This is a genomic window from Aeromonas sp. R4-1 (genome assembly GCF_040908325.1).
GTDB classification, from domain to species: domain Bacteria; phylum Pseudomonadota; class Gammaproteobacteria; order Enterobacterales; family Aeromonadaceae; genus Aeromonas; species Aeromonas veronii.
Map to the genome: position 1 here is coordinate 55945 of NZ_JBFODM010000003.1, position 55866 is coordinate 111810.

Here is a 55866-nt window from a genome sequence, read left to right on the forward strand (position 1 = left end):
CTGCGTACCCGCGACCGTGAACGCAAGCTGATCAAGAAGATCGAGAAGACCTTGCAGCTGCTTGAAGACGATGATTTCGGTTACTGCGAACACTGCGGTATCGAGATCGGTATCCGTCGTCTGGAAGCCCGTCCGACTGCCGACCTCTGTGTCGATTGCAAGACGCTGGCAGAGATCAAGGAAAAACAGATGGCCGGTTGATCCCGACCCTCTGGTATATGAAAAAGGGAGCTCGCGGGCTCCCTTTTTTATTGAGCTTTTGGCGGTCGCGCCCCAGAATGCAGCCTCAATGAATCGCTTACCCGAACAGTCATGCCAGTGAATCCCCTGTCCTCACCCCTTGCACGTCCCTATGTCGGCCGCTTTGCCCCCTCACCCTCAGGCCCGCTTCATTTCGGTTCGTTGATCGCCGCCCTCGGCAGCTTTTTGCAGGCCAGAGCGCAGCAAGGACGCTGGCTGGTGCGCATCGAGGATATCGATCCGCCGCGGGAGATGGCGGGGGCTGCGCACCTGATCCTCAAGACTCTTGAGGCATATGCCCTCGAGTGGGATGGGGAAGTGATGTTCCAGAGCGCGCGCCATGGCCGTTATGACGAGATCATCGACCAGCTCTATCGGGCGGGGGACCTCTACTGGTGCCGCTGCACCCGGCGCGAAATCATGGCTGCGGGCGGTCTCTACAGTGGCCACTGCCGTACCCTCGGGCTTGCGGCCGAAGGTTGCGCGGCCCGGCTGCGGCAGCACCATCCGGTCTACCACTTCGACGATCGTTTGCAGGGCCATATCGCGGTCCCTGCGGCGCTTGCCGAGGAGGATTTTATTATCCGCCGTCGCGACGGGCTTTACGCCTACAACCTGGCAGTGGTGGTGGATGATATGGACAGCGGCATCACCGAGATAGTGCGCGGCGCCGATCTGCTCGAACCCACGGTGCGCCAGATTGCCCTCTACCAGACCCTGGGGGCACCGGTGCCCGACTGGGTGCATCTACCGCTGGCGGTGCTGGCAGATGGCAACAAGCTCTCCAAGCAGAACCATGCGCCGGCCCTGGCGCTCGATGAGGTGCGACCGGCCCTGTGGCAGGCGCTGCACTTCCTCGGCCAGTGCCCGCCGCCCGAGCTGATGGCAAGCCGGATCGACGAGATCATCGAATGGGGCATCGCCAACTGGCGGCTAGAACGGGTGCCAGCCAGCGAGAAGATCCCGCTCGCGGATTGCTGAGTCGACCAGGTGATTTTTGTTTGATTGAGCGTAAATTGCCGCTGTTGATTGTGATTTTACCGGGATGATCCGTTTCAAACGGGATCAATTGTCAGCACGGTTTTTCATTTGGTTAGGCGTGAGCTATGATAGGCCGCTATTTTTTGGCCTCCCGTCAATTTAGAAGTCATGAAGAGGTGTACCATTTTTTCCCAGATCGCAAACTTTTGCCGCAAGGTGCTCGGCAAGGAAGACGGCGAGCAGTCGGTGGAATCCCCCATTCCAGCCCGCGTCGCCGGTCAACGTCGTACCTTAAGCCGTGATCAGCACCCTATTTCGCGCAAAGAGATCAGCGAGAATGCACTCAAGGTGCTCTATCGCCTGAACAAGGGCGGCTACGAAGCCTACCTGGTCGGCGGCGGAGTCCGGGATCTGCTGCTCGGGAAGACGCCCAAGGATTTCGACATCGCAACCGATGCGACGCCGGAGCAGATCAAGGCGCTGTTCAGCAACTGCCGCCTGATTGGCCGTCGTTTCCGCCTGGCCCACATTGTCTTTGGTCGTGACGTGATCGAAGTGGCCACCTTCCGGGGTCACCACCATCAGGTCAATACCAGCAAACATGTGTCGGCCCAGTCTGATGAAGGGATGCTGCTGCGCGACAACGTCTACGGCACCATCGAAGAGGATGCCGAGCGCCGCGACTTTACCGTCAACGCCCTCTACTACAGCGCCAAAGATTTCACCCTGCACGATTTCGAAGGGGGTCTGGAAGATCTGGCCGAGCGCAAGCTTGAGCTGATCGGCGATCCCGAGACCCGTTATCGTGAAGATCCGGTGCGGATGCTGCGCGCCGTGCGCTTCGCCGCCAAGCTGGATATGACTATCAGTCCGCGTACCGCTGCCCCCATCAAGGAGCTGGCGCCACTGCTGCAAGACATCCCGGCTGCCCGCCTGTTTGAGGAGACCCTCAAGCTGTTCCTGGCTGGCGACGGTCTGGCGACCTACAAACTGCTGCGCGAGTATGGCCTGTTCCAACAGCTCTTCCCGCAAGTGGCGGCGCTGTTTACCCCGCACGGCAACTCGCCCTACGAGCAGTTTATCGAGCAGGCACTGATCGATACCGATACCCGGGTTCGTGAAGATAAGCGCGTCACCCCCGCCTTCCTCTACGCCACCCTGCTGTGGGGCTGCGTCGAGGCCCGTGGTCGGGTGCTGGAGAACGAGAGCGGCCTGCCCTGGTATGACGCCTTCATGCTGGCGATCAACGAGGTGCTGGACAATCAGGTGCGGATCATCGCCGTTCCCCGCCGTTTCACCACAGATGTCCGCGACATCTGGGCACTGCAACAGCGGTTGACCCGTCGTCAGGGCAAGCACCCCGAGCGCGCCATGGAGCATCCCAAGTTCCGCGCGGCGTTCGACTTCCTGTTGCTGCGCAACCGGGTCGAGCGCGGTCTGGGTGAGCTGGCCAGCTGGTGGGAGCGCTATGTTGCCTCCAATCCGGATGTGCGCCCGCAACTGCAGCGTGAAGCGACCCGTCGCCCGGCCAGCGGTGAGCGCGGCGAGGCCCGTAGCCACGATGGCGAGAAGCGCAGCAGCAACAGCCGCAACCGTCGTCGCCCCCGTCGCCGCAAACCGAAAGTGGCCGAGTGACAACAGACGTGATGACCGAGGTCTTCATCGCCATTGGTTCCAACCTGTCTGACCCGCTGGGTCAGGCTCGTCGCGCCGTTGCTGCGTTGGCAAGGTTGCCGGAATCTGTGCTGGTGGAGGCCTCGTCGTTTTACAGCAGCCGCCCCATGGGGCCTGCTGACCAACCGGACTACGTCAATGCCGTGGCCCGGCTCAATACCCGGCTCGCGCCCCTTGCGCTGCTGGATCAATTACAAAAAATCGAGCTGGAACAGGGACGTGTGCGCAAAGATGAGCGGTGGGGGCCGAGAACTCTGGATCTCGATCTGCTGCTCTATGGGGATCAGGTGATCAACCATGAGCGCCTGATCGTACCCCACTACGGCATGAAGGAGCGGGAGTTCGTGCTGCTGCCCCTTGCCGAAATTGCGCCTGCTCTGGTGCTGCCCTGCGGCACCCCGCTCGCCCGACTGGTTGCCCGCTGCCCGCACAATGATTTGGCCATCATTGCCCCGTGTGCAGACGTACAGGAGCCTCTATGAGCAAGATCACCACCGCCAGCCTGCTGAAGATGAAGCAGGAAGGTCAAAAGTTCACCGCCATCACCGCCTATGATGCCACCTTTGCCAAGCTGTTCGACGACGAGGGGGCCCACGTGCTGCTTATCGGTGATTCACTGGGCATGGTGCTGCAAGGGGGGCAGGATACCCTGGCGGTCAACATGGATGAGATGGTCTATCACACCCGCTGTGTGGCGCGTGGTGCCAGCAAGGCACTGGTGGTCGCCGACATGCCGTTCATGAGCTACGCCACCCCCGAGCAGACTTACCAGAACGCTGCCCGCCTGATGGCGGCCGGTGCCCGCATGGTGAAGATGGAAGGGGGCGACTGGCTCTGTGACTCCATCCGCCACCTCACCCGCAACGGGGTGCCGGTGTGCGGTCACCTCGGCCTCACTCCGCAATCCGTTCATGTCTTTGGCGGCTTCAAGGTGCAGGGGCGCGATGAGTTTCAGGCGCAGGAGATCTACCGTCAGGCCCTCGAACTGCAAGCGGCCGGTATCCAGCTGCTGGTGCTCGAGTGTGTGCCCACTGCGCTGGCCGAGCGCATCACCAAGGCGCTTCGCATCCCGGTGATCGGCATTGGTGCCGGCCCCGCGACCGATGGTCAGATTTTGGTGATGCACGATGCCTTTGGCGTCACCTCCGGCTATGTGCCCAAGTTCACCAAGAACTTCCTGGCCGAGACCGGCGATGTGCGTGCCGCCATCCGCCTCTATGTCCAGCAGGTGAGCGAGGGGAGCTTCCCCGGCCCGGAACACTGCTTCAACTGATCCTGACGGTTGCATGATGGGGGCTGCGGCCCCTGTCTCTGCTTGTCAGCCTTGCACAGTTAATCCGTATAGCTAATCCGTATCTTATTGATTCATCTAAAGGTGAACTGCTGATAGCCATGTTCGTGCCCCATCCAGCCCGAGCGCTACCGGTAGATGCAACCCGTCTCTCTTTTTGATTTATCGGAAGGTGAACTGCTGATGTTGGTCGTAAATAATCCCGTCGTTCTGCGTGAGCAGATCAGCCAATGGCGCCGTGAAGGGCGTGCCATCGCATTCGTGCCCACCATGGGCAACCTGCATCAGGGCCACCTGACGTTGGTGAAAGAGGCGCACAGCCACGCCGAGAAAGTGGTGGTCAGCATCTTCGTCAACCCGATGCAGTTCGACAAGGCCGAGGATCTTGCCAACTACCCGCGCACTCTGGAGCAGGATTGCGCTGCGCTGGAAGCGGCCGGGGTCGATATGGTGTTCACCCCGACGCCAGAGATCATGTATCCGCAGGGGCTGGCCAGCCAGACCTTCGTCGAGGTGCCGGGTCTCTCCAATCTGCTGGAGGGGGCGCTGCGTCCGGGTCACTTCCGCGGGGTCAGCACCGTCGTCACCAAGCTGTTCAATCTGGTACAGCCGGATGTGGCCTGCTTTGGCCAGAAGGATTACCAGCAGCTGGCGCTCATTCGCAAGATGGTGGCCGACATGGCGATGCCCATCGAGATCGTCGGCGTGCCGACCGTGCGGGCCGAAGACGGGCTGGCGCTCTCTTCGCGCAACGGTTACCTGACAGCCGCCGAGCGGGCCATCGCCCCCGAGCTGGCGCGCACCATGAACTGGATCGCCGAGCAGATTGAAGCGGGTGACCACCACCTGCCCTCCTTGGTGGCGCAGGCCAGTCAGCGTCTCGACAACGCCGGTTTTCGTACCGATGCCATCGACATCGTCGATGCCGCCACCCTCGAATCCGCCACAGATGAGAGCGCGCAGCTGGTGATCCTGATGGCTGCCTATCTTGGCAAGGCCCGCCTTATCGACAACCGCGTCGTCACCGTAAAGAAGTAATTCCCCCGATTGCCAGCGGACGCCTTCCCGGGCGTCCGCTGCTTTTTCACGCCTGCCATTTGGCGTTTTCCCTCGCGACTCTGCTCGCACCCGCGGTTTTCTCTCTCCACAATCGGCCCTGATGGCCGCTACAGGTGTTTATTTATGTTTACCTTGTTTGCTTCGTTACTCTTCTGTCTGCTCTGTTTTGCCCTGACCCGGCTACCCGCTTCGGTGCCACTCTCGCGCAAGGTACTTGCGGGTCTGCTGCTTGGCTCCCTGTTCGGGCTGGCGCTGCAACTGGGTTGGGGCGCCGATGATGCCAGCGTTCAGCAGACCCTGGAGTGGGTCAATATCGTCGGCGGTGGCTATGTCAGCCTGCTCAAGGTGGTGATGATGCCGCTGGTGTTCACCTCCATCCTCTCCGCCATCAACAAGCTGGATCAGGCCCAGTCCCTCGGCAAGATCAGCGCCGTGCTGATCGGCTCCATGCTGACCCTGGTGATGATCGCCGGTGTAGTGGGGATGACGGTGACCCACCTGAGCGGTCTCACCGCAGCCGGGTTGTTGAGTCACAACAGCGACACGGCAGCTCTGCAACAGAGTATGAGCACCATCGACAGTGCCCAGACTCTGCCTGCCTTGCTGCTCTCGCTGGTGCCCACCAACTTTGCCGCCGATATGGCGGGTAGCCGCGGTCTCTCGGTGATCGGCGTGGTGATCTTTACCGTGCTGGCGGGGGTTGCCCTGCTGCAGTTGAAGGTGGAGCATCCGCAGGCGGGTGCTCGCGCAGCCGTGGCCATCGACACCCTGCAACTGTGGGTGATGAAGATGGTGCGGGTGGTGATTGCGCTCACCCCCTATGGCGTAATGGCGCTGATCGCCCGGGTGGTGGCTCACTATCCCCTGAGCGAGATCCTCAGCCTGCTCGGCTTTATTCTGGTCTGCTACGTCGCCATTCTGGCGATGTTTGCGGTACACATGGTGATCCTGCTGCTGATCGGTCAGAACCCGCTGCACTATCTGCGGGAAGTCTGGGGCGTGCTCACCTTTGCCTTTATCTCCCGCAGCAGCGCGGCTTCCATCCCGCTCAGTATCGAGACCCAGCAGCGTCTTGGGGTGCCCGCCAGCATCGCCAACTTTGCCGCCTCGTTCGGTGCCAACCTCGGCCAGAACGGCTGCGCCGGCATCTATCCGGCCATGATGGTAGCGATGATTGCCCCCATGCTTGGCATCAACCCGTTTGACCCGCTGTTCCTGCTGACCCTGCTGCCGGTGATTGCGCTCGGCTCCATCGGGGTGGCCGGCGTCGGCGGTGGCGGAACCTTCGCCGCGCTGATCGTGCTCTCCACCCTCAACTTCCCCATCGCGCTGGTGGGGGTGATGATCGCCATCGAGCCGCTGGTGGACATGGGCCGTACCGCTCTCAACGTCAACGGCTCCATCATGGCGGCGATGATCACCAAGCGCCTGCTGGGTGAACAGGCGCAGAGCGATGTCGCGCAAGGCGAAGCGTCCCGAGTCGCCAGCTGACAGCCAGCATCAAAATGAGAGAAGCCCGCAGTTGCGGGCTTCTTTCATATCGGCTGTGTTGCCTTGTGGGCAGACGCGGTTATTCGGCAGAGACGGGGTAACCGGCGCCTTTCCAGGCGAAGATGCCGCCAGGCACCCGATAGACCTGTTGATAGCCCTGAGTCACCGCCCAGGCGGCAGCGTTGTGGCTGCGGCCGCACTTGACGAAGCCGCAGTAGATCACCACAGGGCGGGACTTGTCTTCACCCAGCAGCGCCTGGAACTGCTCCGGTGTACCGCTCCCCTCGACGATTTCGCTCCAGTTGTCACCAGCCTTGGCCTCTTTCACAAAGACAAAGTTTTTGGCCCCCGGAATGTGCTCTTTCTTGTAGGAGTCCTCAAAAGGCATGGTGTCGATGATCACCAGCTCCTCGCCCTTGTCCATCCGGGTCTTCAGCTCGGCCACGGTCAGCAGCTGATAGCCCCCCTGCTGCGCCTCCTGTGCCAGCTGTACAGCCGATTGCTCAAGCTTCACCTCCTGCTCGAACTGGTTGTCGCCACAGCCCGCGAGGGCAAAGCTGGCGGCGATCAGCGAGGCTACCAGGGTGCGGGATCGCAATGTCATCATGTCACTACTCCTTTGGAACGGGAAAAACGGGGCGGGAAGTTCGCAGCAGGGCGCCCGCAAGCGTCAGTAGCAGCAGATCCCGCACAATGGCCTCCGGCAACGAGCTGAGATCAGCCCTGCCCAGACAGCCGCAAGAGATGTCGAGCCCGATGGCAACGCCATAGCCCAACACCGGAATAAACAGGGCGAGCAGCCCGATCACCAGCCAGAGTCCCCAGCGCCGGTTGGCGATAACTGCAAGCCCTGCGCAGAGCTCAAGGGCAATCAGCCCCCAGGCCACCGGCGGGATCAGCAGCGGCCAGATCAGGCCAAAGGCGCCGATCTGCTCGACAAACAGGGCGGGGGATATCAGCTTGAACCCGGCGGAGGCGAGGAAGAATCCTCCCAGAGCCAGATTGGCCAGCATGCGCAGATAAACAGCCATGGGATAGCTCTTTATCATCCATGACTCCGACTGCCAACCACTGGCGTTTGCTTCGCCATGTCCGAGCTATCGGCCGGATAGCAGGCCAGCTCCTGATAGTCGCCGTCCGCTTCGCAGCGAAAGACGGCGGCGGTTTCACCGTTCTGACACCACTGTTGCCACTCATCTGGCGGGCAGTGGAGGCGAATGGCGAGGCCACAGCCGGCGCTGAGCAGGCGCGGCACATCGCAGACCCGAAACGACTGACCGTGCTGCTCCAGCCGCTTGCGCAGTCTGACCGTGCCGAGGGTAGAGTGGAACAGGTAGAGAAACTCCTGATTCATGATTTGCCTCCTGTGCTGGCGCGCGCGCCGAACAGGGCAGCCCCCAGCGCACCGGCAAACTGGGCATCCGGGTGGGTGGCCACTTCGCAGCCCAACCCTTCGGCCAGATAGTGGCGGAAGGTGGCGCAGTGGCTGACGCCGCCGGTAAAGAGCACGCTCGGTCGGGCGCCGAGGCGGCCGATAAAGTTGGCACTGCGCCGGGCCATGGAGCGGACGATACCGGCCAGGATTGACTCGGCCGGAATGCCCGCCGAGCGCAGGCTGATCGCCTCCGATTCGGCAAACACGGTACACATGCTGCTGATGTCGTGGGGCTCGGCCCCTTGCAGCAGTTCGTCAAGCTGCTCGACCCGAGCTCCCAGAGTGCGGGTGATCACCTCGAGAAAGCGACCGGTGCCGGCGGCGCACTTGTCGTTCATCAGAAAATCGGTGAGGTTGCCGTCGCTATCGAGCTGGATCACCTTGCTGTCCTGCCCGCCGATGTCGATGACGGTGTGTACCGATGGGCAGAGCAGGCGAGCCCCCAGCCCATGGCAGGAGATCTCGGTAACCCGGCGATCGGCGAACGACGCCAGATCGCGGCCATAGCCGGTCAGGGTCAGGTGGGGGCGCTCTGGCAAATCGGCCGAGAGCTCCTCCCAGCCTTGCTCGATGGCAGCCAGCGGACGAAAGGGGGTCGGCACCAGAAAACGGCGGACGATACGCCCGCCATCCCGGTTGTCGAACAGGATCCCCTTGGTCGCGGTGGAGCCCGAGTCAATCCCGATGGAGAGTGACACGGCGCCTCCTTACAGCATCTCGATAAAGGCGGCCAGCCGGGTGGTCAGTTGTCCCTTGTCGGCGCTGGAGTAGTCGGTCTCGACTGCCATGTAGGGGATACCGTGGCGTTCGCGCACATGGCGCTTGATGGCGAGCGACTCCACCGCATAGGTGTGGCAAGCCTGCAGGATCACATCGATCACTCCGTCCGCTTGATACTCCTCCACCATCTGGCTCAGCAGATTCATGCGCTGGTGGTTGGGGGAGATGCAGGAGCAGCCGATGGCCAGATACTTGTCGGTCAGCGCATCGAACGGGTCGCCCTTTTCGCTGACGCACTGCTCGGTTGCCTTGGCGCCGGTGCAGTTCTCGTAACCCACCACCCAGCCGCCGTGCTCCTCGATGAGGCGCACCACTTTGTCGGCTGCGCCGCCGATGGGGCAGCCGGTGATGAGGATGCGCGGGCGGGCATCGAGCCGCTTGCCCTCGGCATACTCGACCTTGATGCGGCGGGTCATCTCCTGCAGCTCGCTGATGAGCTGCTCCTTGTCGAAGCGGAAGGTGGCACCATAGACCACCTTGAGCAGGTCGGTACCGCTGAGTGCCGGCGGATTGAGCTGGCCCAGCCGGTAGAAATCGGCCAGCGCGCGGCGCTCGCGGTTTTTCAGCACGATGGCGTCTCGCAATGCCTGCTCGCTGATGGGCTTGCCGAACTGCTGCTCCAGCAACTCCTTGAAGCGGACGATTTCGCTGCGCCACAGGGTGCGGGAGGCCTCGTCATCGGCGCGGTTGGGCAACTGCATCACATGCACCGGTTTGAACTCGGCCATGTACTCGTACATCTTCTTCTTGCCGTCGCAGGTGGTTTCCCCCACCACCAGATCGGAGAAGTAGAAGTAGGGGCACTTGTCGGTCTTGCCAAAACCGTAGCTGCTCTTGATCAGCGGGCAGAGGTTGCGGGGCAGGTCTTTCTCGGCCTCCTCGATGGTCTCGTCGCTGGTGGAGCAGAGCGATACCACCACGGCGCCGGTGGCCATCGCCACCTCCTGCGGCATAAAGGTACAGTAGGTGCCGACCAGGGGGATCTGTCGCTCCTTGAGTGCCATTACAGCCAGAAAGCCCTGACGACGGGCATCTGAAAAGCTATCGAATATGGCTGGCAACTCGGTGATAAGTGACATAGGCGATCCTGCCCTGATGAGAGAAATGAAGAGACGGACGAGCCATCCGTGACGGCACATCCAACCGCGAGAATTATACCTTTGGGGGTAATTCGAAAATTGCGGTGGATCACAAGGTGTCAGGTAAATCCTTAATGACAAGCAGGTTATTGAGAAGGGGACTAGCAGGTTGAAGGGGCTACAGGGGGAATAAAAAACGGGCACCGCGAGGTGCCCGTTTTGGTCATTAGTGGCGCAGTCCGGTGCCGCGGGAGATAAGCCACCAGGCGATGCCGTAGAGGGCCACGATAAAGCCGATGATGATGAGGTAGGCGGTGCCGAGCGGCACGTCGGAGATACCGAGGAAGCCGTAACGGAACGCGTTCACCATGTAGATGATGGGGTTCACCTGGGAGACACTCTGCCAGAAGGGGGGCAGCAGGCTGATGGAGTAGAACACCCCGCCCAGATAGGTGAGCGGTGTCAGCACGAAGGTGGGGATGATGCTGATGTCGTCGAAGGTCTTGGCAAACACCGCGTTGATAAGGCCACCCAGCGAAAAGAGGATCGCGGTGAGCAGCACGGTGAAGCAGACGCTGAACAGGTGGTGGATCTGCAGCGGCACGAAGAACAGCGACACCAGGGTGACGATAAGGCCGACGCAGAGGCCGCGCGCCACGCCACCGCCCACGTAACCGGCGATGATGACGTAGTTGGGCACCGGTGCCACCAGCATCTCCTCGATATTGCGCTGGAACTTGGCGCTGAAGAAGGAGGAGGCGACGTTGGAGTAAGAGTTGGTGATCACCGACATCATGATAAGGCCGGGCACGATGAACTCCATATAGGTGAAGCCGCCCATATCACCGATGCGCGAACCGATCAGGTTGCCGAAGATGACGAAGTAGAGGCTCATGGTGATGGCCGGTGGCACCAGGGTCTGGATCCAGATCCTGGTAAAGCGGCTCACCTCCTTTGCCAGAATGCTCTTGAAGGCGATGTAATAGATGGCCAGATTCATGCTTTTCTCCCCTCTTCGACCAGATTGACGAACAGCTCTTCCAGCCGGTTGGCCTTGTTGCGCATGCTCACGACCTGCACCTGCTGGTTCGACAGCTGCTCGAACAGGCTGTTGAGTGACTGGCTCTTGTCGAGATCCACCTCAAGAGTGCGCTCATCCGGCATGCGGCCGTTGAACTCTGGCACCTCGGGTACGGCAGAACCTGGCGCAAGGTCGAGCAGGAAGGTCTCGCGACCCAGCTTGCCCAGCAGATTCTTCATGCTGGTGTTCTCGATCAGCCGACCCTTGTCGATGATGCCGATGTTGCGGCAGAGCATCTCGGCCTCTTCCAGATAGTGGGTGGTGAGGATGATGGTGACGCCCTGCTCGTTGAGATCCTTGAGGAAGGTCCACATGGAGCGGCGGATCTCGATATCGACCCCGGCGGTCGGTTCATCGAGGATCAGCAGTTTGGGCTCGTGCATCAGGGCGCGGGCGATCATCAGACGGCGCTTCATGCCGCCGGAGAGGGTGCGGGCAGGCATGTCGCGCTTCTCCCACAGATCGAGCTGGCGCAGGTACTTCTCGGCGCGGATCTTGGCTTCTGCCTTGGGCACGCCGTAGAAACCGGCCTGATGGGTGACAATCTGGATCACCTTCTCGAACTGGCTGAAGTTGAACTCCTGTGGCACCAGCCCGAGCTGGGCCTTGGCCTGTTCGAGATCGCTGTCGATGTCGTAGCCAAATACCTTCACCTTGCCGGCGCTCTTGTTCACCAGCGAGCTGATGACGCCGATGGTGGTGGATTTGCCCGCGCCGTTCGGGCCGAGCAGGGCGAAGAAATCCCCCTGCCTGACGGTAAGATCGATGCCTTTAAGGGCTTCAACGCCCCCCTGATAGGTCTTTTTCAGGCCGCTGATTTCCAATGCGTTCATTGCAACCTCTGTGATGGTTGAATCCGGCTCGATACAGAAAAGGCGGCCAAGGCCGCCTGCACAGAGTAAAGGGCGCAAGACCGCTTCACCCGTGATATTCCTGAACCTGGCTTACTCCTGGGGTACCACTTTGCCGATAAACGGCAGGTTGCGGTACTTCTGGGCGTAGTCGATGCCACAGCCGACCACGAATTCGTCCGGAATGGCGAAGCCAATCCAGTCGACCGGCACCTGCACTTCGCGGCGGGAGGGTTTGTCCAGCAGGGTGCAGATGGCCAGGGATTTCGGCTCGCGCAGGGAGAGGATCTCGCGCACCTTGTTGAGGGTGTAACCGGTGTCGATGATGTCTTCCACGATCACCACATCCTTGCCCTTGATGTCATCGTCCAGGTCTTTGAGGATGCGGACGTCACGGGTGCTGTGCATGCCGGAGCCGTAGCTGGAGGCTGTCATGAAGTCCAGAGTGATGGGCAGCTGGCACTGGCGGCAGAGGTCGGCCAGGAAGATGCAGGAACCGCGCAGCAGCGCAATCATCACGACTTCGTCAGAACCCTGATAGCGGGCGGTGATCTCTTCACCCAATTTGGCGATCCGGGCGGCGATTTCAGCCTCGGAGATCATCACCTCGACGGTGTGTTTCATCACTTACTCCCATAAGGCCAAAGGGGATTTGGCCGTTCATGAATATCAAAACCGATGATTCTACCACTCATGTCGAAGGGTGCTAGAGATACGTGGTGCTTTTATCAGCTTATTTTAATTGATAGAGTTAGCAGGCACTCAGGCATGATTAGTTAAAATACTATAAACACCATAATCAATAACTATTAGATGATAAAAACTATGGAACCACGCGCAGAAATAAGACGTCGTACCCGGCTGTCGCCGGAAGCTCGTCGCTCCCAATTGATGGAATGTGCCATCGAGGTGTTCTCCCGTCGCGGTATTGGCCGTGCAGGTCACGCCGAGATAGCCGAACAGGCCAAGGTCTCTGTGGCTACTGTCTTCAACTATTTCAACACCCGCGAGGAGTTGGTAGATGAGGTGCTGGCCGAGATCGAACGCTTTGTGAACCAGATGCTGTCGCAGGCATACGGTGACCAGGGCTCCATTTTCGACAAGATTCAGCGTCATGTACGCCTCTCTGTCGATGCGGCCTACGATCAACCGGATTATGCCGGTATCTGGCTGGAGTGGAGTTCCTCGGTTCGGGAAGAGGTATGGCCCCGCTATACCCGCCTGCTCGATCACTGCCTTGAGCTGATCGCCAGCGAGCTGCAAACCGCCATGGATGCAGGGGAGATCACCAGTGTGCTGTCGGCACAGGATCTGGCCCGCTCTCTGACCGGTTTTGGCTATGTGATGATGCAGATGATCAATCAACCTCAGCGCCCGGTGCGCCAAGAGGTGACTGATTTCCTGTTCAAGTACGTGACGGCGCCAATTCAGGCTCGCTAACACGGCTTAACGAAAATACGGCGTCACTCATTGAGTGGCGCCGTTTTTTTTATGGCCGGATGTGGCGGTCACCTCACTGGTGGCCATAGCCCCAGCGGTGGGTTAGCTCATGCTCGACACCCAGATGATCGAGGATGCGGGCGACCATAAAGTCCACCAGATCGGCGATGCTTTTCGGCTCATGATAGAAACCGGGGGCTGCGGGCATGATGGTCACCCCGAGCCGTGCCAGTTTCAGCATGTTCTCCAGATGGATCGCCGAGAAGGGGGTTTCGCGGGGCACCAGGATCAGTTGGCCGCGCTCCTTGATCACCACATCCGCTGCCCGCTCCAGCAGGTTGTCCGAGGTGCCGTTGGCAATGGCCGAGACGGTGCCCATTGAGCAGGGGCAGACCACCATCTGTTTGGGCGCGGCCGAACCGGAGGCCACCGGCGAGAACCACTCCTCCTTGCCGCAGGCGACAATCTGCCCCTCCTTGGCGCCATATTGGCGACAAAGATAGGCAGAGAGCTCTTTCGGCGAGCCGGGCCAATCCTGTTGCTGCTCGGTCTTGAGTACCACACGAGCCGCCGATGAGGCGAGCAGGTAGACCCGATAGTCCGCCTGCACCAGACACTGGAGCAGGCGCAGGGCGTAGGGGGCGCCGGAGGCGCCGGTCAGCGCCAGGGTGATCGCTTTGTTCATAGTTCGCCGTGGTAATCCTTGAGGCGGGCGATCAGCTTGTCATGAATGCCACCGAAGCCGCCGTTGCTCATGATCAGAATATGGTCGCCATCGCGGCTCTCGGCCACCAGCCGGTTGATCAGGGTCTCCAGATCGTTGAATACCTTGGCCGGACGGGTCATATGGGCCGTCACCTCGCCGAGATCCCAGCCGATGTTGGGCGGCTGGAAGAAGAACACCTCGTCGGCGCCATCGAAGCAGCCAGCCAGCTCCTCCTTGTGAACCCCCAGCTTCATGGTGTTGGAGCGTGGCTCCAGCACCGCCAGAATGCGGGCCTCGCCCACTTTGGCGCGCAGGCCGCCGAGGGTGGTCTCGATGGCGGTGGGGTGGTGGGCGAAGTCGTCATAGACGCTGATGCCCGCTACCTCACCCTTGAGCTCCATCCGCCGCTTGGGGGATTTGAATTGGCAGAGGGCTGCGATGCCATGCTCCACCATGACACCGGCGTGGCGGGCGGCAGCGATGGCCATCAGACCGTTGTTGACGTTGTGCTCGCCGATACACTCCCAGTGCACCTCACCCTGCTTTTCGCCATCCAGCCACACCTCGAAGGCGGAGCCGTCATTGGCCAGCTTGACCGCCTTCCACTTGGCGTCATCCTGACCCACCAGCTCCACTTCGCTCCAGCAGCCCATCTTGCGCACGGCGGTGAGGTTGTCATCGGCTTGCGGGAACAGCACCCGGCCGTTGCTCGGCACGGTGCGCATCAGGTGGTGGAACTGGCGCTGGATCGCGGTGAGATCCGGGAAGATATCCGCGTGGTCGAACTCCAGATTGTTCATCACCAGGGTGCGCGGATGGTAGTGGACGAACTTGGAGCGCTTGTCGAAGAAGGCGCAGTCATACTCGTCCGCTTCGATGACAAAGAAGGGGGCGGAGCCGAGACGGGCCGAGACCGGGAAGTTGCCCGGTACGCCGCCAATCAGGAAACCGGGCTCCAGCTTGGCGTACTCCAGCACCCAGGCCAACATGCTGGCGGTGGTGGTCTTGCCGTGGGTGCCGGCAACGGCCAGCACCCAGCGATCTTGCAGCACGTGCTCCAACAGCCACTGGGGACCGGAGATGTAGGGCAGATTGCGGTCCAGCACATATTCAACACAGGGGTTGCCGCGGCTCATGGCGTTGCCGATCACCACCAGATCCGGTGCCGGATCGAGTTGGGAGGGGTCATAGCCTTCGGTCAGTTCGATGCCCTGTTGCTCGAGCTGGGTACTCATGGGGGGATAGACATTGGCATCCGAACCGGTCACCCGGTAACCAAGCTGTTTTGCCAACACCGCCAGACCACCCATAAAGGTGCCGCAGATCCCGAGAATGTGAATATGCATACCGCTTCCTTTCGCAGTAAAGGGAAGTGCGCATTCTAGGGGGTGTTGCGGTGGTGGCACAAGCCGCACTCATGGTGAGAGGCCCACAGATGCAGCACCGGAGGCAGAAATCTTGGCGCTGTTGGGATATGCGAGATTGGAATGGGCTGATGGGCTTTATTTGAGGCTTGATAAAGTGTCGCACTTTCTTACAATTCTTCGGTTTTGTGACGCACTCTACAGTTTTACCATATCGCCCTTTTCCAAAGGAGAGTCCCCATGGGCAAGTTCCTGCTTTGCTATCTGGTCGGTGGTCTGGTGGCCATCAGTTGGGCTGCGCTGCCCGCTCATGGTCCCTGGGATCAGTGGGATCTCGCGATTTTTCACACCGTTAACGGTTGGCTCGGACAGTCGGCTCTGTGGGCCGATCTGGTGGCCATCACCAATAACCGGCTGTTCGATCTGGCGGTGTTGGCCTGTATGGGGCTGATTCTGGTCCGATGTTTCTTTGCTCGGGATCTGGCGGGTCGTCGCCAGCTGGTGGCGATGGGCATAGTGATGCTGCTAAGTGCACTGGTGATCAACCAGCTTGGTCACCGATTGCCGGTGGAGCGACCCAGCCCGACCCTGATGGTGGCCGATGCGCTGCGGGTGACCCAGATCAGCGGTATTCCGACCAAGGACTCTTCCGGTGACAGCTTCCCCGGGGATCACGCCCTGTTCCTGATGATCTTCGCCGGCTACGCCTTGCGCTATCTACCGCGCTGGGCGGGAGTCACCGCATTGCTGATGGTGCCGATCTTTTCCGCGCCGCGCATTCTGGCTGGGGCTCACTGGTTTACCGATGTCTACGTCGGCGCACTGGGGCTGGCGACCCTCTGTCTGCCCTGGTTGCTGCTGACCCCGCTGGCGGATCGGCTGATAGAGCGCATCGCCCCCCGATTGTCCCGTGTGCCGCTGCTGCGCAGTCAGACCCACTGATTGAATGTCGCAAAATAAAACGCCCCGACATGAAAATGTCGGGGCGTTTTGTTATCCACCCGCGAGAGATCAGCCTTGATAGCCGTTCGGGTTGTTGCTTTGCCAGCGCCAGGTATCGACCATCATCTGCTCCAGACCGCGCTCAGCCTGCCAACCCAGCTCGGCACGGGCCAGCGTCGGCTCTGCCCAGCACTCGGCGATGTCGCCTGGGCGACGGGGTTTGATCTGGTAGGGAATGGGTCGGCCGCTGGCCGCTTCAAACGCCTTGACCATCTCCAGTACCGAGTAGCCCTGACCTGTGCCCAGGTTGTAGGTGAAGACGCCGGTGTCGCTCTTGATGCGTGCCAGTGCTTTCAGGTGACCGATGGCGAGATCCACCACATGGATGTAGTCGCGCACGCCGGTGCCATCCGGGGTCGGGTAGTCGTTGCCAAATACCCCCAGCTCCTTGAGCTTGCCTACGCCGACCTGACTGATATAGGGCAGCAGGTTGTTGGGGATGCCGTTGGGATCTTCACCAATCAGGCCGCTCTCGTGGGCGCCGACCGGGTTGAAGTAACGCAGCAGTACGATAGCCCAGCGGGGATCGGATTTGGTGAGATCGCGGAGGATTTCCTCCACCATCAGCTTGGAGCGGCCGTAGGGGTTGGTGGCGCTGGTGGGGAAATCTTCCCGCAGCGGTACCGAAGCGGGATCGCCATAGACGGTGGCCGAGGAGCTGAATACCAGCCGGAAAACGCCAGCCTTGGCCATCTCTTCGCATAGCACCAGAGTGCCGCTGATGTTGTTCTGGTAGTAGGTGAGCGGGATCTGGCTCGATTCTCCGACCGCCTTGAGGCCGGCGAAGTGAATGACCGATTCGATCTGGTGGTTGGCAAACAGCTGCTGCAGGCAGGCTCTGTCCAGCACATCCCCTTCGACGAAGGTGACCGGCTTGCCGGTGATCCGTTCGACCCGCTTGAGTGACTCCGGTGAGGAGTTGGATAGGTTGTCGAGTACCACTACCTGCTGCCCCGCACCGAGCAGCTCAACCAGGGTGTGGGAGCCGATATAGCCGGCGCCCCCTGTGACCAGTATTGTCATTTTTTATCCCGTGTTCTGGTGAAACTGGGGCAGAGTCTACCCGTCCTGCCCGCTCGGGAAAAGGTTGAGATACCAATGAAGCCCTTTGTGTATCTCAATAATCGAGACTGATATCCCCTTTCGCTGTGCAGGAGCAGGCCAGAGCCACGCCGCTCTCCAGGTCCTGCGCACTCAGGGTCATCACGCTCTGGCGCTCGATGTCACCTGTGGTGGTGCAACGACAGCTGCCACATACCCCGGCGCGACAAGCCGCCATTATGGTTTCGCCCGCAGCTTCTAGCGCCGCCAGCAGGGTCTGACCCGGCAGGATCTTCACCTTTTTGCCGCTCTTTTTCAGGGTCAGCCAGAAGTGGTCGCTGGTGGTGGTGGCGGGGTCTGCGGGAGGAAGGCCAAAGGACTCCTGATGCAGCTGATCCGGCGGCAATCCCAGCTCAGCCAGCATGGCGCTGACCGCCGCCATATAGGGGGCCGGGCCGCAGAGATAGACATGGCGTTCGCGCAGATCTGGAGCCAGTTCGGCCAGCATGGCGGGGGTTAGTCGGCCAATCCAGGGGTGACCTGCAGGTGCCTCTTCCAGAATCAGGGCATGGCGTACACCGGCATGGGCCTCAGCCAGTGCAGCCAAGTCATCTGCGAAGATCACATCTGCTGGCGAGCGGGCGCTGTGAATAAAGCGGATATCGGCATCCGGCCGTTTGGCCAGCTCGTCCTGCAACATGGCCCACATGGGGGTGATGCCGGAACCGGCACTGAGCAGCAGTGGCCGTTCGCAAGGCAAGGTGGTCAGGTTGAAGTCGCCAAAGGGACCATCCACCCGGATCTCGTCGCCCACTTGCAGGGTCTGGTGCAGATGGCGGGAGACCCGTCCCACATCCTTAATGGTGACCTGCCAGCATGCATCCTGCGGGCTGGAGGAGAGGGTATAGGCGCGGCACTCCGGCTGGCCGTCAATCTGGGTATGCAGGGTGATGCACTGGCCAGCCAGTACGGGAGGGAGGCTGCCGGAAAGCGGCGCCAGCTGCCAGCTCACGACGTCGTGGGTGTTCTGTTGGCGGCCAATGCAGGTGAGCGTGAGAGAGGTCATCACAAGGCTCCTTAGGTTTGAAACGGTTTGAAAAACGTCTGATGAAAAAGCCGGATCCAGAAAAAAGGCGAGCCGGGCGGCTCGCCAAACGCTTACAACATGAGGTACCGATCAGGCCGCCAGGATCTCGGCCAGGTCAGCCTCGGCCGTGGTGGTCCCTTTCAGACCGAACTGCTCCTCCAGCACCTTGAGCAGAGCCGGGGTGAGGAAGGCGGGGGAGGTCGGGCCGGTACGAATGTCCTTCACCCCGAGGGAGAGCAGGGTGAGCAGAATGACGATGGCTTTCTGCTCGAACCAGGAGAGCACCAGCGTCAGCGGCAGATCGTTGACCCCGCACTCAAACGCCTCGGAGAGTGCCAGCGCCAGCTGGATGGCGGAGTAGGCATCGTTGCACTGACCCACGTCCAGCAGACGTGGAATGCCACAGATGTCGCCAAAGTCGAGCTTGTTGAACTTGTACTTGCCGCAGCCCAGCGTGAGCAGCAGGCTGTCGCGCGGCGCCGCCTTGGCAAACTCGGTGAAGTAGGCGCGCTCGGCCTTGTCGCCGTCACAGCCACCCACTAGGAAAAAGTGGCTGATCTCCCCGGCTTTGACCTTCTCAATCACTGCGGGCGCAGCCTGCATCAGGGCGTTGCGGGCAAAGCCGATGGTGATGAAGTGCTCGAGCTCGGTGTGCTTGAAGCCTTCCAGCGCTTGGGCCTTGGCGATCACGGCGGAGAAATCATCCCCCTCCAGATGAGTGACGCCCGGCCAGCCGACGATGGAGCGGGTGAAGATGCGATCCGAGTAGTTGCCCACATTCGGGTCGATGATGCAGTTGGAGGTCATCACCACGGCGCCTGGGAAGTTGGCAAACTCCTTCTGCTGGTTTTGCCAGGCGGAGCCGTAGTTGCCCACCAGATGGGGGTACTGCTTGAAGAAGGGGTAGGCCAGCGCGGGCAGCATCTCGCCGTGGGTGTAGATATGAATGCCGGTCCCTTTGGTCTGCTCCAGAATGAGCTTGAGATCCATCATGTCGTGGCCGGAGACCAGAATGCACTTGCCGGGAATGGGCGTGACCCTGGCCTGGGTTGGTTCCGGGTGACCGAAGGCGCTGGTTTCACCGAGATCCAGCATCTCCATGATTTTGAAGTTGAGCTGACCGATCTCCATGGCGCAGCTGAACAGCCGACCCATTTCGCTCGGGTCTGTGCTGAGCCAGCTCATGATGCGGTGGAATTCGGCGGCCACCTCGTCACTCTGCTGATCCAGCACCCGGGCGTGCTCCATGTAGGCGGCGGCGCCCTTGAGGCCGTAGAGGCAGAGCAGGCGCAGCCCCATGATGTCTTCGTTCACCTCGCTCTTGCCCCGATTGGGGGCTGCAGGCGCGGCATGGGCAAGTTGCTCCAGCAGCTCGGCACCGGGTTCGAAGTAAGCGGAGTGCGGCAAGTCTTTGACCTGCACCGCCATGGCGGTCATACGATCGGCCAGCTGCTGGCGATAGGCGAGGGCCTGATTGACATAGGCCACGATGCGATTCGAGTCGAAGTTGACGTTGGTGAGGGTGGCGAAGAAGGCCTTGGGCACGAAGGCATCGATCTCGCGATCTATGATGCCCTGCTCGCGGGCAGCCAGCGCCCAGGCGCTGAGCCCCTGCAGGGTGTAGATCAGCACATCTTGCAGATCCGAGGTTTCCGCCGTCTTGCCGCACATACCTTGTGCGTAGGCACAGCCGTTGCCAGCCGGGGTACGAATTGTCTGTTCACATTGCACACAAAACATCATGTCTCTCCTAATTGGACATTTCAGTTGTCTGTTTTGTGGCGATTCTATTCCTCTCGCGAAAAACTTAATAGGCATTCAATTTGACAATTAAGTTTCCCTTGATGCAGATCAAAAACAAAAAAGCCGCCCAAACAGGGCGGCAAGCGGGTGGATAAAAGGAGAGACAACTCAGGTTTGCAACAGAACATAACAATCAGACGGATTGGGCCGTGGTCTGGTCAGGAGCTTTCGGCCCGGTACTTACTCAAGCCAGCATACGTACGCTGTAGTCGGCTTGGTTCACTATCAGGCCAGATAAGCGCGCAGCATCCAGACCAGTTTTTCCTGCTGCTGCACATAGTCGGAGAGGATGGAGGCTGTGCCCTCATCACCGGCTTCGGCGGCCTGACCCAGAATGCGGCGCTGGGCAACCAGCAGTTCGCGGAAGCTATCCAGCAGGGATTCGACACAGGCGCGGCCATCGTGCAGCCCTTTTTGCTCCGGGATGGCAGAGACTTTCAGGTAGTCGCTGAAGCTGTGCATGGGCACGCCATCCAGGGTCAGGATCCGCTCGGCCAGCGCATCGACTTTCAGCAGCAGGTCGTTATAAATCTCTTCAAATTTCAGGTGCAGTTCGAAGAACTGGTTGCCACGGATATTCCAGTGGAAGCCGCGCACGTTCATGTAGAGGATCTGGTAGCTAGCCAGCAATTTGTTCAACTCGGCTGCCAGGGCTTGTGATTGAGCAGTATCAAGACCAATCGGGCTTTTCATCATTCACCTCCAGATTTGGAAATCGGTTTTAAATTCTCTTTCGGAACGCAGTCAGAATAACGCCTTGCAAAATGCAGGGACAATTGCTTGTGCCTAACTGTTTGATAGCTAACGGCTATCAAACAGTACGCAGCAACAGGGGCAATGGATGAGGATTAGGGGAAGTATTTTTCGATCAGCGCCATCAGGATGGCCTGACACTCGCGGTCCGGTTTGCTATCGACCTTGCTGGCGCGAAAGTGGAGCTGAAAGGCGCCCATTACGGCGCGGCTCTGCTCATCCCACTGGCCGGTTTGGGACAGGCCGTAGCCATAGCGGGCCAGCTGCTGCTGCCACATGGCCGCATCCCAATCGGGCAAGGGGCTGGCCAGTAGCTCGGCCACCCGACCTTCATCTGGCCAGGCGCCGACTCCGTACGTCAGATAGAGCTGGCGCCAGGGGAAGTGAGGGCCGGGATCCTGCTTGCGCTCGGGGGCGACATCGCTGTGGCCCAGCACCTGGGTCGGTGGAATCTGGTAGCGGGCGGCCAGCTCCCGGCTGAGGGCGCCGACGGCGGCAATCTGCTGCGGGGTATAGGGTTGCCAGCGGCGGGCATCGGGGGCCAGCGGCTCATCTTCCGCTGGATAGCCGAGGTTGACGATCTCGATGCCAAGGGAGCTGGCATTGAGCCCGGCATATTGGTGCCAACGGCTGCGTCCGGCATGCCAGGCGCGCGCGCTGTCCGGCACCAGCTGATAGACCGGTAGCGGGGTCTCGCGGCTGTCACGAGGGATCAGGTAGTGGGCGCTCACCTTGTGCTCCGGCTCGGTCAGCAGGCGCAGGGAGTGGGAGTCATCCTCGTCGGTGTAGTGAAGGATCAGAAAGGCGATCCGCTCATTCTGGTTGGCGCTCTGATAGCGGGTAGAGAGCTGGTATTCGGACGGAGTACAACCACCCAGCAGCAGAACCAGTGGCAGAAAGAAGAGGGGAAGAAGACAGCGCCAGCGCCATCCCCCTGCTGCAGCCAAGCCGCTGAGCGTGGGAGGAGTGAGTCGCTGGCACATGTCGAAGGCCCGGTCTGGTCAGTCGCGCGGCTGGTTAGCCGCGGTATTTGGCCGTGAGACCGATCAGGAAGTTGCGCAGGATCTGATCCCCGCAATCCTGATAGTGCTTGTGATCCTTGGAGCGGAACAGGGCACTGAGCTCGGACTTGGAGAGGTTGAAGTCGGCGAGCTTGAGGGTGCCGAGCATATCCTCTTCCTTGAAGTTGAGACCGATGCGCAGCTTTCGCAGGATCATGTTGTTGTTGATCCGGTTCGGGATCACCTGGGCCGGTGCATCTTCCCGCACGCCGCGGCGGGCGATGATGAAACCGTCGAGGAACTGGCTCAGAGCCGAGTCGGGACAGGCGACATAGCCTGCCTCTTGCTCTTCACCTTCCGCCGCCTCTTTCATCAACCAGCTGTGCAGCTGGGCGTGAGTGACCGTCAGGTTGCCCTTGGCAAACATCTCGACCATCTGGTCGTTGCTGATGGTGAGGGCGTAGCGCAGACGGCGCAGAATATCGTTGTTGGTCATGCTGACTCCTGTGTAAACGGCGCAACTTTACCATCTGGCGGCCCTCGCGTCAGAAAAAGCGGGGGCCGATACAGTTCGGGTCAAGCTCATCAAGCCTTGCCGAGATAGCGGGGCGCCTCCTGGCGCACCAGTTCCAGCGCATCTTGCAGCTCCAGCAGCTCGGGTTCCAGCTCGCTCACCGGCACGCCGTCACGCAGCTGTTGCTCCAGCTGGGAGAGCAGCCGTTGCAGCCCCGGCACCCCGGAATAGGCACAGCCGCCGTTGAGGCGATGGAGCTGTGCCAGCACTTCGCTATCTTCAATTTCGCCCGCCAGCGCGCTATCCAGCACAGGTTCCACCTCGTCGAAACTGGCCAGCAGCATGGTCAGCATCTCTCTGGCGAGATGCTCTTTCCCCGCAGCTTGCCGCACCGCCAGTGTCCAGTCGATCTGTTGGGCACCATTATTCTGGTGACGGCGATGGGCAAAGTCGGTGATGAGCTGGGCCAGCATGCTCTCGTCGATGGGCTTGGCCAGATAGTCGTCCATCCCCTGCCGGATCAGTCGCTCCCGTTCGCCGGGGATGGCGTGAGCGGTCACCGCCACGATCGGGGTGGTGGTGTTGAGGGACTGGTTGCGGATCGCCTGGGTGGCACTGATGCCATCCATGATCGGCATCTGGATATCCATGAAGATGATGTCGAACGGCTGGCTCTGGGCCTGCTTGACCGCTTCCTTGCCGTTTTTGCACACCACCACCTGACTCACCATCTCCTTGAGCATGGCGGCGATCAGCTTGAGGTTGGCGGCGTTGTCATCCACCGCCAGCACCTTGATCGGCTGCAACTGGCGCGGCGCAGGCTGGGCGGGCAGCTTCTGGCGGCTCGATTCCGGCGAGAGCAGGGCGTGCAGCAGCTTGCGGTGGTTGACCGGTTTGGAGAGACAGTGCTGGGCGCCATGGGTCAACATAGCTTCATAGAGCGCCGGCTCGTGGCTGCTGAGCAGCACTATGGTGTTTTGCTGCTGGCAGTTCAGTCTGTCGAGACAGCCGATCACCTGCTGCGGCGTATGCAGGGTGCTGCTGCCGATGATCACCATCTCCTGCTCGCTCATCTCGGGCCAGGGATCATCGCTGGTCAGTGGGTGCACGTCGAGGTGCCACTCCGCCAGCAGGGCGAGCAGAGAGGCTTGCGCGAAGGGATCCGGTTCCAGCAGCCAGAGCCGTTTGCCACGGATCCGATCCAGCGGCAGTTGATCGGTCTGGGGCAGGGGGGAGACCTCCACATCCAGACTGAACGAGAAGATTGAGCCTTTGCCGAGCTCCGATTCGAAGCGGATCTGGCCGCCCATCTGCTGCACCAGCTTCTGGGTGATGACGAGGCCCAGGCCCGTGCCGCCATAACGGCGGGAGATGGAGGAGTCGGCCTGATTGAAGGCCTGGAACAGCTGATGTTGCTGCTCTTGGGAGATGCCGATGCCGGTATCACGGATCTGGACGTTGAGCCTCACCTTGTGGTTGCCACTGCCGGTCTGCTCGATATGGACATCCACGTTGCCTTGCTCGGTGAACTTGATGGCGTTGCCGGTGAGGTTGGTAAGCACCTGTTGCAGACGCATGGGGTCGCCGGTTAGGTAATCCGGCACATCGGCATCCACCCGCAGGGAGAGCTCCAGCTGCTTGTCGTGGGCGCTGGGGCCGAGCAGGTGCATGGTCTCGTTGAGGGTGTCGCGCAGGCTGAACGGGATATGCTCCAGCTGCAGCTTGCCCGCCTCCAGCTTGGAGAAGTCGAGGATGTCGTTGATGATGCCAAGCAGGTTGCGCGCCGATTTCTCGATAGTCTGCATGTAGTCGGTCTGGCTCGGGGTCAGGCTGGTTTTCAGCAACTGGCGGGTAAAACCGATGACCCCGTTGAGCGGCGTGCGCAGTTCGTGGGACATGTTGGCCAAAAACTCCGACTTGACCCGCGCCGCCTCCTGCGCCCGTTTCTTGGCCATGTCGAGTTCGACGTTCTGGATCTCGATCTGCTCCAGGGTTTCGCGCAGGTCAGAGGTGGCCTGATCGATATTCTGCTGCATCTCTTCGTGATATTCGGAGAGCGCCTTGGCCATGGCGTTGATGCCGTTTTTCAGCATATCCAGCTCGCCGGTGAGTTGGCCGCTGACCCGGGTATCGAGCCGCCCCTCCCTGATCTTGTGCACCGCCTGCACCATGTTGGTGATGGGCTGGGTCACGCTCTTGACCAGCCGGAAGCCAAACAGGGTACTGAAGGCCACCCCGATGAGCACCATGATCACCGCAAAGAAGGTGTCGCGATACTGCAGCAGCATGGCCCTATCGGTCGCCATCTGCATCGAGATGTAGCCGATCATCGGCGGCTCCACATCGCTGGGTAGCGGGAAGCCATCCAGACTGGTTTCAGCCTGGATCGGGGTGCGCAAAATGATGTCGTCCCCCTGAAACGTCACGCTGGTCAGATCCGGAATAGGCTCGCCATCGGGCAGTCTGAGTCGGGTGAAATCCCGGTGATAGTTCGAGGTAACGAACAGCTGGTTGTCCTGGGTGAAGACTGCGATGGACTTGATGAAGGGGGAGTTCTTGCGGTGGGTCAGGCCAATCAGTCGCTTGAGGGATTCGCGGCTGTGCTGGGTCATCCCGTATTCACTGGCGATCGCCAGCGGTTCGATGATGTTGATCCCCTGATCAATGAGGTTGTTTTCCAGCTGCTGGTAGCGGTGGAAGGTGAAGTAACCGGCCATCAGGCCACCGATGATCAGGGTCGGCAGGATGGTGAAGGCGAGAACGCGTGCTCTCAGGCCATATTTGGTCATACGAACAGGCCACCAGTGAACAGGGTTGGCGATAGGGTTGATGGCAATACACGGGCTCTGTGGCCGTATTTGGTCATACTATTATTCTTGTGGGACAATACCCGGCAGCAGATTCCACAATCATGACATAGCCACCTATAGGCACCAAGTTTTATGGCCCAGTTTTTCAAGCCCCAAAAGAAGTCCACCCAGCTCCAACGCATTGAATTTACGATAGACACCCTCGATCACCACTGCGTCGGTATCGGTCGCCATCAGGGCAAGGCGATCTTCGTCGAAGGGGCGCTGCCCGGCGAGACCGTCAAGGCACGCATCACCGAAGAAAAAAAGCAGTATGGTCACGCCGCCTTGCAACAGGTTGTGACCCCGGCGGCCAATCGTATCGCCCCCTTCTGCAGCCACTATCGCGAGTGCGGCGGTTGCAGTGCCCAGCACATGTCGGTTGCCGATCAGCAAGCCGCCAAGGCGGCCGGACTGGTCAGCCTGTTCGAGCGGTTGGGCAACATCAAGGCGCCTGCGCTGGAGCCGGTACTGACCGGTGAAGATCGTGCCTATCGCCGGGTCTGTCGTCTGGCCATCAAATTTGACAAGAACGGTCGCTGCACCCGGGTCGGTTTCCGCCGTCGCAACAGCAACGATCTGGTGGAAATCGAAGGGTGCCCTGTGCTGGCCGAGCCGCTCTCTGCGCTGATTGCCCCGCTGCGTGAGTGCCTCAATCGCCTCAAGAGCCAGCGCGAGCTGGGCCATGCGGAGCTTATCCAGGCCGAGCAGGGGATCATGATGCTGCTGCGTCACACCGGCCGCCCCAATGAGGCGGATCGCGCCCTGCTGGTGGAGTTTGCAAAAGCACAGGGGATCGACCTCTATCTGCAGGCGGCGGATGATCGCATCGAAGCGCTGCAGCAACAATTTTCCCCATCCTACTCGCTGGATGGCCTGTCTCTTGCATTTGCACCCGGTGATTTCATTCAGGTCAACGGCCCCATCAACCAGAGCATGGTTGAGCAGGCGCTGACATGGCTCGGGGCGAGCAAGGATGACAAGGTGCTCGATCTCTTCTGCGGCATCGGCAACTTCACCCTGCCGCTGGCCCGTCAGGCTCGCGAAGTGGTGGGTGTCGAAGGTGAACTGGCCATGGTGCAGCGGGCCGAAGAGAACGCCCGTCGCAACGGCATCACCAATGCCCGTTTCTACAAGGCCGACCTGAGCGATGACATCGTCGGCATGTCCTGGGCGCGGGAAGGGTTCGATCTGGTGCTGCTGGATCCGGCTCGCCCCGGCGCGCTGGAAGTGATGGGACACGTCGTGAAACTTTCACCCAAGCGGGTGGTCTACGTCTCCTGTAACCCGGTCACCCTGGCGCGGGACAGTCAGGTGCTGGTGAAAGGGGGTTACCGTCTGGTGCGCCTCGGCATGCTCGACATGTTCCCTCACACTGGTCATCTGGAGTCCATGGCGCTGTTTGAACGGGAGTAAATGACTCATCAGTACGGCGATGCGGATATGTAATCTGGCATGTCTGCGTCTGTTTGAGCTGATGTGATTGGGGTAATCTAGACCCTCGTCGTTCGGCAGGGCCTGTTGGCGCGCTCTATTGTCTTTCTGGACAATATGCCTTGAAAAGTGCGCTGGATATCCCCATTTGAGGCAATCTCATGAGGGGAGAAAGTGACAGCTTTCGGCCCGATAATTTAAAGGATTGATACCATGGTTGCGGTTCGCGATATTCATTTGAAAGACAACTTCACCCTGGAAGAGTGGGTCAGCTCGCTCTCCTTGAGTGACAGTGAAAAGGATCAGCTGCGAACCGTCTACCAGTATTGTCTGACGCTCGGTGACGAGGCGCTGACCAGCAAGCTGCTGGTGCGCGGTATCGAAATGGTGGGCATCCTGCAGATGCTCAGCATGGATATCGGCACCCTCAAAGCGGCCATCATCTACCCCTTCGTCGAAGCCGGTCTCATCAGCCAGGAGCGGATGGACGAGGACTTCGGCTCCAAGATCGCCAAGCTGGTGGAAGGGGTGCTGGAGATGGAGGCCATCCGCTCCCTGCAGACCCTCCATCGTAGCGAAACCTCGCCGGAGCAGGTCGACAACGTGCGTCGCATGTTGCTTGCCATGGTCGAGGATGTGCGCGCCGTGGTGATCAAGCTGGCGGAGCGGATCGCCTGCCTGCGGGAAGCGAAGACGGCAGATGAAGAGACCCGGGTGCTGATGGCCCAGGAGATCACCAACATCTATGCGCCGCTCGCCAACCGTCTGGGCATCGGCCAGCTCAAGTGGGAGCTGGAAGATCTCGCCTTCCGTTACCTGCACCCGGATACCTACAAGCAGATCGCCAAGCAGCTCGACGAGAAGCGGCTTGACCGCGAGCGCTACATCCGCGAGTTTGTGCAATCCCTGCGTAATGGCCTGAAAGAGGCGGGAGTTGACGCCGAGGTGTACGGTCGGCCGAAACACATCTACAGCATCTGGCGCAAGATGCAGAAGAAGCACCTCGAGTTCAACGAGTTGTTCGACGTGCGCGCGGTGCGGGTAGTGACCAAGCGGCTGCAGGATTGCTATGCGGCGCTCGGTATCGTCCATACCCAGTTCCACCACATTCCTCGCGAGTTTGACGACTATGTCGCCAACCCCAAACCCAACGGCTATCAGTCGATCCACACCGTAGTGGTGGGGCCGGAGGGCAAGACAGTAGAGATCCAGATCCGTACTGACCAGATGCATCAGGATGCCGAACTCGGCGTCGCGGCGCACTGGCGCTACAAGGAAGGGGCACAGGCAGGCGGCAAGGCCAACACCTTCGAAGACAAGATCGAGTGGCTGCGCAAGCTGCTCGCCTGGCAGGAAGATCTCTCCGAGAGCGGCTCCCTGCTGGAAGATCTGCGCAGTCAGGTGTTCGAGGACAGAGTCTACGTCTTCACCCCGAAAGGGGATGTGATCGACCTGCCCGCTGGCGCTACCCCGCTTGATTTTGCCTATCACGTCCACAGCATGATCGGTCACCGCTGCATCGGCGCCAAGATTGATGGCCGCATCGTGCCTTTTACCTACGCGCTGCAGACCGGCGATCAGGTGGAGGTGATCACCCAGAAAGAGCCGAACCCGAGCCGCGACTGGATGAACCCCAACGCCGGCTTCCTGCGCTCCAGTCGGGCGCGGGCCAAGGTGGCGACCTGGTTCAGAAAGCTGGATCGGGACAAGAATATCGTGGCCGGTCGCGAGCTGTTCGAGAAGGAGCTGGATCGCCACAACCTCAGCATGTCCAAGATCGACAAGGGCAACATGCTGCGCCGCTTCAATCTGGAGAGCACCGACGATCTGCTGGCCGGTATCGGCAGCGGCGACATCCGCATCAACCAGGTGCTCAACTATCTCGACACCTGCTACAACAAGCCGACGGCGGAAGAGGAAGATCGCCGACTGCTGGAGAAGCTGGAGCAGAAGGCCAACGCGCCGATGCGCCACAAGCCCAAGGATCACATAGTAGTAGAAGGGGTCGGCAACCTGATGACCCATATCGCCCGCTGCTGCCAGCCGATTCCTGGGGACTCCATTCAGGGCTTTATCACCATGGGCCGTGGCGTTTCGATCCACCGGGAAGATTGCGAGCAGCTCAAGGAGTTGTCACGGCGCAACCCCGAGCGGCTGATCGATGCGGTGTGGGGGGAGAACTACTCCGGCGGCTACGGCCTTACCATCCGGATCATCTCCAACGATCGCTCCGGCCTGCTGCGCGATATCACTACCGTGCTGGCCAACGAGAAGATCAATGTGATGGGGGTGCGCTCACGCTCCAACGTGCGCGAGCAGACCGCCGAGATCGACATGGAGCTGGAGATTTACAACATCAACGCCTTCAACCGGGCGTTGGCCAAGCTCAGTCAGCTCAACGATGTGATCAGCGCCAAGCGGCTTTGATATCGAACCGACCGGCCCCAGTGGCCGGTCTGCATTTACGACCCTTTTTGAACAAATCGAAAGCGAATATCCCATGTCCCAACGTTACGATCTGCCCCAACTGCTCGACATCATGGCTCGTTTGCGTGACCCGCAAAATGGCTGCCCCTGGGATCTGAAACAGGACTTCCAGACCATAGTGCCGCACACCCTGGAAGAGGCCTACGAGGTGGCCGATGCCATCGAGACCGAAGATTGGCAGGGGCTGAAAGGGGAGTTGGGGGATCTGCTGTTTCAGGTGGTGTTCTACGCCCAGCTGGGTAAAGAGCGGGGCTTGTTCGACTTCGCCGATATCGTGGATACGGTGAGTGAAAAGCTCATTCGTCGTCACCCACACGTTTTTTCCGATGCAGACCTTGCCAATGAGCAGGCGGTAAAAGCGAACTGGGAAGCGGAAAAGGCCAAAGAGCGGGCGGCCCTCGACAAAGAGAGCGTGCTGGACGACATCCCGCTCTCGCTGCCTGCCCTGACCCGCGCCGCCAAAATTCAGAAACGCTGCGCCACCGTCGGTTTTGATTGGAAGACGCTGGGGCCGGTGGTGGACAAGATCCACGAGGAGATCGACGAGGTGATGGAAGAGGTGTTGATGGTCGATGTGGACGAGGCGCGGGTGAGCGACGAGCTCGGCGACCTGCTGTTTGCCACCGTCAATCTGGTGCGTCATCTGGGCAAGGATCCGGAGCAGGTGCTGCGCGGTGCCAACGCCAAGTTCGAACGTCGTTTTCGTCAGGTTGAGCAGATAATCGCCGCAGAAGGCTTGAAAATGACCGATTGCACCCTCGAAAAGCTCGATGCCGCTTGGGATAAGGCGAAGGAAACCGAGCAAAGTTGATTTGGCGCAAGATGGGGGGGCGGTGAGCCTGATAGATTTTTGCTCATTGTTTGGGAGAGGGGTTTTTGGTATACTGTTTCCCCGTCCTGCTTCATCCCCGAAGCACCCCTTAAAATTCCCTAAACTTCTTTCAGGTTCAGCATGACGACCAAATATATTTTTGTTACTGGTGGCGTTGTTTCATCCCTCGGCAAAGGCATTGCCGCAGCTTCTCTGGCAGCCATTCTGGAAGCCCGTGGTCTGGATGTGACCATCATGAAACTGGACCCGTACATCAACGTGGATCCGGGCACCATGAGCCCGACCCAGCATGGTGAAGTGTTCGTAACCGAGGACGGGGCCGAAACCGATCTGGATTTGGGCCACTACGAGCGTTTCATCCGCACCAAGATGACCCGCCGCAACAACTTTACCACCGGCCGTATCTACGCCGACGTACTGCGTAAAGAGCGTCGTGGTGACTATCTGGGCGCCACCATTCAGGTTATCCCGCACATCACCAACGCCATCAAAGAGCGGGTGATTGCCGGTGCCGAAGGCCATCAGGTTGCCATCGTCGAAGTGGGCGGTACCGTGGGTGATATCGAGTCCCTGCCGTTCCTCGAGGCCATTCGTCAGCTGGCTGCCGAAGTGGGCCGCAACAACGCCATGTTCATGCACCTGACGCTGGTTCCTTACCTGGCTGCGGCCGGTGAAGTGAAGACCAAGCCGACCCAGCACTCCGTCAAAGAGCTGCTCTCCATCGGTATCCAGCCGGATGTGCTGATCTGCCGCTCCGACCGTGCCATTCCGGCCAATGAGCGCGCCAAAATTGCCCTGTTCTGCAACGTGCCGGAGCGCGCCGTCATCTCCATGAAAGACGTCGACTCCATCTACAAGATCCCGGCACTGCTGAAATCCCAGAATCTGGACTCCTACTTCACCGAGCGTTTCGGTCTGGAGTGCAAAGAGGCTGATTTGTCCGAGTGGGAACAGGTTATCTACGAAGAGGCCAACCCGACTGGTGAAGTGACCATCGGTATGGTCGGCAAATACGTCTCCCTGCCGGACGCTTACAAGTCCGTCAACGAGGCGCTCAAGCACGGTGGTCTCAAGACCCGTCACTCCGTCAATATCAAGTACATCGACTCTCAGGATATCGAGACCCGTGGCGCTGAGCTGCTGGAAGGTCTGGACGCGATCCTGGTGCCGGGTGGCTTCGGTGAGCGCGGTGTGGAAGGCAAAATTCTGGCTGCCCAGTATGCCCGCGAGAACAAGATCCCCTACCTGGGTATCTGCCTCGGCATGCAGGTTGCCATGATCGAATTCGCTCGCAACGTAGCGGGCATGGAAGGGGCTCACTCCTCCGAATTCAAGAAAGATTGCGCGTATCCGGTCGTCGGCCTCATCACCGAGTGGGTGGATGAAGAAGGCAACGTCGAGACCCGTACCGAGAAGTCTGATCTGGGCGGTACCATGCGTCTGGGTTCCCAGCTCTGCCACCTGGTCGAAGATTCCAAAGTGCGTCAGATGTACGGCAGCCCGACCATTTACGAGCGTCACCGTCACCGTTACGAAGTAAACAACAAGCTGCTGCCGCAGATTGAAGCGGCAGGTCTGAAAGTGACCGGTCTCTCCGCCGACAAGAAGTTGGTGGAAATCATCGAGATCCCGGATCACCCTTGGTTCGTGGCTGCGCAGTTCCACCCGGAGTTCACCTCTACTCCTCGTGATGGCCACGCTCTGTTCGCCGGTTTTGTGAAGGCGGCAGGCGAGTATCAGAAGCGTAATTTGAAGTAATTGAAAATAAATGCGGTTGGGGCACTGTGCCACAGCCGCTTTTTTTGGCATATTTTTGTTGTTTTTTTACGAAACCTGAGGAAATACACATGTCCAAGATCGTTAAAGTGATCGGTCGTGAAATCATCGACTCCCGTGGTAACCCGACCGTTGAGGCCGAAGTTCACCTGGAAGGTGGTTTTGTTGGTATGGCAGCCGCTCCGTCTGGCGCGTCCACCGGTTCCCGCGAAGCGCTGGAACTGCGTGACGGCGACAAGAGCCGTTTCCTGGGTAAAGGCGTGCTGAAAGCCATCGAAGCCGTAAACGGCCCGATCGCTCAAGCTCTGCTGGGTAAAGATGCCAAGGACCAGGCCACTGTCGACCAGATCATGATCGACCTCGACGGTACCGAGAACAAATCCAAGTTCGGCGCCAACGCCATCCTGGCTGTTTCCCTGGCTAACGCCAAAGCTGCCGCTGCTGCCAAAGGCATGCCGCTGTACGCCCACATCGCCGAGCTGAACGGCACCCCGGGTGTTTACTCCATGCCGCTGCCGATGATGAACATCATCAACGGTGGTGAGCACGCCGACAACAACGTCGACATCCAGGAGTTCATGATCCAGCCGGTTGGCGCCAAGACCCTGAAAGAAGCCGTTCGCATGGGCGCAGAAGTGTTCCACAACCTGGCCAAAGTGCTGAAGTCCAAGGGCTACAACACTGCAGTTGGTGACGAAGGTGGTTTCGCTCCGAACCTGAAATCCAACGCCGAAGCGCTGGAAGTTATCGCTGAAGCCGTTGCCGCTGCCGGTTACAAACTGGGCACCGACATCACCCTGGCTATGGACTGCGCTGCTTCCGAGTTCTACGACGCAGAGAAGAAAGAGTACAACCTGAAAGGCGAAGGTCGTGTCTTCACCTCCAACGGTTTCTCCGACTTCCTGGCTGACCTGACCACCAAGTTCCCGATCGTCTCCATCGAAGATGGCCTGGACGAATCTGACTGGGAAGGCTTCGCCTACCAGACTGCTGAACTGGGCAAGAAAATCCAGATCGTGGGTGACGACCTGTTCGTAACCAACACCAAGATCCTGAAGCGCGGTATCGACAACGGCATCGCCAACTCCATCCTGATCAAGTTCAACCAGATCGGTTCCCTGACCGAAACTCTGGCTGCCATCAAGATGGCCAAAGACGCTGGCTACACTGCCGTCATCTCCCACCGCTCCGGTGAGACCGAAGACGCGACCATCGCCGACCTGGCTGTTGGTACCGCTGCTGGCCAGATCAAGACCGGTTCCATGAGCCGTTCTGACCGTGTTGCCAAGTACAACCAGCTGATCCGTATCGAAGAAGCTCTGGGTGCCAAAGCTCCTTTCCGCGGTCTGAAAGAAGTTAAGAACCAGGCTTAATTTGCTGGTTTGCCAGCCTCGGCTGGAATGAAAAAAACCGGAACCCTTGGGTTCCGGTTTTTTTATGCCTGAGCCTTGCCACAATGGCCTGAGAGGTGAGGGGGCTGTGGCTCTGGTCTCGGGTCAGACAAAGGGGAGCGTGCGCTGATAGCGCCCTGCATGCGCCTTGGAGCCCAGTGTTTCAAACAGGGCGATAGAGCGGACGTTATCTGCATCGATATCTGCGGTGAGGCAGGTGACTCCCAGTGTGCTGGCGTGGGCGAACAGCAATCCCAGCGCCTCCGACATAAACCCTCTGCGCCAATAGGCCGCATTGAGCAGGCAACCTACCTCGCAGGGAAGACCTTGGACACCCATCTTTTGGGTGCGGGCTATGCTGCGCCTTGCTCAGAAAGGTGGGTGTCCCAGATTTAGGTTCTTCGTTGAAGAAGCGGTCAAGCTCTGAAAAGAGTGGGTCGGTTTTTTGAAGTTCAATCATGTGCGAATTCTGTGCCTTCTAACGCCGCGTTAAGGGGCAGCCAACGCTACTGCCAAGCTTCCGCATAACACCGTAATCACAAAAACCAACGCATAATAAAAATGCCACGCGTTGGCTGTCCCTCTTTAACGCCTTGTTAAGGCTCGGTACTTAAGGGGTATCCGACTGTAATAACTTCACGTAGTTGAGGAAAGTTGTAAGTAGATAAAGCTTTTGTAATGCCATTCGCGTTGGGAGATATATTGGTAGAAATACTGTCTCCGAACAATTTCATCAAAATCTTTCTATTGCTCTCACTTTCAGACTCCCACCACTTCGGTGATACAAAGACATTTTCGAAATTCTTGAACATGTACTGAATGATGATCGGAACGTAGTCCTCTCGATCTTTATGCAGAAGCGATGACATTAGTTTGCAGCATGTTTCATCACTATTTTCTAACCACGAAAAGGCGATAATTCCCTTTTCACCATCATAATAAGATGTAACAGAGAGGTTATCAGTCCTTTTCATAAGATCCATTAAGTCCTGAACAGGGTTTCCATCAAAGTCAAAGTCTGGATTAATTCCGCCACAGACCATAACAGGAGGAGCTTCATCGAATGTAAATATTACCGCCCTTGCTGTAGAAAAGTCGTCATTTTCCAAGGCACAATCAAAATAGCTTTTATGGTGCTTTAGGTCTTCAATAGCAGCTCTGTTCCCTAACTCGTAAAGGAAGTTATTCATCTGAATATCAAATTGAGCCTCAATGTGTTTACCTTTATCTGCACCATGCCTCAATGTGGAAAGGTCTTGAGCACCTTCTTTAGCGTAGTACTCCCGAGCAAAAGCTCGATATGCGAGTAGAAAACACTGTTTCTGACTCGCCACAAATGACTCTTTTTCTAAAGGAGCAAAAATCACGTCATCATGATATTTACAAAAGCCATTGAATGTAGACGCATGATTGATACCGATTTTCTCTAATAAAGGTCTACCTCTATTCTTTCGGATCGCCTCATAACTCATTTTAAGCCCAAGGACATGCCCTGCTTCAGAGATTGCTTTCAAACTGGAAGTCTTGGGGACAGTATGAGCTCGTATAATATTTCCGGCGCAATTCTCATTAAATGAGTCAGGACAAGAGCACTTTTTACGTGAGTTTACATTGTTAAACTCTCTGTTTATTTCCCAATGTTTCATTGGCTCTTGTCTATCACGAAACAAGTGACATTTTTTGTATTTTATCTGAGAACCACACCAACAAGGGTCATTTCTACCAATCTTTTTATCGTACAAGCTAAACTCCTTCGTGAGCCTTAACGCCCGCCTAAGGGGCTGGCAACGCATAACAACCAAACTCAAACACAACAACCGAAACCACCGCGGCTCATTGGGACTGGAAACGCCACGCGTTGACAGTCCCTCTTGAGGCGTTTGTTATGCCACTTGTGATTTCAGATTTTCATAAGATTCATTTATTCGTTGCATCATATGTTTACTACCACCTTTGTCAGGATGATGTATAGAGGCTAGACTCTTGTACCTCTTCTTAAGCTCATAGCTTGACGGCAGTTGATCAAAACCGAGAATATCTTTGTCCGAAAGACTACAAGATAATTCTTGTAGTCTATTGTTCAATTTTTGATTTGCCTCGTACAATTCTGAAATTGTGAGTTCAGCTGCTTGTAGTTGCAGCTTCAGTTCATTGATTCGTGCATTAGCTTTACGAATAGTTTCATTGGCTCTATCGAGTAAGTTGTCACTATTTTCAGTATTATTTTTTACATTATCTGAAGTCAGATAACCTAATTTAGTTAAAACATAAACAACCCTTTCTCTCTCTATCTCATTGTAATAATTTGTATAAAGGCGACTGAGCATTAACTTAGCAGTCTTAACTGAGATCTCTTCACTGCCTTCATAAAGCACGGCTCTTTGCTCAGAGTGAGTAGTAGTAAAAATATCAAACATAGTCCATTTAACTCGTGAGTTAATTTAAATCAGAGATACCTTGGACACCCACCCTTTGGGTTCTGGCTATGCTACCCTTGCTCAAAAAGGTGGGTGTCCCAGATTTGTTAGTCTCAAAAAGTAATTACTACAGATCCCGCACTACGCTTTGCCTCACCGTGATAAACCGCTTCGATATTATTGCCGTCCGGGTCGAGGACAAAAGCTGCGTAATAGCCGGGGTGATAATTACGCTCGCCCGGGGCGCCGTTGTCTTTGCCGCCATTGGCCAGTGCGGCCTGATAAAAGCGATCCACCATGGCGCGATCTTTTGCCTGAAAGGCGAGATGGTGGCGACCGGTCAACACCCCCAGCGCGGCGGGGCTATCGACAGCGGTGACAAACAGTTCGTCTGCCCAGAAGTAGCCCTCACCTGTGCCGCCCAGCGGAATATCGAGGGTGGTGAGAATGGCCGTGTAAAAGCGCTGGCTGGCGACCAGATCTTTGACCACCAGCTGGATATGGTCGATCAAGCGACCACGATGCAGGGTTTGTGTTTCCATACACCACCTTGATTTGCATGTTGTGGATGAGTCAGCGGCTTGCCGGTCAGTTTGTTTGGATCAAAAAGGGACCGGGCGAGATATGGCATGGCTACCGCCCCTGAATTTCAGCCTCCAATCTGCTGCGTTTCACCAACGGGATGGGGTTGGCATGGCTCATGGGAGACTCTGACGAGGCAAGTGTTGCCAAATGGCAATATTAACCATGGCGCTGTGGAGAGAAAGCTCAATATTGAGATTTTCTGTGCAAGATCAATAAATTAATCAAATGTCGCCTACGATTGATGACGTGCCGAGATAGCGTGAACAACCATTCTTGAGCTAACCCCATAGAATATTCATGGTCATATCCGGCTTGAACCAGCATAAAACTCTTTGTTATTGTCCGCATTCCCCGCTGAAATAGCTTATTTATCTATAAATCAACAAGATAGCATTTTGCGGTGGCGTCGCGGGGGCATCTGCTATCGGGAAGGAGAGTTATGAAGTCGCAGTTCAAAGTGGCGCTGGCCATGTTGGCCCTGTTCGTCGTCCAAGGCTGCACAGCCCCGGATTCATCCACCAAGCGCAATGCACCCGGCCCGGTGCTGACAGTGCATTACGAAAGTGCCCCCCTGATCCCCGTCACCATCGCCGGTGAGCAGTACCAGTTTTTGCTGGATAGCGGGGCCAGTATCACCTTTATCGATCGTCGTCTGGCCAGCCGTTTCAAGGCGCTGACCTTAAGCGAATTGCCCAGGGCCTATCAGGCTGATTTTGCCACTGTGAACAGCGTTTCGAGCCAACTGGGCAGCGAGCAACTTGGCTTTGTTGAGCCGCAGCCCTTCTCGGTGGGGTCGGTCACCATTGATGACAGCGAGCTGTGGGCAACTATTGATTTCGATCTTTTCTCCCAGTCTCTTGGCAGCCGTATCGATGGCATCCTCGGGATCGACACCATCCGCCGTTTCAACTGGGTGTTTGATCGCGACAGGCATCAGCTAACTGCTTTGCTGACGGCACCGTCGGCAGCCACCTTCGAGCGTTGCATCGGCTATGAAGACAGCTACAACCGCTCCCCGGCAGTGTATCTGACCCACGGTGAGAGCAGCGTGCGCATGTATCTGGATACCGGGGCCGATCAGAGCTATGCCGACCATGCCTTTATCGACTTTATGGCCAGTCAGAAGGCGATCTCTGGCGAAGATGCGATGCCACGCAAAGGGGTGGACGCCAGCGGTATGGTGGAGGGGCGTGACCATATCCTCACCGGCCTGCACTTTGATGAGCGCCAGCTCGGTGAGCTGCGCATGTCGGAAAACAGCAATGAGCAGTATGGTCTGGGGCTGGATTTTGTTCACCGCTTCAATCGCTTTGCGATCATGCCCGGGCGGATGATGCTCTGCTACGACGCTGACAGCCTGGCGCGCAAAGTGCCGCCAGTCCTGCGCAATATCGGGGTGCGCTTTGATGGCGAGCATCTGCAGGTCTACTACAGCGACGAGCGGGATCTTGCCCCCTATGGTCTGGCCAACGGCGACATTCTGGAACAGATCAACGGGGTGGCTTATCGTCCCCTCGAGATCGACAAGGTGCGTGAACTGCTCAGCACCGGCAAGCCGGGGTCGCTCAAGTTGCGGATTGTGCGGGAAGGAAAACCGCGGGATATCGCCATCTAGTCAAGGTGGGGCGGCAAGATGAGCCGCCCCTATGAGCCTCAGCCCTTGGTCGGATTTTCCATGCAGGTGAGGGTTGGCTGGCCGTAACGCTCCAGCGTGGCGTCGTCCCCCTTGGTGAAGAAGGTGAGGTTTTGCCCTTCATAACGGGCGCCGCTGGCGCTGGGGGCTTCATAGGCGAGCACTTGTTGCTGCTTGTCGCCCTCGCTCAGGTTGATCACCGCTGCGGGCAGCTTGGCATCGTTATAGAAGTAGGTAGAGAGAGTGACGCTCTTGCCGCACTGGTAGTTGACCGGTGTCGGCACCATCAGCTGGCCGCCGCTGATCTGCAGTTCGGTGATCCGCAGCAGGTAGTTATCCTCCACACACTGGCGCAGATCCTGCCCCTTCCAACAGTCGTTGCGACCCTTGATCCAGCCGCGCTGCATGGCGCGCTCAGTCTTGAGCTGTTCGGGAGAGAGCGCAGCAATCGCCTTGGGGTAGAGGGCCGCCAGTTCGTTATCAAGGGCGGCCAGTCCGGCATCCTTGCAGATCAGGTTTTCGACCGACCCGGAGGCTTTGGTGCAGTCAAAGGAGGGGGTTGCGGCACTGGCCAGCAGAGGGGCAAACAGCAGGGTGGCAAGCAAGGTCTTGTTCATCGATAGATTCCAGCAATGAGGGGGGCATATCTGCCTACTACAGCACACTCTACAGGGCAATGCAGCAGGGACGCCGAGCCCACTTGCACTGCTAAATGGCTGCCAAACAGAAAAACCCGACACTCCTGGCCGGAATGTCGGGTTTTTTGTTGCCGCGATAAAGTGGGAGGCGGGTTGCCCGGTTGATCAGGCCAGCGCCAGTTGCTGACTGCGGGCGCGCCACAGCCGCTCGTGGAAGAAGAACACCACGGTGTTGATGGCCGGTTCGATCATCGCCATCACACCGCCGGTGAGCAACTCGCCGCTCAGCAGGAAGGCAACCCCGAAGGCCACCGAGAAGTGGACCACCGCGAAGCTGCTGGTCTTGGCCTGCAGGCTGTGATTTGGTTTGAGCTTGTGCCAGCCAAGGTCATGAAAGTAGAAGGCGACCGTGTTGACGGCGGGCTCGATCAGGGCGATCAGGCTGGCTGTCAGCAGCTCACCGGTCAGCAGGTAGGCCACGGTAAAGGCGACACCGAAGTGCAGGATGGCAAAGCTGATGGTCTTTTTCATGATGGCGGCTCCCTCTGTTGATGATGAGAGTATCCGCCAAAATGAGACTAAATGAAAACCATTCTCATCTATTGCCCGGATAGGGAAAACCTATCAACGGGCGAGTGGCCGGTGCGGTTCAGCGGTTGCCAATCGCAACCAAGGCGATAAAGTACAGGTTCTTCACACTTGCCCATGAAAAAGGATCTTTCATGAATATCAATGCCACTCTGCTTGGCCAGTTCATTGCGTTGCTGATGGTCATCGTCGGCCTCATCGCCTGGCGGCTGGCGCGTCGCAAGAGCGAGCATCCGGCGCTGATCACCCTTATTTGCTCCCTGCTCTGTCTGTTTCCGCCCTTTGGCCTGCTGGCCCTGTTGCTGGTTGCGCTGAAACAGGATCTGCCCGCCCGCTCATAGGGCGGGCTGGTTCAGGCTGCCGCACACACCGGCTGCACCAATAGAAAAAGCCCCGTGATGGGGCTTTTGCTTTTGAACTCGGTGAGCGCCTTGGGGCGGGGGATTAACCCTCGGCCTTGTTGAGCCACTCCACCTTGTACTGGGCGCCGGCACCCTGCGCCAGCTTGGCACAGAGCGGTTTGAGGAAGGCTTCAATCTGCTCGTCCAGCATCCAGGGCGGGCTGATGATAAGCATCCCCGAGCCATTCATGCCCCAATCCTTGGTCTGACCGGCCACTTCCAGCTCAGCCACCAGGACGTTGCCGAAGTTCTCGCGCTTGATGGCGCGCAGCATGTCGCGGGATTTGTCCGCCTCTTCACCCAGAATGGGATACCAGAGGGCGTAGATGCCGGTCGCCCAGCGCTTCTGTGCCTTTTTCAGGGTGTCGACCACGGCGAAGTAATCTTCTTTGAGCTCATAGGGCGGGTCGATCAGCACCAGCCCGCGGCGCGGGGTCGGCGGCAGCAGGGCGATCAGCCCCTCGAAGCCGTCGCGGTGGTGCACGGCCACGCGAGGGTCGTAACCCATATTGGCGCGCAGATCTTCGACCTCGTTGTTGTGCAGCTCCATCAGCGCCAGCTTGTCCTGCTCGCGGGTGAGGCGACGCGACAGCTCCGGTGAGCCGGGGTAGTAGTGCAGCTCACCGTTCTGGTTCATCTCCTCGATGACGCCCAGATAGGGGGCCATGGCAGACCACTGGGCCCGCTCGTCCCACAGGCGGCCGATGCCGTCGGCATACTCGGCCTTCTTCTGGGACCAGTCGCCGCGCAGGTCGTAGAGACCGCCACCGGCATGGGTGTCCAGCACGATGAAGGGTTTCTCTTTCTTCTTGAGGGACTCGATGATCAGAGCCTGAACGGCGTGTTTCAGCACGTCGGCATGGTTGCCGGCGTGAAAGGCGTGGCGATAGCTCAGCATATTAGATCTCTGAGGGGGCCCTGCTGGGCACCCAGTAACGATAGATAGTTCAACAAATTGCGGCTGTTGCCGCGAAACAGGGAGAGGCTGCGCAGGGTCTGCAACAGGACGCCCTGTTGCAGCCGCTCCAGCTCCAGCTCGTGGGCCAGCATTGACTGATACTGCTGCTCGTCGAGTCGCGTCTTGGCGCTCTGGCGCAGGGCGCGCCACGGGGTCAGCACCGCCTCGGTTTGCACCAGCGCCGGTTGCAGGTCGGTGAGATCGACCACGATGCCGAGCTGATCGAGCCGGTGCAGCAGCAGCGCGAGATTGACGTTGCCCCCCTGCTCCTGCACGGTGAGCCAATCCTGGCTGCGCTCACCATAGACCTTGCCGCTCCAGTGCCAGAAGCCGATCGGCGTCGGCAATTCGTGGACCGCGACTCGCTCGCTAGCCATCAGCTGTTCGTCACGCAAAGAAGGCTTGCTCCATGGTTTCCAGCTCTTCGGAGAGGCTCATCCACTCCAGCTCCACCTCTTCCAGCTGCTCCTTGAGGGGGCCCTGGGATTTGAGCAGCTCGGAGAGCTTGGTCTTAGCGCTCTCTTCGTAGATGGCGGGGTCGGCCAGTTGGCTCTCGATGTCGCCAAGCTTGCCTTGCAGCTTCTCCATGCTCGCTTCGAGCTTTTCCAGCTTCTGGCGCAGCGGACGGGTTTGCTGGCGGAATTCCGCCTCGCGCCGCTTCTGATCCTTGCGCGCCACTGCCGAGTTGGCGGAGACCGGGCCATCCGCCGGTTTGGCGTTGGCCTCTTTCTCCTGCTCGCCGAGCCACTTGTGATAGTCGTCCAGATCGCCGTCGAACGGCTCGACCCGGCCACCGTGTACCAGATAGAAGTCATCTGTGGTGGTACGCAGCAGGTGACGGTCGTGGGAGACCACTACCATGGCCCCTTCGAAGCCTTGCAGCGCCATGGTGAGGGCGTGGCGCATCTCCAGATCCAGGTGGTTGGTCGGTTCATCCAGCAGCAGGAGGTTCGGCTTTTGCCAGGTGATCAGCGCCAGCACCAGCCGCGCTTTTTCACCGCCAGAGAAGGGGGCCACCTTGTCGAGCGCCTTGTCACCGTGAAAACCGAAGCTGCCCAGATAGTTGCGCAGCTCCTGCTCGGTCTTGTCCGGCGCTAGGCGGGCCAGATGATCGAGCGGAGTATCGTCGAGACGCAGGGTCTCCAGCTGATGCTGGGCGAAGTAGCCGATGCTCACCCCGGCGCTCACTTCGAGCTTGCCAGAGAGCGGCGGGTTGGAGCCCGACAGCATCTTGATAAAGGTCGATTTACCGGCGCCGTTGCGACCGAGCAGACCGATGCGCGAACCTGGTACCAGATTGAGTTTGATCTTCTCGAGGATCACCTTGTCGCCGTAACCGGCAGAGAGGTTCTCCATGGCAATGAGCGGGGTCGGCAGGGCCGACGGCTCGCGAAACTCGAAGCTGAATTCCGAGTCGGCGTGGGCGGGCAGGATCTTCTCCATCCGCTCCATCGCCTTGAGGCGGCTCTGTGCCTGACGGGCTTTGGAGGCCTTGTAGCGGAAGCGGTCCACATATGCCTGCATGTGGGACATCTCCCGCTGCTGCTTCTCGTACATCGACTGCTGCTGGGCCAGCTGTTCGGCGCGCTGCAGTTCGAAGTCGGAGTAGCCGCCGGTGTATTCGTTGAGCTTGCCGTTCTCGATATGGATGATGCGGCTGATGACCGAATCGAGGAAATCGCGGTCGTGAGAGATGAGCACCAGTGTGCCCTGATAGCCCTTGAGCCACTTCTCCAGCCAGATCACCGCATCGAGATCCAGGTGGTTGGTCGGTTCATCGAGCAGCAGCAGATCGGAGCGGCAGAGCAGCGCCTGGGCGAGGTTCAGACGCATGCGCCAGCCACCGGAGAAACTGCGCACCGGCGAGCTCAGCTGCTCGTCGCTGAAACCGAGGCCGTGCAGCAGCTCGGCGGCGCGGGCGCGAATGCTGTAGGCGCCTATGGTATCGAGCTTGCTGTGCAGCTCGGCCACCAGCAGACCATTGTCATCCTGCTCGGCTTGCACCAGCTGAGCTTCCAGCGAGCGGAACTCCTTGTCGCCGTCGATCACATACTCGAGCGCGGAGCAGTCGAGCGCCGGGGTCTCCTGCGCCACGCCTGCAATCTGCCAACCGGTGGGCAGGCTGAAGGTGCCGCTGTCGATGGCCAGCTCGCCCCGTACCAGTGCAAAAAAGGTGGACTTGCCACAGCCGTTTTTGCCCACCAGACCCACTTTGTGGCCGGGGTGAATGGTGGCGGAGGCGTTGTCCAGCAGCTTGCGGCCGCCGCGGATCAGTTCGATTTGACTGGCAACTATCATGGGTGGGATCTGCTTGCTCAAAATGGAGGAGAAAAACTGGCGCGGATCTTACGTGAAATGACGCTGATTTGCACTGTAGCGAAGGGCTGGCCACTGGCTGGCGCTGCAAAAACATGCCATAACAGAGAAACCAGTTTGGTTACGGGAGGTTAGCATGCATATCAGGGATATTATGACGACCCGGGTCGCCACCGTTTCAATGGATGATCGACTCAGTGTCATCAAGGATATCTTCGAGCAGGCTCACTTTCGCCACCTGCTGGTACTGGAGGAGGGTGAGCTGGTGGGGGTCATCTCGGATCGGGATCTGTTCCGTGCCATCAGCCCCTATCTCGACTCCGAAGCCGAGATGAGCCGTGATACCGAAACCCTTACCAAGCGGGCCCACCAGATCATGAGTCGTCAGCTCGTCACTATCGCTCCCCATCTCACCGTGCGCGACGGCGTCAAGCTGATGCTGGAGAAGGGGGTCTCCTGCCTGCCGGTGCTGGAGAATGGCGTCTTGGTCGGCATCATCAGCTGGAAGGATTTTCTCAAGGCGGCGCTGGAGAGTGACGCGCTGGTTTGAGCCCAACGCTCATCGCCATCAGCTGACAGACAACAAATAGAGAACAAATAGAGAACAAATATAGAGAGAGGGGAGCCAAGGCTCCCCTCTCTCTATGTTGGCTTTGCCGACAATGCCGGTTTTCACGCCGCCAGCATCCTCATGGCTCGGGCTGCCCTGCGACAAGGCAGGAGGGGCCGCTGCCGGAGAGGTGCGGCTGCAGATGAGTGCGGATCTCCTGCAGGGTGCGCTGGTACTGCTGGGCATGCTGATCGAGAAACGCGGGGCTGTGCTTGAGGCGCCACTCCAGGGTATCGACCAGCAGCGCCACCCTGGGAGCGGCCATACCCGCAGGCCAGCAGTGTTGCAGCAGCTCCAGCAGTTGCCAGGCATCGCCCGGCAGGGCGGGGAACTCCTCCAGCAGCTGCAAGCCCGCTTGCAGGGCTGTTTGATACTGGCTGGCCTGCATCGCCTTGTGGCGCAGCTGGCGCAGTTCGCTCAGTCGTTGTTCTCTCGCCGTCAGGCGCTGGCCCAGCTCGGCCACCAGATGGTGGAACAGCTGGCGGGTGAGCGGGTGGGGCGCCACCCTGACGCGGTATTGGGTCAGCTGGATCAGGTAACGCTGGGCGTGGTGGGGCAAACCGCAGAACTGGCTGACCGCAAAGCCGAGCAGCAGGGTGAGGTGGTTGTCGCTCCCCTCATCCGGCTGGTGGTGGGCAATCAGGATCAGCGCCTCGTCGAAGCGGTAATCCAGCCCCAGCATCAACGCCTGCAGCAGCTCATATTCGTGGGGTTGCAGGTGGACGGTGCGTTTGAGGTGCTCCCACTCCTGTTGCAGGGAGCGGATCCGGTTGCTGGAGGGGGCGTGCCACAGCACCGCCAGACTGGCATTGAGCATGAAGCTGTCGATGGCGAGCCGGACGCGCTGCTCGCCGAAGTGGCGCAGGGTCAGGCTGTTGGCCTGCTCCAGCACCTTCTCCTCATCTTGCAGCACCAGCCCGAGCAACATCGCCAGCTGATGCCAGCGCGGCTGATGGGGGCGGATCTGCAGCAGCTCTCCCATGGTCTCCCACGCCGCCAGCCAGTGATGTTGATGCAGCTGGCTGGCGAGTTGCAGCTCCAGCCGGGTGGCCATCGAGACGCTGGCCTGATGGCGCTGCAAGTCGGTCTGGGCGCTTTGCAATTTGCCGAGCCCCAGCATGGCGTAGAAGAGCCCGGCCCTTGGCCAGCTCGCCTGATATTCGTTGGCACAGAGGGCATAGTGCTGGGCGGCGGTGATCCGCTCGGCTGATTGCAGCAGCAGGTAGCCCTTGAGCCGATCCAGCCAGGGGGTCAGCGAGCGATTCTCCCGTTGAAACAGCAGGTCTTCACAGAGGGCGGTAGCCAGTTGCCACTCCCGCAGCAGAATGGGGGCGGCCAGCGTGCGGGTCAGGTTGCTTAACTTCACCAGCTGGCCGAGCACTGCGGTGAGCTGCTGGGTCATGAAGGGGAGGGGCAGATAGAGGGAGAAGTAGAGATCCGAGGGGAGAAACTCCTGCTCGCTCTGATCGGCATCGAGCAGCAGCAATACGCAACCGGGTTGCAGCAGGCCGAGATAGTGCGCTTCGTGCAGCAGCCGGGCTCCGTCAAGATCCTGCTGCTTGTCCTGCTGACAGATGATGGCGTCGAAGGCGTGCTGTTGCAGCAGGGCCAGCAGGCCACTGCGCTCGTGGTTTGGATGGCTGTGGTAGTGGATCCGGTCGGCGGGCACCCCCTGTTCGGTCAGTTCCCGGGTGATGGCGCTACGGAGCAGGGGATCCTCTTCGAGCAGCAGTATCGTCATGCAGGTACTTCCTGTGAGCAAACCATTAGGTTGATTATGGTAGACCCAAGAGGAACATAGGCACAGCACTCGCTGAGTGAAAAGCTGACAGTAGCCAGCAGGGTGCTGGAGGGCGCACTATGGGCTGTTATTTCAATCGGTTATGCCACCTCTCAGGGCTGCGACCTGCTATTGCCGAGGGCGGATCTGCGTCCCGAAGGGGCAGTCGCTCTGGCGGATCAGCCGCGACCCCTTGCCCTGTTCCCCCAGCCAGCTTAATTCCAGTTTACCAAGGCGGCCCAGATGGCGCAGCTCGAACTCGTAGCGCTGGCAGAGGTTGTCCTGGGGCAGACTCGCCATACCCGCTGGCAGTCGGTATTGATAGCGAAGGAGTGGCCCATCTTCCAGCTTGCTGGCCACCGGCACCAGCCCCTCTGGGGTGGGCTGTGGCGCCCCGAGTGCGCGGCGCAAACTGAGCGGCGCATCGATCGCCTTTTGATAGTGCAGGCCATTCATCGCCGCCAGCTCCTCTTCCAGCCGTTGCAACTCTCCTTCCAGTCCATTGAGCGCGGCCCCCAGCTGCTGGTGGGTCGTTGACGAGGCGCAGCCACCCAGCAACAGGGTGGCAAGCAGCAGGGCGGCTCTGATGGGGGGCACGGCATCTCCTTGGCAATGACGATGAAGCGTGAAGGTCAGGTCGGCTGGCCCTGACTATAGCAGGGGATTGCTGGGGGGCGTCCCCTGCAGCAGTTGCGCCAGACGGGCCAGCCCCTCGCCGACCCGGGCGTCGGTGGCGGGTTGGCTCAGGCTCAGGCGCACCCCCTGCGGAGCGGCAAACTGACCGGCGGCGAAGTGTTCCCCGCTCGCCACGCCAACGTCAAGGGCATCGGCGGCAGCGGCAAACTGCTGGCTGCGCCAGGGTTCAGGCAGCGGTAGCCAGGCGTGCATGCTGCCAGGCTGCCAGCGGGCGGCAGGCAGCAGGTGGCGCAGCAGTTCGCCACGGCGTTTGAGGATCTCTCGCTGCTGCTCGACCAGCGGCATGATCTGGCGCTGACTGACCATTTTGCAGGCGAGCTCGATCAGCAGCGGGCTCACCATCCAGCTCGACAGCCGCATGGTCTGGGCGAAGGCGCTGCGCAGGGCAGGGGGCGTCAGCACGAAGCCCACCCGCAGACCGCCGCAGGCGATCTTGGCCAGACTGCCCAGATAGATGACCCGCTCCGGAGCCAGATTGACCAGAGGGATCACAGGTTGCTGGGGCAGCAGGCCGTTGACGTCATCCTCGATGATCAGCAGATCGTGGCGACGGGCGATGGCGACGATGGCCTCCCGCCGCGCCAGACTCATGATGGCGGTGGTGGGGTTTTGCAGGGTCGGCGTGAGGTAGAGCAGCTTGGCCCGGCGGGTGCGGCAGGCGGCGTCCAGCGCCTCGGGCAGCAGCCCCTCCTCGTCCATCGCGAGCCCCACCACCTGATTCTTCAGCTGGCGAGCGTTACCCAGCATGCCGGGGTAGCTCAGCCCCTCGCACAGGATGGTCTCCCCCACGCAGCCGGTCGCCAGCAGCGCCAGCATGATGCCGTGCTGGGCGCCGTGGCTGAACAGCAGGCGCTCCTCACTGCAGGCCACCCCTTGCTCCGCCAGCCAGTTGACGAACTGCTGGCGCTGATCCGGTCGTCCCGCCTCCTTGTCGTAGCCGAGCAGGGCGTTGAGATCCCCGTCCGCCACTTCCCCCAACATGGGGCGAATGATGGCCGCCCGATCCAGCTGCACCGGCAGGTTCTGCCACAGCTCGATGCGGTGCCCCTCCTCCTGGCGGATCACCCACTCATTGGCGGGATCTGTGTTCGCTCCCTTGACCCAGGTGCCGTGGCCCACTCTGGCGGCCAGCAGGCCACGCCGCTCCGCCTCGCTGTAGGCGCGGGTGACGGTGCCAACGGTGACACCCAGACGATCCGCCAGGGAGCGGTGGGTAGGCAATCGGGTCTGCGGTGGCAGCTCGCCATTCACGATCCCTTGTTCGATCGCTTTGACCAGCTTGAGGTAGAGGGGGCCATCGAAGGCCGTAAGGTCGGGCGTCCAGATTGTCATGGTGACAATAAATCCATTGATCAAAATTTGCTGTCAATATAGCGTGAATTTCAACCTGATAACAACCAAATAGCACACATTGTATCGATACAATATGGCAAGCAAGGAGTCACAATATGACGATGGAGTGGTATGTCACCCTGTTCGGTTTTGCCGTACTCACCTGCGGTACGCCGGGGCCCAACAACCTGATGTTGACGGCCTCCGGTGCCAACTTCGGGGTGCGTCGCACCCTGCCACATCTGCTTGGGGTCGGATTGGGGCAGCCGGTGCTGCAACTGGTGCTGGCGCTGGGGCTTTATCCGCTGTTCGAGCGCTGGCCCTTGTTGCGCCTCGGTTTGCAGATTTTCGGCAGCCTCTATCTGCTCTGGCTGGCGTGGCGTATCGCGGTGGCCGGGGCGCCGGGGGATCCGGCCCGACGTGCCCGTCCGCTGACCATGCTGGAGGGGCTGGGCTTTCAGTTCCTCAATCCCAAGGCGTGGATGATGGGGATCTCCGCCATCAGTCTGTTCAGCCTGCCCGGCGCCAGTTACTGGTCGAGTCAGCTGGCGGTGATGGTCATGTTTGCGCTGGTGGCCCTGCCGGTCTGCTTTGTCTGGGTACTGTTCGGCCATCAGCTGAGCAACTGGATCAGCTCGGATCGGGGCTGGCGGCGACTCAACGGTTCTCTCGGTCTGCTGACGGCGCTCTGCGTGGTGATGCTCTGGTATTGAGCCGTGTTGCGCTGGAGGGGGAGGTGGCCTGGAAAGAGGCATTTCTGACTTGTCGCCACGGGGTTGGCTCTGCATATTAGAAGGCTTTCCCCATAACGGGGGCGTTGCATCGACAAGAGGTTGAGATGGATCTGAACTGGTTACTGCCCCTGGCGGGGTTTGCCCTGGTTACCTGTGGCACGCCGGGGCCCAACAATATGTTGCTCACCAGCGCCGGGGCGGCGCAGGGTTTTCGCCGCACGATTCCCCTGCTGGTTGGGGTGGTCGGGGGGATCAATCTGATGATCCTCGCTACCGCGCTGGGGCTTGGCGTGGTGTTCGAGAAGGTGCCGCTGCTGCACGACGGCCTCAAGCTTATCGGTTCGGCGTATCTGCTCTGGTTGGCGTGGAAGGTGGCGACGGCCAGCGGCCCGGCCGAGGGCAACCGGCCGCTTATTCCCGCTCATCAGGGGGCCATGCTGCAACTGCTCAATCCCAAGGCATGGATGATGGCGCTCTCCGCCATCAGCGGTTTCACCCTGGCGGGGGAGGCTTACTGGCCCTCCGCGCTCTGGGTGTTGGTGACCTTCTTTATTACCGGCCTCTATACCGGGGCGTTCTGGGTGCTTTTTGGTGCCCAGGTGCGGCAAATCATTCGCACCGCCCAGGGCTGGCGGCGTTTCAACCTCGGCATGGGGCTGGCAACGGCCGCCTGTGTCGGGATGATCTGGATTTAGCCCGGGGTTAACCCGGGTCTTTACCGGCTGTCTTGTTGGCCCTGCGGGGCCTTTTTTATCTCGCCCGCGTGACCTTGCCTGCAAGGTAGCGTGGTTCTGCCCTCCCTTGGGATGAAAGGAGTTCCTATGAAATGTATCGGTCTGTTGGGTGGCATGAGCTGGGAGTCCACCGTCAGTTACTATCAGGCGCTCAACCGCGGGGTGCGCGCTCAGCTCGGTGGTTTGCACTCGGCGCGGGTGCTGCTCAACAGCGTCGACTTTGCCGGTATCGAGCGGTTGCAGCATGCCGGTGACTGGCCCGCCACAGCTCGCTTACTGGCGGCGGAAGCACGCAAGTTGCAGGATGGCGGCGCCGATTTCTTGCTGATCGGCACCAACACCATGCACAAGGTGGCCCCCGAGATTGAGGCGGCCATCGATATCCCGCTGCTCCATATCGCCGATGCCACTGCGGTCAAATTGCGGGCGGACGGGATAACCCGGGTTGGCCTGCTCGGCACCCGCTTCACCATGGAGCAGGATTTTTACAAGGGGCGCTTGCAGGAGCGTTTCGGGTTGGCGGTGCTGGTACCCGATGAGGCCGGGCGGGAGCGGGTACACAGGATCATTTATGACGAGCTCTGTCTGGGGGAGATCCGTGAATCATCGCGGGCCGAGTATCTGGCCATTATCGAGGCGCTGGCGGCCGCGGGTGCCGAGGCGGTGATCCTCGGCTGCACCGAGATTGCCCTGCTGGTGGGCGATGCCCGGGCGGCGGTGCCGCTCTACGACACCACCGCCATTCATGCCGAAGCGGCGGTCGCGCTGGCACTGGCACCCGATTAATAAACTGGTCAGATCTCACTATTCATGCTTGTCTCATACCCCTTGCCATAAAAGCGTGTAAAATTGCGCCCTGAATTTTCCCCGGCCAACGCGGGTTGGCTGCGGTTTCCTAGCATGCAAGGCTGACATTGTGACTGAAGTAGATAGATTCGCGGATATTCGCCCCTACCGCGATGAAGAAGTGCCGGCAGCCATCGAACGGCTGATCCAGGATGATGAATTTATCGGCGCCATCGCCAAGTATCGTTTCGGTTCCCTGATGAGCTGGCTGGGTTGGGCCATCCGCCCGATGATCCGTCTGTTCCTGCGCCGCAAATGGTCAAAAGTGACCACAGTGCATCAGGTCCAGATGGGGGTCACCCGGTACATGTCCCGCATGATTGCCACCTCCACCAAGGGGGTGACCTTCTCCGGGATCGAGCATCTGAAGAAAGAGCAAGGCTATCTGTTTGTCTCCAACCACAGAGACATCGCCATGGACCCGGCCTTCGTCAACTGGGGGCTGCACACCCACGGTTTCGATACCGTGCGCATCGCCATCGGTGACAACCTGCTGCGTAAACCCTGTGCCACCGAGCTGATGAAACTCAACAAGAGCTTTATCGTCAAACGCTCCGCCAAGGGGCCGCGAGAGATGATGAAGGCGCTCGGCGAGCTGTCTGCCTATATCGGCAACTCGGTTCACGAAGGTCACTCCATCTGGATCGCCCAGAAGGAAGGGCGCGCCAAGAATGGCGATGACAAGACAGATCCCGCCATCCTCAAAATGTTCTACGTCGACGGCAAGAAGCAGAAGATCGACTTCGTCGACTACATGCGCAGCCTCAATATCGTACCGGTCAGCATCAGCTACGAGCTGGATCCGACCGACAAGGCGAAGGCGCGCGAGCTCTACGAGAAGTCGGTCAACGGCAGCTACGAGAAGGGCGAGTTCGAGGATATCGAGAGTATCGTCGCCGGTATCGTCGGCATGAAGGGGCGGGTACATGTCTCCTTCGGCGCGCCGATCACCGAGGGCTTCAGCGATCCGGACGAACTGGCCGCGCTGATCGACAAGGCGATCTGGAGCAGTTACCACCTCTTCCCCAGCAACTATCTGGCGGCCGATGTCTCCGGCAAGGCCAATACCATCGAACAGGCGGCCTTCCTGACCCGTCAGTCAGAGGTGCCGGAAGAGCACAAGGCGATCTGGCGTGCCATGTACGCCAAACCGGTGGAAAACGCCAAAAAGGCTTGAATGAAACCGGTTGTTAAACGGTTTTGCGAAAAAAACGGGCGCTGATGCGCCCGTTTTTGCGTCTGGTCAAAGTCGAGGGGGAAAGGGTGGTGAATAATATGGTTTCAGCTGGTACGATCACTATGAAAATGGGATTATGTCTCTTGGCAAGGTGCTGACGAGTGTGTAACAGTGCCCATATAGCTGAACATGAGCAAAAGCTCTAAACCGGTTTGCACGGATTGCAGACGGCATTATTGAAGGACCTGTCACAGGTCCTTTTTCATTGGCTGGCAAAGATGCCGCCCAGATATACCTAACAGGAAACAGACGCCATGATCACCGGTAGCCTGAACACCCTGCAGCGGACGCCGCTGCCCGCCCCGCTGGCCCGCATCATGGCCGAGGTGGTGAAGAGCGTGGCTCACTGGGGTGACGCTCCGCTCGGCAAGAGCGAGATCGATGGCCTCAATCTGTTCTGTCTGGTGAGCGAAGATCTGACCGAGCCAGCCGCGGATCGCCGTGGCGAATTCCATCAGCAGTATCTCGATATCCAGTTGCTGCTGCGCGGTGAAGAGTGGATAGGTGTGGGCCCCCACGACTACGTGAGCGACGGCGCCGACCATCCCCATCCCGACCTCTGGTTTGTCGATGACGAGCAGACCAGCTACCTGGCGCTGCAACCGGGCGATTTCGCCATCTTCTGGCCGGGCGAGCTGCACCGCCCGCTCTGTACCTTCAACCAGCCCGCCAAGGTGAAGAAGCTGGTGGTCAAGGTACACAAGGATCTGCTGGCTATCGCCTGAGCACTCCCATTGAGGCGAGCCCTGTGCTGCTGATGCGTTGAGGCTCGCAAGCATTGAAACCAGTGATACGCACCACAAGTTGCGATCGCTCTTTCAAGAGCAAGAATTGAAAAATTGGACGCACCCTCCTGCGACCATAAGCCCCCGGCAGGGGAATCCCATCCTCTTTTGGATGACACGACACTGTCGGCATAAAGCCGAAGCACAGGAAGATGTAGAAAATGAGCAAGTTGGTATTGATCCTTAACTGCGGTAGCTCTTCCCTGAAATTTGCCGTAATGGACGCCGAAACAGGTGAGGACATGCTGTCCGGCCTGGCCGAATGCTTCAATCTGGATGATGCACGTATCAAATGGAAACTCCACGGGGTCAAGGGCGAAGCCATGCTGGGAGCGGGTGCCGCTCACCAGGAGGCCCTCGACCATATCGTGGGTCACATCCTGCCGCAGGATCCGACTCTTGCCGAGCAACTGGTGGCCATCGGTCACCGAATCGTACACGGTGGCGAGCAGTTCTCCCGCTCCGTGCGCATTGATGACGGCGTGATCGCCGGTATCGAAGCCGCCATTCCGTTCGCCCCGCTGCACAACCCGGCCCACCTCATCGGTATTCGCGCCGCGCTGAAAGTGTTCCCGCAGCTGTCCGAGAAGAACGTGGCCGTGTTCGACACCGCGTTCCACCAGACCCTGCCGCAAGAGGCCTACCTCTATGCGCTGCCGCACAAGCTCTACCGCGAACACGGCATCCGTCGTTACGGTGCCCACGGTACTTCTCACCGCTACATCGCGGAAGAAGCGGCGAAAGAGCTGGGCAAGCCGTTGAATGAACTGAACATCATCAACTGCCACCTGGGTAACGGTGCCTCTGTCTGCGCCATCAAGAACGGCGAATCCGTTGACACCTCCATGGGGCTGACTCCGCTGGAAGGTCTGGCGATGGGTACCCGCTCTGGCGATATCGATCCGGCCGTGGTCTTCTTCATGCACGACCAGCTTGGTTACAGCGTGGAGCAGATCAACCACACCCTGACCCGTGAGTCCGGTCTGCTGGGGATGACAGAAGCGAGCAGCGACTGCCGCTACGTCACCACCAACTACGCCACCGACGCCGGTGCCAAGCGTGCGCTGGATGTCTTCACCTACCGTGTGGCCAAGTATGTCGGCGCCTATGCCGCTGCGATGGACGGTCGTCTGGACGCCGTGGTCTTTACCGGTGGTATCGGTGAGAACGCCGCCATGGTGCGCGAGATGGTGCTGAACCGTCTGGCCCTGTTCGGCTTCAAGGTGGACAAAGAGGCCAACAACGCCGCGGTACTGGGTGGCGAAGGTCGCATCACCACCGCCGACAGCCGTTGCGCCATGGTGATCCCGACCAACGAAGAGCTGGTCATCGCCCGCGATGCCCTGAGCCTGGTCTGCTAAGTCAGCCTCGTTTTGAAACAACGCCCGGCCTGTGCCGGGCGTTGTCATTTCTGGCGTACGCCGATTTGACATGGGGGAGGGGAGCGGTACCCTGACCATCACTGTTTTTGCAGCCAGCGGGCTGCCCGGTTCGGGAGAGAGCAATGAAAGAGGCGTTTTTTAACTGGTTGTCGGGCCTTGGGGTGGAAGTGACCAGCCTGATGGCGCTGGTGATCGCGCTGGGCTTTATCGTCATCACCTCGTTGCTGCTGCACATGGCGCTGCACCGGGTGCTGCTGGTCCGGCTGGTGGGGATCCTCGGCAAGGCCAAGCAGGTATGGCTGCCGCCCCAGCTGCAACAGCGCCTCTTCAACCGGCTCGCCTTCGTGCTGCAGGGGGCCGTGCTGCTCGGTCAGGCGGAGATCTGGCTGCCCCGTCAATCGGATAGCCTCAAGCTTATCGAAATGGTGGCCCAGCTCTGGATCTTGCTGTTCCTGCTGCTGGCCTTCTTCGCCCTGCTCGACTGCCTGTTGTCGGTGAGCCGTTACACCCGCCTTGGTCGGGATTTGCCCCTGCGTGGCATCTTCCAGGGGGCCAAGCTGGTAGGCAGCATTCTGGTGGGCATCCTGATGATCGCCCTGCTGCTCGGCAAGTCGCCGCTGTTCCTGTTCAGCGGTCTGGGTGCCATGACCGCAGTGCTGATGCTGGTGTTCAAGGACCCCATCCTCGGGCTGGTGGCGGGGATCCAGCTCTCCGCCAACCGGATGCTGAGCGTCGGTGACTGGCTGCAGATGGACAAGTACGGCGCCGATGGTGAGGTGACCGACATCGGGCTTACCACGGTCAAGGTGTCGAACTGGGACAAGACCATCACCACCATTCCCACCTATGCCCTGATCTCCGACTCTTTCAAGAACTGGCAGGGGATGACCGAGTCGGGCGGCCGCCGCATCAAGCGTAGCGTCAATATCGACATGACCAGTGTGCGCTTTCTGACGGCCGAGGAGCAGTTGCAGCTCAAGCAGGCGCAGCTGCTGGCACCCTATCTGAGCCGCAAGGAGCAGGAGCTGAGCGCTTACAACCAGCAGCTGAGCGATGCCCTGAGCTGCCCCATCAACGGCCGTCACCTCACCAACCTCGGCACCCTGCGCGCCTATCTGGATGCCTACCTGCGTGCCCACCCCGGCATTCGCAAGGACATGACCCTGATGGTGCGCCAGCTGGCACCCACGTCAGACGGTCTGCCGCTGGAAATTTACTGCTTTACCGCGACCACCGCATGGGCCGATTACGAAGGGATCCAGGCCGATATTTTCGACCATATCTTTGCCATCATTGAGCAATTTCATCTGCGGTTGCATCAATCTCCCACAGGTTACGACATGCGTGCCTGGCAACGGGGATAAACAGGGAAACCGGGCGGGTCGAGGACGCGGAAAAAACCGCATATTAATCATCGACCCGTCGCCACTTGTCAGTTGAAATTTGCCGTGCAGAGGAGAAAAATGGCGGCCTTCTCTTCGCGCCCCTGATCCCCTCTTGATCAGCTGCCAGCCCAGAGACGTCACTTCAAGTCATCATCATGGGAAAGTTATGAAGCTCCTTCGCAATAGTGTGGCAACACTCTGCTACAGCCTGCTGCTGACCGCTGCGCCGGTTTTCGCTGTTGAATATGCTCTGCCTGCGGCCAACAGCCGTCTGGTAGGGGAAAATCTGGAATACGTGGTTCCGGCCGAAGAGAACGGCCAGCCGCTGGAGGCCATTGCGGCCAAATTCCAGCTGGGGCTCACCAACATGACCGAAGCCAACCCCGATGCGGATCCCCTGCTGGTACAGACCGGCGAGAAGCTGGTGATCCCCCAGCAACTGATCCTGCCTGATGCACCCCGTGAAGGGATCGTGCTGAACGTGGCCGAGATGCGGCTCTACTACTACCCCAAGGGTAAAAAAGTGGTGGAAGTGCTGCCCATCGGTATCGGCCAGCTCGGCACCGATACTCCGGAAAACTGGGTGACCAGCGTGCAGCGCAAGAAAGCTGGCCCGACCTGGACCCCGACCGCCAAGATGCATGCCGAATATGCCGCCCGTGGCGAGAGCCTGCCTGCGGTATGGCCGGCCGGTCCGGACAACCCCATGGGTCTGTTCGCCCTCTACATCGGCAAGATGTACGCCATTCACGGCACCAACGCCAACTTCGGCATCGGCCTGCGGGTGAGCCACGGCTGTGTGCGCCTGCGCAACGATGACATCGCCTATCTGTTCAAGCAGGTACCGGTCGGTACTCGCGTCCAGTTCGTCAACCAGCCGATCAAGGCCTCTCTCGAGCCCAATGGTGTCCGCTATCTGGAAGTGCATCAGCCGCTGTCGCGCAGCGAAGAGGAGTTCAACTCCAAGCTGCCGGCACCGCTGCCGATGACTCCGGCGGTGACCCGCTTCATTGCCCACGCCGACAGTGACTCCCAACTGGTGAAGCAGGCGCTGGAGCAGCGCAACGGCATGCCGATGGCGATCAACCGCTAACGGCAAATCCCCATCACGACAAAGGGCGAACAGCATGCTGTTCGCCCTTTGTGTTTCTGCTGCGTTGACTCAGCTTCGCAGCAGATTTGCCTGCAGCTCGCTGCCGAGCTGATCGAGCAGCTGATAGCGCGCCTTGTAGCTGGCCCGCTTGCGGGAGGGGATCTCCTCCTGCGTCTTGCGGGGCACCTCCAGCGGCAGGCTCATCCAGAGTTCATCCTGCACGCAGCCCTGATGCTCCTGCCACAAGCCGTCGAGGTCGAACTTGACCCGATCG

The 55866-nt window shown here is 59.5% G+C and carries 55 protein-coding genes (2 of these 55 cut by a window edge); 25 read left to right on the forward strand and 30 right to left on the reverse strand.

The window, feature by feature from the left end:
• The 7 genes from dksA to AB5Y90_RS00305 all read left to right on the forward strand — a co-directional run.
• A protein-coding gene (gene dksA / locus AB5Y90_RS00275) for an RNA polymerase-binding protein DksA (protein WP_005335644.1) crosses the window boundary here: on the forward strand, positions 1 to 201 show its 3' portion. It extends 249 nt beyond the left edge of the window; the window shows 201 of its 450 coding nt (coding positions 250–450); its start codon lies beyond the left edge, outside the window; it ends in the stop codon at positions 199 to 201.
• A gap of 111 nt (positions 202 to 312) precedes the next feature.
• Positions 313 to 1221: a tRNA glutamyl-Q(34) synthetase GluQRS gene (gene gluQRS / locus AB5Y90_RS00280; RefSeq protein ID WP_368166392.1), complete on the forward strand. Its 909-nt coding sequence runs from the start codon at positions 313 to 315 to the stop codon at positions 1219 to 1221.
• A 168-nt stretch (positions 1222 to 1389) separates the two neighbouring features.
• Positions 1390 to 2856 carry a polynucleotide adenylyltransferase PcnB gene (gene pcnB, locus AB5Y90_RS00285; RefSeq protein ID WP_005335642.1) on the forward strand — a complete coding sequence of 489 codons (1467 nt, stop codon included), beginning with the start codon at positions 1390 to 1392 and terminating at the stop codon, positions 2854 to 2856.
• Between the two features lie 11 nt (positions 2857 to 2867).
• Positions 2868 to 3377 carry a 2-amino-4-hydroxy-6-hydroxymethyldihydropteridine diphosphokinase gene (gene folK, locus AB5Y90_RS00290; RefSeq protein ID WP_100647200.1) on the forward strand — a complete coding sequence of 170 codons (510 nt, stop codon included), beginning with the start codon at positions 2868 to 2870 and terminating at the stop codon, positions 3375 to 3377.
• Positions 3374 to 4168 carry a 3-methyl-2-oxobutanoate hydroxymethyltransferase gene (panB, locus tag AB5Y90_RS00295; RefSeq protein WP_005335640.1) on the forward strand — a complete coding sequence of 265 codons (795 nt, stop codon included), beginning with the start codon at positions 3374 to 3376 and terminating at the stop codon, positions 4166 to 4168. Before folK ends, panB begins: the two co-directional genes overlap by 4 nt.
• Before the next feature lie 201 nt (positions 4169 to 4369).
• A complete protein-coding gene (panC, locus tag AB5Y90_RS00300) occupies positions 4370 to 5224 on the forward strand; it encodes a pantoate--beta-alanine ligase (protein ID WP_019445357.1) in 855 nt (284 codons plus the stop codon).
• 144 nt (positions 5225 to 5368) lie between these two features.
• A complete protein-coding gene (locus AB5Y90_RS00305; protein ID WP_201944462.1) occupies positions 5369 to 6736 on the forward strand; it encodes a cation:dicarboxylase symporter family transporter in 1368 nt (455 codons plus the stop codon).
• Between the two features lie 79 nt (positions 6737 to 6815).
• Here the strand turns inward: AB5Y90_RS00305 and AB5Y90_RS00310 are convergent, their stop codons facing one another.
• The 8 genes from AB5Y90_RS00310 to hpt form a co-directional block, all read right to left on the reverse strand.
• Positions 6816 to 7343, reverse strand: a complete 528-nt coding sequence (locus AB5Y90_RS00310) for a rhodanese-like domain-containing protein (RefSeq protein ID WP_157161984.1) — start codon at positions 7341 to 7343, stop codon at positions 6816 to 6818.
• A gap of 4 nt (positions 7344 to 7347) precedes the next feature.
• Positions 7348 to 7767 (reverse strand): MauE/DoxX family redox-associated membrane protein, encoded by a 420-nt coding sequence (locus tag AB5Y90_RS00315; protein ID WP_232489825.1) that lies wholly within the window; start codon positions 7765 to 7767, stop codon positions 7348 to 7350.
• 14 nt (positions 7768 to 7781) lie between these two features.
• Positions 7782 to 8090, reverse strand: a complete 309-nt coding sequence (locus AB5Y90_RS00320) for a DUF3343 domain-containing protein (protein ID WP_064339450.1) — start codon at positions 8088 to 8090, stop codon at positions 7782 to 7784.
• A complete protein-coding gene (locus tag AB5Y90_RS00325; protein WP_157161986.1) occupies positions 8087 to 8869 on the reverse strand; it encodes an acyl-CoA dehydratase activase in 783 nt (260 codons plus the stop codon). The genes AB5Y90_RS00320 and AB5Y90_RS00325 overlap by 4 nt, the downstream gene beginning before the upstream one ends.
• A gap of 9 nt (positions 8870 to 8878) precedes the next feature.
• Entirely contained in the window at positions 8879 to 10030 is a 1152-nt protein-coding gene (locus AB5Y90_RS00330) for a double-cubane-cluster-containing anaerobic reductase (RefSeq protein ID WP_368166393.1), read from the reverse strand.
• A gap of 226 nt (positions 10031 to 10256) precedes the next feature.
• Positions 10257 to 11030, reverse strand: a complete 774-nt coding sequence (locus tag AB5Y90_RS00335; RefSeq protein ID WP_005335622.1) for an ABC transporter permease — start codon at positions 11028 to 11030, stop codon at positions 10257 to 10259.
• Complete coding sequence (locus AB5Y90_RS00340; protein WP_005354634.1) at positions 11027 to 11944, reverse strand: ABC transporter ATP-binding protein; 918 nt, start codon at positions 11942 to 11944, stop codon at positions 11027 to 11029. The genes AB5Y90_RS00335 and AB5Y90_RS00340 overlap by 4 nt, the downstream gene beginning before the upstream one ends.
• Before the next feature lie 111 nt (positions 11945 to 12055).
• Entirely contained in the window at positions 12056 to 12586 is a 531-nt protein-coding gene (hpt, locus tag AB5Y90_RS00345; RefSeq protein ID WP_368166394.1) for a hypoxanthine phosphoribosyltransferase, read from the reverse strand.
• Positions 12587 to 12787: 201 nt separating this feature from the next.
• On the opposite strand from hpt, the gene AB5Y90_RS00350 reads away from it, so the two are divergent.
• On the forward strand, positions 12788 to 13402 hold the full coding sequence (locus AB5Y90_RS00350; protein ID WP_042052376.1) for a TetR/AcrR family transcriptional regulator: 615 nt from the start codon (positions 12788 to 12790) through the stop codon (positions 13400 to 13402).
• A gap of 73 nt (positions 13403 to 13475) precedes the next feature.
• On the opposite strand, the gene AB5Y90_RS00355 is transcribed toward AB5Y90_RS00350, so the two are convergent.
• Positions 13476 to 14087: a flavin prenyltransferase UbiX gene (locus AB5Y90_RS00355; RefSeq protein WP_042052375.1), complete on the reverse strand. Its 612-nt coding sequence runs from the start codon at positions 14085 to 14087 to the stop codon at positions 13476 to 13478.
• Entirely contained in the window at positions 14084 to 15454 is a 1371-nt protein-coding gene (gene mpl, locus AB5Y90_RS00360) for a UDP-N-acetylmuramate:L-alanyl-gamma-D-glutamyl-meso-diaminopimelate ligase (protein ID WP_368166395.1), read from the reverse strand. The genes AB5Y90_RS00355 and mpl overlap by 4 nt, the downstream gene beginning before the upstream one ends.
• 258 nt (positions 15455 to 15712) lie before the next feature.
• On the opposite strand from mpl, the gene AB5Y90_RS00365 reads away from it, so the two are divergent.
• Complete coding sequence (locus AB5Y90_RS00365) at positions 15713 to 16414, forward strand: phosphatase PAP2 family protein (protein ID WP_368166396.1); 702 nt, start codon at positions 15713 to 15715, stop codon at positions 16412 to 16414.
• A 69-nt stretch (positions 16415 to 16483) separates the two neighbouring features.
• Here the strand turns inward: AB5Y90_RS00365 and galE are convergent, their stop codons facing one another.
• From galE to barA, 7 genes are all read right to left on the reverse strand, one after another.
• Entirely contained in the window at positions 16484 to 17497 is a 1014-nt protein-coding gene (gene galE / locus AB5Y90_RS00370; protein ID WP_335873814.1) for a UDP-glucose 4-epimerase GalE, read from the reverse strand.
• A 94-nt stretch (positions 17498 to 17591) separates the two neighbouring features.
• Positions 17592 to 18581: a hybrid-cluster NAD(P)-dependent oxidoreductase gene (locus AB5Y90_RS00375; protein WP_204382617.1), complete on the reverse strand. Its 990-nt coding sequence runs from the start codon at positions 18579 to 18581 to the stop codon at positions 17592 to 17594.
• A 111-nt stretch (positions 18582 to 18692) separates the two neighbouring features.
• Positions 18693 to 20342 carry a hydroxylamine reductase gene (gene hcp / locus AB5Y90_RS00380; protein ID WP_368166412.1) on the reverse strand — a complete coding sequence of 550 codons (1650 nt, stop codon included), beginning with the start codon at positions 20340 to 20342 and terminating at the stop codon, positions 18693 to 18695.
• Between the two features lie 288 nt (positions 20343 to 20630).
• On the reverse strand, positions 20631 to 21098 hold the full coding sequence (locus AB5Y90_RS00385; protein ID WP_005362843.1) for a Dps family protein: 468 nt from the start codon (positions 21096 to 21098) through the stop codon (positions 20631 to 20633).
• A 155-nt stretch (positions 21099 to 21253) separates the two neighbouring features.
• Entirely contained in the window at positions 21254 to 22141 is an 888-nt protein-coding gene (locus AB5Y90_RS00390; protein ID WP_368166397.1) for an N-acetylmuramoyl-L-alanine amidase, read from the reverse strand.
• A 34-nt stretch (positions 22142 to 22175) separates the two neighbouring features.
• Entirely contained in the window at positions 22176 to 22655 is a 480-nt protein-coding gene (locus AB5Y90_RS00395; protein WP_005335594.1) for a DUF1456 family protein, read from the reverse strand.
• Between the two features lie 89 nt (positions 22656 to 22744).
• Positions 22745 to 25462 carry a two-component sensor histidine kinase BarA gene (barA, locus tag AB5Y90_RS00400; protein WP_368166398.1) on the reverse strand — a complete coding sequence of 906 codons (2718 nt, stop codon included), beginning with the start codon at positions 25460 to 25462 and terminating at the stop codon, positions 22745 to 22747.
• Between the two features lie 153 nt (positions 25463 to 25615).
• Here barA and rlmD point away from each other — a divergent pair, with 153 nt between their 5' ends.
• The 5 genes from rlmD (at position 25616) to eno (ending at position 33424) form a co-directional block, all read left to right on the forward strand.
• Positions 25616 to 26938, forward strand: a complete 1323-nt coding sequence (gene rlmD, locus AB5Y90_RS00405; protein ID WP_069528883.1) for a 23S rRNA (uracil(1939)-C(5))-methyltransferase RlmD — start codon at positions 25616 to 25618, stop codon at positions 26936 to 26938.
• 231 nt (positions 26939 to 27169) lie between these two features.
• The gene (gene relA / locus AB5Y90_RS00410) at positions 27170 to 29383 is read left to right on the forward strand and encodes a GTP diphosphokinase (RefSeq protein WP_005335588.1); all 2214 of its coding nucleotides are present in this window, start codon (positions 27170 to 27172) and stop codon (positions 29381 to 29383) included.
• A 73-nt stretch (positions 29384 to 29456) separates the two neighbouring features.
• Positions 29457 to 30254 (forward strand): nucleoside triphosphate pyrophosphohydrolase, encoded by a 798-nt coding sequence (gene mazG, locus AB5Y90_RS00415; protein WP_368166399.1) that lies wholly within the window; start codon positions 29457 to 29459, stop codon positions 30252 to 30254.
• A gap of 141 nt (positions 30255 to 30395) precedes the next feature.
• Positions 30396 to 32033: a glutamine hydrolyzing CTP synthase gene (gene pyrG / locus AB5Y90_RS00420; RefSeq protein WP_005335584.1), complete on the forward strand. Its 1638-nt coding sequence runs from the start codon at positions 30396 to 30398 to the stop codon at positions 32031 to 32033.
• Positions 32034 to 32122: 89 nt separating this feature from the next.
• Positions 32123 to 33424 carry a phosphopyruvate hydratase gene (gene eno / locus AB5Y90_RS00425; protein ID WP_005335583.1) on the forward strand — a complete coding sequence of 434 codons (1302 nt, stop codon included), beginning with the start codon at positions 32123 to 32125 and terminating at the stop codon, positions 33422 to 33424.
• Between the two features lie 123 nt (positions 33425 to 33547).
• Here the strand turns inward: eno and AB5Y90_RS00430 are convergent, their stop codons facing one another.
• The 4 genes from AB5Y90_RS00430 to AB5Y90_RS00445 form a co-directional block, all read right to left on the reverse strand.
• Complete coding sequence (locus tag AB5Y90_RS00430) at positions 33548 to 33781, reverse strand: GNAT family N-acetyltransferase (RefSeq protein ID WP_368166400.1); 234 nt, start codon at positions 33779 to 33781, stop codon at positions 33548 to 33550.
• 257 nt (positions 33782 to 34038) lie between these two features.
• Positions 34039 to 35184, reverse strand: coding sequence for a YecA family protein (locus tag AB5Y90_RS00435; RefSeq protein WP_217514415.1), 1146 nt, complete (start codon positions 35182 to 35184; stop codon positions 34039 to 34041).
• 141 nt (positions 35185 to 35325) lie between these two features.
• A complete protein-coding gene (locus AB5Y90_RS00440; RefSeq protein ID WP_151287382.1) occupies positions 35326 to 35859 on the reverse strand; it encodes a J domain-containing protein in 534 nt (177 codons plus the stop codon).
• A gap of 113 nt (positions 35860 to 35972) precedes the next feature.
• On the reverse strand, positions 35973 to 36401 hold the full coding sequence (locus AB5Y90_RS00445) for a VOC family protein (protein WP_151287381.1): 429 nt from the start codon (positions 36399 to 36401) through the stop codon (positions 35973 to 35975).
• A 482-nt stretch (positions 36402 to 36883) separates the two neighbouring features.
• On the opposite strand from AB5Y90_RS00445, the gene AB5Y90_RS00450 reads away from it, so the two are divergent.
• Positions 36884 to 38059 (forward strand): aspartyl protease family protein, encoded by a 1176-nt coding sequence (locus AB5Y90_RS00450; RefSeq protein ID WP_368166401.1) that lies wholly within the window; start codon positions 36884 to 36886, stop codon positions 38057 to 38059.
• A gap of 38 nt (positions 38060 to 38097) precedes the next feature.
• On the opposite strand, the gene AB5Y90_RS00455 is transcribed toward AB5Y90_RS00450, so the two are convergent.
• Both AB5Y90_RS00455 and AB5Y90_RS00460 read right to left on the reverse strand, forming a co-directional pair.
• Positions 38098 to 38694, reverse strand: a complete 597-nt coding sequence (locus AB5Y90_RS00455; protein ID WP_368166402.1) for an MliC family protein — start codon at positions 38692 to 38694, stop codon at positions 38098 to 38100.
• Positions 38695 to 38880: 186 nt separating this feature from the next.
• Entirely contained in the window at positions 38881 to 39246 is a 366-nt protein-coding gene (locus AB5Y90_RS00460; protein WP_042084552.1) for a DUF2061 domain-containing protein, read from the reverse strand.
• Positions 39247 to 39437: 191 nt separating this feature from the next.
• Here AB5Y90_RS00460 and AB5Y90_RS00465 point away from each other — a divergent pair, with 191 nt between their 5' ends.
• Positions 39438 to 39644: a hypothetical protein gene (locus tag AB5Y90_RS00465; protein WP_043821654.1), complete on the forward strand. Its 207-nt coding sequence runs from the start codon at positions 39438 to 39440 to the stop codon at positions 39642 to 39644.
• A gap of 103 nt (positions 39645 to 39747) precedes the next feature.
• On the opposite strand, the gene AB5Y90_RS00470 is transcribed toward AB5Y90_RS00465, so the two are convergent.
• From AB5Y90_RS00470 to AB5Y90_RS00480, 3 genes are read right to left on the reverse strand one after another with little or no spacing between them, the layout of a single operon-like run.
• The gene (locus AB5Y90_RS00470) at positions 39748 to 40602 is read right to left on the reverse strand and encodes a 23S rRNA (adenine(2030)-N(6))-methyltransferase RlmJ (protein ID WP_120415461.1); all 855 of its coding nucleotides are present in this window, start codon (positions 40600 to 40602) and stop codon (positions 39748 to 39750) included.
• The gene (locus tag AB5Y90_RS00475; RefSeq protein ID WP_005343337.1) at positions 40596 to 41057 is read right to left on the reverse strand and encodes a DUF2390 domain-containing protein; all 462 of its coding nucleotides are present in this window, start codon (positions 41055 to 41057) and stop codon (positions 40596 to 40598) included. The genes AB5Y90_RS00470 and AB5Y90_RS00475 overlap by 7 nt, the downstream gene beginning before the upstream one ends.
• Complete coding sequence (locus tag AB5Y90_RS00480; RefSeq protein WP_368166403.1) at positions 41050 to 42960, reverse strand: ABC transporter ATP-binding protein; 1911 nt, start codon at positions 42958 to 42960, stop codon at positions 41050 to 41052. The genes AB5Y90_RS00475 and AB5Y90_RS00480 overlap by 8 nt, the downstream gene beginning before the upstream one ends.
• A 154-nt stretch (positions 42961 to 43114) precedes the next feature.
• Between AB5Y90_RS00480 and AB5Y90_RS00485 the strand changes: the two genes are divergently transcribed.
• Positions 43115 to 43528 (forward strand): CBS domain-containing protein, encoded by a 414-nt coding sequence (locus tag AB5Y90_RS00485; RefSeq protein ID WP_368166404.1) that lies wholly within the window; start codon positions 43115 to 43117, stop codon positions 43526 to 43528.
• A gap of 139 nt (positions 43529 to 43667) precedes the next feature.
• Here the strand turns inward: AB5Y90_RS00485 and AB5Y90_RS00490 are convergent, their stop codons facing one another.
• The 3 genes from AB5Y90_RS00490 to AB5Y90_RS00500 all read right to left on the reverse strand — a co-directional run bounded on the left by AB5Y90_RS00490 (position 43668) and on the right by AB5Y90_RS00500 (position 47396).
• Positions 43668 to 45329, reverse strand: a complete 1662-nt coding sequence (locus tag AB5Y90_RS00490) for a hypothetical protein (RefSeq protein ID WP_182963285.1) — start codon at positions 45327 to 45329, stop codon at positions 43668 to 43670.
• Between the two features lie 168 nt (positions 45330 to 45497).
• Positions 45498 to 45965 (reverse strand): hypothetical protein, encoded by a 468-nt coding sequence (locus tag AB5Y90_RS00495; RefSeq protein ID WP_058059642.1) that lies wholly within the window; start codon positions 45963 to 45965, stop codon positions 45498 to 45500.
• Positions 45966 to 46019: 54 nt separating this feature from the next.
• A complete protein-coding gene (locus AB5Y90_RS00500; RefSeq protein WP_368166405.1) occupies positions 46020 to 47396 on the reverse strand; it encodes a PLP-dependent aminotransferase family protein in 1377 nt (458 codons plus the stop codon).
• Positions 47397 to 47512: 116 nt separating this feature from the next.
• Between AB5Y90_RS00500 and AB5Y90_RS00505 the strand changes: the two genes are divergently transcribed.
• The 8 genes from AB5Y90_RS00505 (at position 47513) to AB5Y90_RS00540 (ending at position 55592) form a co-directional block, all read left to right on the forward strand.
• Complete coding sequence (locus AB5Y90_RS00505; RefSeq protein ID WP_040068356.1) at positions 47513 to 48109, forward strand: LysE family translocator; 597 nt, start codon at positions 47513 to 47515, stop codon at positions 48107 to 48109.
• Between the two features lie 125 nt (positions 48110 to 48234).
• A complete protein-coding gene (locus AB5Y90_RS00510; protein WP_139437449.1) occupies positions 48235 to 48825 on the forward strand; it encodes a LysE family translocator in 591 nt (196 codons plus the stop codon).
• Between the two features lie 126 nt (positions 48826 to 48951).
• Entirely contained in the window at positions 48952 to 49650 is a 699-nt protein-coding gene (locus AB5Y90_RS00515) for an aspartate/glutamate racemase family protein (protein ID WP_182963287.1), read from the forward strand.
• 130 nt (positions 49651 to 49780) lie between these two features.
• Complete coding sequence (locus tag AB5Y90_RS00520) at positions 49781 to 50887, forward strand: 1-acyl-sn-glycerol-3-phosphate acyltransferase (RefSeq protein ID WP_005362790.1); 1107 nt, start codon at positions 49781 to 49783, stop codon at positions 50885 to 50887.
• 314 nt (positions 50888 to 51201) lie between these two features.
• Entirely contained in the window at positions 51202 to 51672 is a 471-nt protein-coding gene (locus AB5Y90_RS00525) for a YhcH/YjgK/YiaL family protein (RefSeq protein WP_181269185.1), read from the forward strand.
• Between the two features lie 221 nt (positions 51673 to 51893).
• Positions 51894 to 53093 carry an acetate kinase gene (locus AB5Y90_RS00530; RefSeq protein ID WP_005354534.1) on the forward strand — a complete coding sequence of 400 codons (1200 nt, stop codon included), beginning with the start codon at positions 51894 to 51896 and terminating at the stop codon, positions 53091 to 53093.
• 143 nt (positions 53094 to 53236) lie between these two features.
• Entirely contained in the window at positions 53237 to 54478 is a 1242-nt protein-coding gene (locus AB5Y90_RS00535) for a mechanosensitive ion channel family protein (RefSeq protein WP_005335524.1), read from the forward strand.
• Positions 54479 to 54665: 187 nt separating this feature from the next.
• The gene (locus tag AB5Y90_RS00540; RefSeq protein WP_005354531.1) at positions 54666 to 55592 is read left to right on the forward strand and encodes a L,D-transpeptidase family protein; all 927 of its coding nucleotides are present in this window, start codon (positions 54666 to 54668) and stop codon (positions 55590 to 55592) included.
• Between the two features lie 69 nt (positions 55593 to 55661).
• Here the strand turns inward: AB5Y90_RS00540 and AB5Y90_RS00545 are convergent, their stop codons facing one another.
• A protein-coding gene (locus tag AB5Y90_RS00545) for a VirK/YbjX family protein (RefSeq protein WP_368166406.1) crosses the window boundary here: on the reverse strand, positions 55662 to 55866 show its end. 689 nt of this gene lie beyond the right edge of the window; only the last 205 of its 894 coding nucleotides appear in the window; its start codon lies beyond the right edge, outside the window — the gene reads right to left on this strand; it ends in the stop codon at positions 55662 to 55664.

Bases quoted from the DNA above. Each gene is read 5' to 3' on its own strand.
- gluQRS (WP_368166392.1), top strand. From the start codon at position 313: ATGCCAGTGAATCCCCTGTCCTCACCCCTTGCACGTCCCTATGTCGGC.
- pcnB (WP_005335642.1), top strand. From the start codon at position 1,390: ATGAAGAGGTGTACCATTTTTTCCCAGATCGCAAACTTTTGCCGCAAG.
- folK (WP_100647200.1), top strand. From the start codon at position 2,868: ATGACCGAGGTCTTCATCGCCATTGGTTCCAACCTGTCTGACCCGCTG.
- panB (WP_005335640.1), top strand. From the start codon at position 3,374: ATGAGCAAGATCACCACCGCCAGCCTGCTGAAGATGAAGCAGGAAGGT.
- panC (WP_019445357.1), top strand. From the start codon at position 4,370: ATGTTGGTCGTAAATAATCCCGTCGTTCTGCGTGAGCAGATCAGCCAA.
- AB5Y90_RS00305 (WP_201944462.1), top strand. From the start codon at position 5,369: ATGTTTACCTTGTTTGCTTCGTTACTCTTCTGTCTGCTCTGTTTTGCC.
- AB5Y90_RS00310 (WP_157161984.1), bottom strand. From the start codon at position 7,343: ATGATGACATTGCGATCCCGCACCCTGGTAGCCTCGCTGATCGCCGCC.
- AB5Y90_RS00315 (WP_232489825.1), bottom strand. From the start codon at position 7,767: ATGGCTGTTTATCTGCGCATGCTGGCCAATCTGGCTCTGGGAGGATTC.
- AB5Y90_RS00320 (WP_064339450.1), bottom strand. From the start codon at position 8,090: ATGAATCAGGAGTTTCTCTACCTGTTCCACTCTACCCTCGGCACGGTC.
- AB5Y90_RS00330 (WP_368166393.1), bottom strand. From the start codon at position 10,030: ATGTCACTTATCACCGAGTTGCCAGCCATATTCGATAGCTTTTCAGAT.
- AB5Y90_RS00335 (WP_005335622.1), bottom strand. From the start codon at position 11,030: ATGAATCTGGCCATCTATTACATCGCCTTCAAGAGCATTCTGGCAAAG.
- AB5Y90_RS00340 (WP_005354634.1), bottom strand. From the start codon at position 11,944: ATGAACGCATTGGAAATCAGCGGCCTGAAAAAGACCTATCAGGGGGGC.
- hpt (WP_368166394.1), bottom strand. From the start codon at position 12,586: ATGAAACACACCGTCGAGGTGATGATCTCCGAGGCTGAAATCGCCGCC.
- AB5Y90_RS00350 (WP_042052376.1), top strand. From the start codon at position 12,788: ATGGAACCACGCGCAGAAATAAGACGTCGTACCCGGCTGTCGCCGGAA.
- AB5Y90_RS00355 (WP_042052375.1), bottom strand. From the start codon at position 14,087: ATGAACAAAGCGATCACCCTGGCGCTGACCGGCGCCTCCGGCGCCCCC.
- mpl (WP_368166395.1), bottom strand. From the start codon at position 15,454: ATGCATATTCACATTCTCGGGATCTGCGGCACCTTTATGGGTGGTCTG.
- AB5Y90_RS00365 (WP_368166396.1), top strand. From the start codon at position 15,713: ATGGGCAAGTTCCTGCTTTGCTATCTGGTCGGTGGTCTGGTGGCCATC.
- galE (WP_335873814.1), bottom strand. From the start codon at position 17,497: ATGACAATACTGGTCACAGGGGGCGCCGGCTATATCGGCTCCCACACC.
- AB5Y90_RS00375 (WP_204382617.1), bottom strand. From the start codon at position 18,581: ATGACCTCTCTCACGCTCACCTGCATTGGCCGCCAACAGAACACCCAC.
- hcp (WP_368166412.1), bottom strand. From the start codon at position 20,342: ATGTTTTGTGTGCAATGTGAACAGACAATTCGTACCCCGGCTGGCAAC.
- AB5Y90_RS00385 (WP_005362843.1), bottom strand. From the start codon at position 21,098: ATGAAAAGCCCGATTGGTCTTGATACTGCTCAATCACAAGCCCTGGCA.
- AB5Y90_RS00390 (WP_368166397.1), bottom strand. From the start codon at position 22,141: ATGTGCCAGCGACTCACTCCTCCCACGCTCAGCGGCTTGGCTGCAGCA.
- AB5Y90_RS00395 (WP_005335594.1), bottom strand. From the start codon at position 22,655: ATGACCAACAACGATATTCTGCGCCGTCTGCGCTACGCCCTCACCATC.
- barA (WP_368166398.1), bottom strand. From the start codon at position 25,462: ATGACCAAATATGGCCTGAGAGCACGCGTTCTCGCCTTCACCATCCTG.
- rlmD (WP_069528883.1), top strand. From the start codon at position 25,616: ATGGCCCAGTTTTTCAAGCCCCAAAAGAAGTCCACCCAGCTCCAACGC.
- relA (WP_005335588.1), top strand. From the start codon at position 27,170: ATGGTTGCGGTTCGCGATATTCATTTGAAAGACAACTTCACCCTGGAA.
- mazG (WP_368166399.1), top strand. From the start codon at position 29,457: ATGTCCCAACGTTACGATCTGCCCCAACTGCTCGACATCATGGCTCGT.
- pyrG (WP_005335584.1), top strand. From the start codon at position 30,396: ATGACGACCAAATATATTTTTGTTACTGGTGGCGTTGTTTCATCCCTC.
- eno (WP_005335583.1), top strand. From the start codon at position 32,123: ATGTCCAAGATCGTTAAAGTGATCGGTCGTGAAATCATCGACTCCCGT.
- AB5Y90_RS00430 (WP_368166400.1), bottom strand. From the start codon at position 33,781: ATGGGTGTCCAAGGTCTTCCCTGCGAGGTAGGTTGCCTGCTCAATGCG.
- AB5Y90_RS00440 (WP_151287382.1), bottom strand. From the start codon at position 35,859: ATGTTTGATATTTTTACTACTACTCACTCTGAGCAAAGAGCCGTGCTT.
- AB5Y90_RS00445 (WP_151287381.1), bottom strand. From the start codon at position 36,401: ATGGAAACACAAACCCTGCATCGTGGTCGCTTGATCGACCATATCCAG.
- AB5Y90_RS00450 (WP_368166401.1), top strand. From the start codon at position 36,884: ATGAAGTCGCAGTTCAAAGTGGCGCTGGCCATGTTGGCCCTGTTCGTC.
- AB5Y90_RS00455 (WP_368166402.1), bottom strand. From the start codon at position 38,694: ATGAACAAGACCTTGCTTGCCACCCTGCTGTTTGCCCCTCTGCTGGCC.
- AB5Y90_RS00460 (WP_042084552.1), bottom strand. From the start codon at position 39,246: ATGAAAAAGACCATCAGCTTTGCCATCCTGCACTTCGGTGTCGCCTTT.
- AB5Y90_RS00465 (WP_043821654.1), top strand. From the start codon at position 39,438: ATGAATATCAATGCCACTCTGCTTGGCCAGTTCATTGCGTTGCTGATG.
- AB5Y90_RS00470 (WP_120415461.1), bottom strand. From the start codon at position 40,602: ATGCTGAGCTATCGCCACGCCTTTCACGCCGGCAACCATGCCGACGTG.
- AB5Y90_RS00480 (WP_368166403.1), bottom strand. From the start codon at position 42,960: ATGATAGTTGCCAGTCAAATCGAACTGATCCGCGGCGGCCGCAAGCTG.
- AB5Y90_RS00485 (WP_368166404.1), top strand. From the start codon at position 43,115: ATGCATATCAGGGATATTATGACGACCCGGGTCGCCACCGTTTCAATG.
- AB5Y90_RS00490 (WP_182963285.1), bottom strand. From the start codon at position 45,329: ATGACGATACTGCTGCTCGAAGAGGATCCCCTGCTCCGTAGCGCCATC.
- AB5Y90_RS00500 (WP_368166405.1), bottom strand. From the start codon at position 47,396: ATGACAATCTGGACGCCCGACCTTACGGCCTTCGATGGCCCCCTCTAC.
- AB5Y90_RS00505 (WP_040068356.1), top strand. From the start codon at position 47,513: ATGACGATGGAGTGGTATGTCACCCTGTTCGGTTTTGCCGTACTCACC.
- AB5Y90_RS00510 (WP_139437449.1), top strand. From the start codon at position 48,235: ATGGATCTGAACTGGTTACTGCCCCTGGCGGGGTTTGCCCTGGTTACC.
- AB5Y90_RS00515 (WP_182963287.1), top strand. From the start codon at position 48,952: ATGAAATGTATCGGTCTGTTGGGTGGCATGAGCTGGGAGTCCACCGTC.
- AB5Y90_RS00525 (WP_181269185.1), top strand. From the start codon at position 51,202: ATGATCACCGGTAGCCTGAACACCCTGCAGCGGACGCCGCTGCCCGCC.
- AB5Y90_RS00530 (WP_005354534.1), top strand. From the start codon at position 51,894: ATGAGCAAGTTGGTATTGATCCTTAACTGCGGTAGCTCTTCCCTGAAA.
- AB5Y90_RS00535 (WP_005335524.1), top strand. From the start codon at position 53,237: ATGAAAGAGGCGTTTTTTAACTGGTTGTCGGGCCTTGGGGTGGAAGTG.
- AB5Y90_RS00540 (WP_005354531.1), top strand. From the start codon at position 54,666: ATGAAGCTCCTTCGCAATAGTGTGGCAACACTCTGCTACAGCCTGCTG.